This is a genomic window from Pseudomonas baetica (assembly GCF_019733355.1).
In the GTDB taxonomy this organism is placed as follows: domain Bacteria; phylum Pseudomonadota; class Gammaproteobacteria; order Pseudomonadales; family Pseudomonadaceae; genus Aquipseudomonas; species Aquipseudomonas baetica_A.
In genome coordinates this window covers 57,672-109,875 of sequence record NZ_JAIHLQ010000024.1, presented here as the reverse complement: position 1 = coordinate 109,875, position 52,204 = coordinate 57,672, and the positions used below count along the sequence as shown (strand labels likewise).

Annotated in this window: 62 protein-coding genes (1 of these 62 running past the window's edge); 12 read left to right on the top strand and 50 right to left on the bottom strand. The window is 59.0% G+C overall.

Features of this window, described 5'->3' with window-relative positions; all coding sequences use genetic code 11:
* Nucleotides 1–632 precede the first annotated feature (632 nt).
* Nucleotides 633–959, top strand: coding sequence for a DUF3077 domain-containing protein (locus tag K5E40_RS21665; protein ID WP_221732518.1), 327 nt, complete (start codon nt 633–635; stop codon nt 957–959).
* Nucleotides 960–1,027: 68 nt separating this feature from the next.
* Here the strand turns inward: K5E40_RS21665 and K5E40_RS21660 are convergent, their stop codons facing one another.
* Entirely contained in the window at nt 1,028–2,929 is a 1,902-nt protein-coding gene (locus K5E40_RS21660; protein WP_221732517.1) for a potassium transporter Kup, read from the bottom strand.
* Nucleotides 2,930–3,218: 289 nt separating this feature from the next.
* On the opposite strand from K5E40_RS21660, the gene rimO reads away from it, so the two are divergent.
* The 6 genes from rimO to tsaA all read left to right on the top strand — a co-directional run bounded on the left by rimO (nt 3,219) and on the right by tsaA (nt 8,389).
* Nucleotides 3,219–4,556 (top strand): 30S ribosomal protein S12 methylthiotransferase RimO, encoded by a 1,338-nt coding sequence (gene rimO / locus K5E40_RS21655; protein ID WP_221732516.1) that lies wholly within the window; start codon nt 3,219–3,221, stop codon nt 4,554–4,556.
* Between the two features lie 158 nt (nt 4,557–4,714).
* Complete coding sequence (locus K5E40_RS21650) at nt 4,715–5,188, top strand: GNAT family N-acetyltransferase (RefSeq protein WP_221732515.1); 474 nt, start codon at nt 4,715–4,717, stop codon at nt 5,186–5,188.
* A gap of 191 nt (nt 5,189–5,379) precedes the next feature.
* The gene (locus K5E40_RS21645) at nt 5,380–6,090 is read left to right on the top strand and encodes an rRNA pseudouridine synthase (protein ID WP_221732514.1); all 711 of its coding nucleotides are present in this window, start codon (nt 5,380–5,382) and stop codon (nt 6,088–6,090) included.
* A gap of 72 nt (nt 6,091–6,162) precedes the next feature.
* Entirely contained in the window at nt 6,163–6,630 is a 468-nt protein-coding gene (locus tag K5E40_RS21640; RefSeq protein WP_221732513.1) for a DUF1456 family protein, read from the top strand.
* A gap of 130 nt (nt 6,631–6,760) precedes the next feature.
* The gene (locus tag K5E40_RS21635; RefSeq protein WP_221732512.1) at nt 6,761–7,531 is read left to right on the top strand and encodes an SDR family oxidoreductase; all 771 of its coding nucleotides are present in this window, start codon (nt 6,761–6,763) and stop codon (nt 7,529–7,531) included.
* Between the two features lie 159 nt (nt 7,532–7,690).
* Nucleotides 7,691–8,389, top strand: a complete 699-nt coding sequence (tsaA, locus tag K5E40_RS21630) for a tRNA (N6-threonylcarbamoyladenosine(37)-N6)-methyltransferase TrmO (RefSeq protein WP_221732511.1) — start codon at nt 7,691–7,693, stop codon at nt 8,387–8,389.
* Nucleotides 8,390–8,562: 173 nt separating this feature from the next.
* Here tsaA and fpr read toward each other — a convergent pair whose 3' ends face one another.
* Nucleotides 8,563–9,342, bottom strand: a complete 780-nt coding sequence (gene fpr / locus K5E40_RS21625) for a ferredoxin-NADP reductase (protein ID WP_002554680.1) — start codon at nt 9,340–9,342, stop codon at nt 8,563–8,565.
* 142 nt (nt 9,343–9,484) lie between these two features.
* On the opposite strand from fpr, the gene K5E40_RS21620 reads away from it, so the two are divergent.
* Nucleotides 9,485–10,411, top strand: coding sequence for a LysR family transcriptional regulator (locus K5E40_RS21620; protein ID WP_221732510.1), 927 nt, complete (start codon nt 9,485–9,487; stop codon nt 10,409–10,411).
* Here K5E40_RS21620 and K5E40_RS21615 read toward each other — a convergent pair.
* From K5E40_RS21615 to K5E40_RS21605, 3 genes are all read right to left on the bottom strand, one after another.
* On the bottom strand, nt 10,408–10,770 hold the full coding sequence (locus K5E40_RS21615; RefSeq protein ID WP_221732509.1) for a diacylglycerol kinase: 363 nt from the start codon (nt 10,768–10,770) through the stop codon (nt 10,408–10,410). The genes K5E40_RS21620 and K5E40_RS21615 overlap by 4 nt on opposite strands.
* A gap of 74 nt (nt 10,771–10,844) precedes the next feature.
* Nucleotides 10,845–11,495, bottom strand: a complete 651-nt coding sequence (gene erdR / locus K5E40_RS21610; RefSeq protein ID WP_221732508.1) for a response regulator transcription factor ErdR — start codon at nt 11,493–11,495, stop codon at nt 10,845–10,847.
* A 223-nt stretch (nt 11,496–11,718) separates the two neighbouring features.
* A complete protein-coding gene (locus K5E40_RS21605) occupies nt 11,719–12,465 on the bottom strand; it encodes a tRNA-uridine aminocarboxypropyltransferase (RefSeq protein WP_221732507.1) in 747 nt (248 codons plus the stop codon).
* A 189-nt stretch (nt 12,466–12,654) separates the two neighbouring features.
* Here K5E40_RS21605 and K5E40_RS21600 point away from each other — a divergent pair, with 189 nt between their 5' ends.
* Nucleotides 12,655–13,080: a PA3611 family quorum-sensing-regulated virulence factor gene (locus K5E40_RS21600; protein WP_221732506.1), complete on the top strand. Its 426-nt coding sequence runs from the start codon at nt 12,655–12,657 to the stop codon at nt 13,078–13,080.
* On the opposite strand, the gene K5E40_RS21595 is transcribed toward K5E40_RS21600, so the two are convergent.
* Nucleotides 13,081–13,275 carry a hypothetical protein gene (locus tag K5E40_RS21595; protein WP_221732505.1) on the bottom strand — a complete coding sequence of 65 codons (195 nt, stop codon included), beginning with the start codon at nt 13,273–13,275 and terminating at the stop codon, nt 13,081–13,083.
* Between the two features lie 349 nt (nt 13,276–13,624).
* On the opposite strand from K5E40_RS21595, the gene K5E40_RS21590 reads away from it, so the two are divergent.
* Nucleotides 13,625–14,743, top strand: coding sequence for a TIGR00730 family Rossman fold protein (locus tag K5E40_RS21590; RefSeq protein ID WP_221732504.1), 1,119 nt, complete (start codon nt 13,625–13,627; stop codon nt 14,741–14,743).
* Between the two features lie 55 nt (nt 14,744–14,798).
* On the opposite strand, the gene recX is transcribed toward K5E40_RS21590, so the two are convergent.
* From recX to K5E40_RS21375, 43 genes are all read right to left on the bottom strand, one after another.
* Nucleotides 14,799–15,266, bottom strand: coding sequence for a recombination regulator RecX (recX, locus tag K5E40_RS21585; RefSeq protein WP_221732503.1), 468 nt, complete (start codon nt 15,264–15,266; stop codon nt 14,799–14,801).
* Between the two features lie 9 nt (nt 15,267–15,275).
* Complete coding sequence (gene recA, locus K5E40_RS21580) at nt 15,276–16,328, bottom strand: recombinase RecA (RefSeq protein ID WP_221732502.1); 1,053 nt, start codon at nt 16,326–16,328, stop codon at nt 15,276–15,278.
* An 83-nt stretch (nt 16,329–16,411) separates the two neighbouring features.
* The gene (locus K5E40_RS21575) at nt 16,412–16,912 is read right to left on the bottom strand and encodes a CinA family protein (RefSeq protein ID WP_221732501.1); all 501 of its coding nucleotides are present in this window, start codon (nt 16,910–16,912) and stop codon (nt 16,412–16,414) included.
* Between the two features lie 68 nt (nt 16,913–16,980).
* A complete protein-coding gene (locus K5E40_RS21570) occupies nt 16,981–17,499 on the bottom strand; it encodes a lysis system i-spanin subunit Rz (RefSeq protein ID WP_221732500.1) in 519 nt (172 codons plus the stop codon).
* Nucleotides 17,478–18,044, bottom strand: a complete 567-nt coding sequence (locus tag K5E40_RS21565; RefSeq protein ID WP_221732499.1) for a glycoside hydrolase family 19 protein — start codon at nt 18,042–18,044, stop codon at nt 17,478–17,480. The genes K5E40_RS21570 and K5E40_RS21565 overlap by 22 nt, the downstream gene beginning before the upstream one ends.
* A gap of 113 nt (nt 18,045–18,157) precedes the next feature.
* Nucleotides 18,158–18,604, bottom strand: coding sequence for a phage tail assembly chaperone (locus K5E40_RS21560; protein ID WP_221732498.1), 447 nt, complete (start codon nt 18,602–18,604; stop codon nt 18,158–18,160).
* Entirely contained in the window at nt 18,605–19,501 is an 897-nt protein-coding gene (locus K5E40_RS21555) for a gp53-like domain-containing protein (RefSeq protein WP_221732497.1), read from the bottom strand. It abuts the gene before it with no gap.
* Between the two features lie 54 nt (nt 19,502–19,555).
* On the bottom strand, nt 19,556–20,008 hold the full coding sequence (locus K5E40_RS21550; protein ID WP_221732496.1) for a phage tail assembly chaperone: 453 nt from the start codon (nt 20,006–20,008) through the stop codon (nt 19,556–19,558).
* On the bottom strand, nt 20,008–20,934 hold the full coding sequence (locus tag K5E40_RS21545; protein WP_221732495.1) for a hypothetical protein: 927 nt from the start codon (nt 20,932–20,934) through the stop codon (nt 20,008–20,010). Before K5E40_RS21545 ends, K5E40_RS21550 begins: the two co-directional genes overlap by 1 nt.
* A gap of 76 nt (nt 20,935–21,010) precedes the next feature.
* Nucleotides 21,011–21,592 carry a tail fiber assembly protein gene (locus K5E40_RS21540; protein ID WP_221732494.1) on the bottom strand — a complete coding sequence of 194 codons (582 nt, stop codon included), beginning with the start codon at nt 21,590–21,592 and terminating at the stop codon, nt 21,011–21,013.
* A 7-nt stretch (nt 21,593–21,599) separates the two neighbouring features.
* The gene (locus K5E40_RS21535) at nt 21,600–22,640 is read right to left on the bottom strand and encodes a phage tail protein (protein ID WP_221732524.1); all 1,041 of its coding nucleotides are present in this window, start codon (nt 22,638–22,640) and stop codon (nt 21,600–21,602) included.
* Nucleotides 22,641–22,697: 57 nt separating this feature from the next.
* On the bottom strand, nt 22,698–23,123 hold the full coding sequence (locus tag K5E40_RS21530) for a phage tail assembly chaperone (protein ID WP_221732493.1): 426 nt from the start codon (nt 23,121–23,123) through the stop codon (nt 22,698–22,700).
* A gap of 1 nt (nt 23,124) precedes the next feature.
* Entirely contained in the window at nt 23,125–23,856 is a 732-nt protein-coding gene (locus K5E40_RS21525; RefSeq protein WP_221732492.1) for a hypothetical protein, read from the bottom strand.
* A 14-nt stretch (nt 23,857–23,870) separates the two neighbouring features.
* Nucleotides 23,871–24,470, bottom strand: coding sequence for a YmfQ family protein (locus tag K5E40_RS21520; protein WP_221732491.1), 600 nt, complete (start codon nt 24,468–24,470; stop codon nt 23,871–23,873).
* Entirely contained in the window at nt 24,458–25,504 is a 1,047-nt protein-coding gene (locus K5E40_RS21515) for a baseplate J/gp47 family protein (protein ID WP_221732490.1), read from the bottom strand. Before K5E40_RS21515 ends, K5E40_RS21520 begins: the two co-directional genes overlap by 13 nt.
* A complete protein-coding gene (locus K5E40_RS21510) occupies nt 25,494–25,892 on the bottom strand; it encodes a phage GP46 family protein (protein ID WP_221732523.1) in 399 nt (132 codons plus the stop codon). The genes K5E40_RS21515 and K5E40_RS21510 overlap by 11 nt, the downstream gene beginning before the upstream one ends.
* Nucleotides 25,892–26,401, bottom strand: coding sequence for a phage baseplate assembly protein V (locus K5E40_RS21505; RefSeq protein WP_221732489.1), 510 nt, complete (start codon nt 26,399–26,401; stop codon nt 25,892–25,894). Before K5E40_RS21505 ends, K5E40_RS21510 begins: the two co-directional genes overlap by 1 nt.
* Nucleotides 26,402–26,457: 56 nt before the next feature.
* Nucleotides 26,458–27,501 (bottom strand): phage baseplate assembly protein, encoded by a 1,044-nt coding sequence (locus tag K5E40_RS21500; protein ID WP_221732488.1) that lies wholly within the window; start codon nt 27,499–27,501, stop codon nt 26,458–26,460.
* 3 nt (nt 27,502–27,504) lie between these two features.
* Nucleotides 27,505–28,740, bottom strand: coding sequence for a DNA circularization protein (locus tag K5E40_RS21495; RefSeq protein ID WP_221732487.1), 1,236 nt, complete (start codon nt 28,738–28,740; stop codon nt 27,505–27,507).
* A complete protein-coding gene (locus K5E40_RS21490) occupies nt 28,727–30,502 on the bottom strand; it encodes a phage tail protein (RefSeq protein ID WP_221732486.1) in 1,776 nt (591 codons plus the stop codon). The genes K5E40_RS21495 and K5E40_RS21490 overlap by 14 nt, the downstream gene beginning before the upstream one ends.
* Nucleotides 30,503–30,632: 130 nt before the next feature.
* The gene (locus K5E40_RS21485) at nt 30,633–30,929 is read right to left on the bottom strand and encodes a phage tail assembly protein (RefSeq protein ID WP_007908778.1); all 297 of its coding nucleotides are present in this window, start codon (nt 30,927–30,929) and stop codon (nt 30,633–30,635) included.
* The gene (locus K5E40_RS21480; protein ID WP_007908779.1) at nt 30,926–31,273 is read right to left on the bottom strand and encodes a phage tail tube protein; all 348 of its coding nucleotides are present in this window, start codon (nt 31,271–31,273) and stop codon (nt 30,926–30,928) included. The genes K5E40_RS21485 and K5E40_RS21480 overlap by 4 nt, the downstream gene beginning before the upstream one ends.
* Nucleotides 31,274–31,340: 67 nt before the next feature.
* A complete protein-coding gene (locus K5E40_RS21475) occupies nt 31,341–32,837 on the bottom strand; it encodes a phage tail sheath subtilisin-like domain-containing protein (protein ID WP_221732485.1) in 1,497 nt (498 codons plus the stop codon).
* Nucleotides 32,837–33,019 carry a DUF2635 domain-containing protein gene (locus K5E40_RS21470; protein WP_221732484.1) on the bottom strand — a complete coding sequence of 61 codons (183 nt, stop codon included), beginning with the start codon at nt 33,017–33,019 and terminating at the stop codon, nt 32,837–32,839. Before K5E40_RS21470 ends, K5E40_RS21475 begins: the two co-directional genes overlap by 1 nt.
* On the bottom strand, nt 33,016–33,600 hold the full coding sequence (locus K5E40_RS21465) for a hypothetical protein (RefSeq protein ID WP_221732483.1): 585 nt from the start codon (nt 33,598–33,600) through the stop codon (nt 33,016–33,018). The genes K5E40_RS21470 and K5E40_RS21465 overlap by 4 nt, the downstream gene beginning before the upstream one ends.
* 147 nt (nt 33,601–33,747) lie before the next feature.
* The gene (locus K5E40_RS21460) at nt 33,748–34,764 is read right to left on the bottom strand and encodes a phage late control D family protein (RefSeq protein ID WP_221732482.1); all 1,017 of its coding nucleotides are present in this window, start codon (nt 34,762–34,764) and stop codon (nt 33,748–33,750) included.
* 9 nt (nt 34,765–34,773) lie between these two features.
* A complete protein-coding gene (locus K5E40_RS21455) occupies nt 34,774–34,986 on the bottom strand; it encodes a tail protein X (protein WP_221732481.1) in 213 nt (70 codons plus the stop codon).
* Nucleotides 34,979–35,362, bottom strand: coding sequence for a phage tail protein (locus K5E40_RS21450; protein WP_221732480.1), 384 nt, complete (start codon nt 35,360–35,362; stop codon nt 34,979–34,981). The genes K5E40_RS21455 and K5E40_RS21450 overlap by 8 nt, the downstream gene beginning before the upstream one ends.
* Nucleotides 35,359–37,833 (bottom strand): phage tail tape measure protein, encoded by a 2,475-nt coding sequence (locus tag K5E40_RS21445; RefSeq protein WP_221732479.1) that lies wholly within the window; start codon nt 37,831–37,833, stop codon nt 35,359–35,361. Before K5E40_RS21445 ends, K5E40_RS21450 begins: the two co-directional genes overlap by 4 nt.
* A gap of 128 nt (nt 37,834–37,961) precedes the next feature.
* On the bottom strand, nt 37,962–38,543 hold the full coding sequence (locus tag K5E40_RS21440; RefSeq protein WP_221732478.1) for a phage tail assembly protein: 582 nt from the start codon (nt 38,541–38,543) through the stop codon (nt 37,962–37,964).
* 182 nt (nt 38,544–38,725) lie between these two features.
* Nucleotides 38,726–39,232: a phage major tail tube protein gene (locus K5E40_RS21435; protein ID WP_008077119.1), complete on the bottom strand. Its 507-nt coding sequence runs from the start codon at nt 39,230–39,232 to the stop codon at nt 38,726–38,728.
* The gene (locus tag K5E40_RS21430; protein WP_221732477.1) at nt 39,232–40,398 is read right to left on the bottom strand and encodes a phage tail protein; all 1,167 of its coding nucleotides are present in this window, start codon (nt 40,396–40,398) and stop codon (nt 39,232–39,234) included. The genes K5E40_RS21435 and K5E40_RS21430 overlap by 1 nt, the downstream gene beginning before the upstream one ends.
* A gap of 2 nt (nt 40,399–40,400) precedes the next feature.
* A complete protein-coding gene (locus K5E40_RS21425) occupies nt 40,401–40,586 on the bottom strand; it encodes a hypothetical protein (protein WP_047291936.1) in 186 nt (61 codons plus the stop codon).
* Between the two features lie 101 nt (nt 40,587–40,687).
* Complete coding sequence (locus K5E40_RS21420) at nt 40,688–41,092, bottom strand: hypothetical protein (RefSeq protein WP_221732476.1); 405 nt, start codon at nt 41,090–41,092, stop codon at nt 40,688–40,690.
* A 10-nt stretch (nt 41,093–41,102) separates the two neighbouring features.
* Nucleotides 41,103–43,529, bottom strand: coding sequence for a phage tail protein (locus K5E40_RS21415; RefSeq protein ID WP_221732475.1), 2,427 nt, complete (start codon nt 43,527–43,529; stop codon nt 41,103–41,105).
* Complete coding sequence (locus K5E40_RS21410; RefSeq protein WP_221732474.1) at nt 43,530–44,165, bottom strand: phage tail protein I; 636 nt, start codon at nt 44,163–44,165, stop codon at nt 43,530–43,532.
* A complete protein-coding gene (locus K5E40_RS21405; RefSeq protein WP_221732473.1) occupies nt 44,162–45,157 on the bottom strand; it encodes a baseplate J/gp47 family protein in 996 nt (331 codons plus the stop codon). The genes K5E40_RS21410 and K5E40_RS21405 overlap by 4 nt, the downstream gene beginning before the upstream one ends.
* Nucleotides 45,154–45,486, bottom strand: a complete 333-nt coding sequence (locus tag K5E40_RS21400) for a phage baseplate protein (RefSeq protein ID WP_095188860.1) — start codon at nt 45,484–45,486, stop codon at nt 45,154–45,156. Before K5E40_RS21400 ends, K5E40_RS21405 begins: the two co-directional genes overlap by 4 nt.
* Nucleotides 45,487–45,500: 14 nt before the next feature.
* A complete protein-coding gene (locus tag K5E40_RS21395) occupies nt 45,501–46,109 on the bottom strand; it encodes a phage baseplate assembly protein V (RefSeq protein WP_221732472.1) in 609 nt (202 codons plus the stop codon).
* A gap of 3 nt (nt 46,110–46,112) precedes the next feature.
* Nucleotides 46,113–46,634, bottom strand: a complete 522-nt coding sequence (locus K5E40_RS21390; protein WP_221732471.1) for a hypothetical protein — start codon at nt 46,632–46,634, stop codon at nt 46,113–46,115.
* A gap of 70 nt (nt 46,635–46,704) precedes the next feature.
* The gene (locus K5E40_RS21385) at nt 46,705–47,043 is read right to left on the bottom strand and encodes a phage holin family protein (protein ID WP_038357950.1); all 339 of its coding nucleotides are present in this window, start codon (nt 47,041–47,043) and stop codon (nt 46,705–46,707) included.
* A 158-nt stretch (nt 47,044–47,201) separates the two neighbouring features.
* Nucleotides 47,202–47,648 carry a tail fiber assembly protein gene (locus K5E40_RS21380; protein WP_311775965.1) on the bottom strand — a complete coding sequence of 149 codons (447 nt, stop codon included), beginning with the start codon at nt 47,646–47,648 and terminating at the stop codon, nt 47,202–47,204.
* Between the two features lie 152 nt (nt 47,649–47,800).
* Entirely contained in the window at nt 47,801–48,226 is a 426-nt protein-coding gene (locus K5E40_RS21375; protein WP_260455896.1) for a tail fiber assembly protein, read from the bottom strand.
* Between the two features lie 716 nt (nt 48,227–48,942).
* On the opposite strand from K5E40_RS21375, the gene K5E40_RS21370 reads away from it, so the two are divergent.
* Complete coding sequence (locus K5E40_RS21370) at nt 48,943–50,040, top strand: acyltransferase (RefSeq protein ID WP_221732470.1); 1,098 nt, start codon at nt 48,943–48,945, stop codon at nt 50,038–50,040.
* 302 nt (nt 50,041–50,342) lie between these two features.
* On the opposite strand, the gene K5E40_RS21365 is transcribed toward K5E40_RS21370, so the two are convergent.
* Nucleotides 50,343–51,086, bottom strand: coding sequence for an XRE family transcriptional regulator (locus K5E40_RS21365; protein WP_221732469.1), 744 nt, complete (start codon nt 51,084–51,086; stop codon nt 50,343–50,345).
* 199 nt (nt 51,087–51,285) lie between these two features.
* On the opposite strand from K5E40_RS21365, the gene mutS reads away from it, so the two are divergent.
* Nucleotides 51,286–52,204, top strand: partial view of a DNA mismatch repair protein MutS gene (mutS, locus tag K5E40_RS21360; RefSeq protein WP_221732468.1) — the start only. It continues 1,664 nt past the right edge of the window; the window shows 919 of its 2,583 coding nt (coding positions 1–919); its start codon is at nt 51,286–51,288; its stop codon lies off the right edge, out of view.

Genomic DNA, 52,204 nt, shown 5'->3' with positions numbered 1-52,204 from the left:
CCTTGCCTCTGGCTAACACTTCCCCTTGCCGGGTGTGTAGAGGACTTTCACCTCCAAGTCGTTCGGCTCACCACCACAGTGAGCTGAACAGCGCCAGTCACGGCGCTACGCGCCATGCCTGGCGCACCACAAAAAGCCCCCGCCGCCTTACGGTTGCGGGGGCTTCTTACATTTCAGCAAACACCAAAAATCCAATGTGGGTGCGGGCTTGCTCGCGAATACGGTGGATCAGCCAGCAGATTCGTAAACTGACAGACTGCTTTCGCGAGCAAGCCCGCGCCCACCGGGAATGATGTCTGACGTTTAGTTTCGTTTACGTCTGGTCTCGCAATATCGGATGACGCCGACAGACCTTGTAGGCAAACTCCGAATCGCGTGTTGCGGCGCCATGCCGCCCTGTCGTGCTGTTTTTTGACGGGATACTCTCCGGACGTCGCTGACCTATTCAGCGATCGGGTGTGGTAACCCGGCGAAACCAGCGCAACAGCGCGTCCATCACGTTATGGCAGCTGTGCGTGGGACGCCTGCGGGCGTACCGGTTTCCTTGGTTCCCGGTTTACCACCCTGCGTACAGCTGCCTCCCTTTCGCGTGGTAACGAAAGTCGTGGCACTTCGAACCAAGGAGCAACACGATGAGCGAAACTGACCCGAACGGACCAGCACACGTTAAAACCATCGGCTTCACCCCCTTCCTCTACAAATCGGATCAAGCGTTTTTCAACGTTCGCTCCGGCATCCCGATCATCGATGCCTTGTCCCAATCCTCCGACCTGCTGTACCTCGCCAAATCCTTCGCAAAAGACGCTGCCTGCACCAAAGACACCGACCGCCACGCCTGGGCCGCGCATTACCTGACGATGATGGGCAAGGCTCTGATTGACGACGTGATACAAGCGCTGATCCCACGACCTACGCGGACAAAGAGCGAGTCTGAAGAAGATTTACCTGAAAGCCTGTAAAGGCAAACCGAGACCAAAAAGCCCCCGCCAGCCTTGAAGCTGACGAGGGCTTTTTCGATGACGCGACGTTACATCTCCACCTGCGTCCCCAACTCAATCACCCGGTTCAGCGGCAAATTGAAGAACCTCAAGTTCCCGTTGGCGTTCTTCAACATGAACGCGAACAGCCCTTCGCGCCAACGCGCCATTCCTTCGAGTTTCGAAGCGATGACCGTTTCACGGCTGAGGAAGTAAGTGGTGCGCATCGGGCTGAAATCCAGCTCGTCCAGATGACACAACTTCAGCGCTTGCGGCACGTCCGGCTCGTCGGTGAAGCCGAAGTGCAGGATCACCCGGAAGAAGCCTTCTCCGTAGGCATCCACTTCGAAACGCCGTTGCGGCGGCACCCGCGGGATGTCTTCATAGACCACGGTCAACAACACCACTTGCTCGTGCAGCACCTGGTTGTGCAGCAGGTTGTGTAACAGCGCGTGAGGCACGGCGTCGGGGCGCGCGGTGAGGAACACGGCGGTGCCCTGGACTCGATGCGGCGGTTGCACGCGAATGCTGCTGATGAAGATGGGCAGGGGCAAGGCGCCTTCGTCGAGACGCTCGACCAGCAATTGCTTACCGCGCTTCCAGGTGGTCATCAGCACGAACAGCGCAATACCGGCAATCACCGGGAACGCACCGCCCTGGATGATCTTCGGCACGTTAGCGGCGAAATACAGACCGTCCACCAGCAAGAAGCCAATCAGTACCGGCACCGCGAGGATCGGTGGCCATTTCCACAGCAGCAGCATGACGGCCGACACCAGAATCGTGGTCATCAGCATGGTGCCTGTCACCGCCACGCCGTAAGCCGAGGCCAATGCGCCGGAGGATTCAAAGCCCAGCACCAGCAAGACCACGCCAACCATCAGCGACCAGTTCACGGCACCGATGTAAATTTGGCCCTGCTCGTCGCTGGAGGTGTGCTGGATGTACATGCGCGGGATGTAACCGAGCTGGATCGCCTGACGGGTCAGGGAGAACGCACCGGAAATCACCGCTTGCGAGGCGATCACAGTCGCCAAAGTCGACAGGCCGACCAACGGGATCAGCGCCCAGCTTGGTGCCAGCAGATAGAACGGGTTACGTGCCGCTTCCGGGTTTTCAAGCAGCAAGGCGCCCTGGCCAAAGTAATTGAGCACCAGCGCCGGTAGCACCAGCAGGAACCAGGCGCGGGCAATCGGCTTGCGGCCGAAGTGGCCCATGTCGGCATACAGCGCTTCAGCACCGGTCAGTGCCAGCACCACAGCGCCGAGAATCGCCACGCCCATACCGGCATGCACCATGAAGAAACGCACGGCCCAGGCCGGGTTCAGCGCATGCAGCACCTCCGGCGTGTGGCTGATGCCGTAGACGCCAAGGGCGCCGAGCACCAGGAACCAGGTGACCATGATCGGCCCGAACAGAATGCCGATCCGCGCCGTGCCGTGACGCTGGATCAGGAACAACCCGACCAGCACCACCAGCGACAGCGGCACCACCCAATGGTCGATGCCTTCAAACGCCAGACCGACGCCTTCAATGGCCGACAGCACGGAAATCGCCGGCGTGATCATGCTGTCGCCGTAAAACAACGCCGCACCGATCAGCCCGCAAACCACCAGCAATGAACGCAACTTCTTGCGCTCACCCGCCGCACGCCGTGCCAGTGCGGTGAGCGCCATGATCCCGCCCTCCCCCTGGTTGTCGGCGCGCAGGACGAACATCATGTATTTGATCGACACGACCCAGATCAGTGACCAGAAGATCAACGACAGAATGCCCAGCACCCCGTCGTGGTTGACAGGCACACCGTAACCGCCGGAAAACACTTCTTTGAGGGTGTACAACGGGCTCGTGCCGATGTCGCCGTAAACCACCCCGACCGCCGCGACCAGCATGCCGATCGGCTTTGCCGTCGAATGCTCGGCGCCCGCCGCCTGACTACTTGCCTGCCCCATCCAACACTCCTGATTCCCAGACCGGCTTCTTCGAATGAAGCACTATGCTTTGTCGTGCAGCATGCGCTGTTTTACTTGCTGTTACAGACGATTTGTTGACTGTAAAAATTTGGCAAGGCCCAACGGCGCGAAGCATAGCGCAGCACTCGTCGTATTTCCCGGCATAAAGCTGGTCAAGTGCGTTGCACGCCGCTAGAATTGCGCACTTTTTGATCAGAGGCGCCATTCAAGCGCCCGTCTCTCGATTCCTGCGTCAGGCAATCGATGTCACAAAATACCGAGGTTAGACATGTCCACCACTCCTGCGCCGGCCAATCCAAAGGTTGGCTTTGTATCTCTGGGTTGCCCGAAAGCACTGGTCGACTCCGAGCGCATCCTGACCCAGCTGCGCATGGAAGGCTATGACGTGGTGTCCACCTATCAGGACGCCGACGTCGTGGTCGTCAACACCTGCGGTTTCATCGATTCGGCCAAGGCTGAATCTTTGGAAGTGATCGGCGAAGCGATCAAGGAAAACGGCAAGGTCATCGTCACCGGCTGCATGGGCGTGGAGGAAGGCAACATCCGCGACGTACACCCGAGCGTGCTGGCCGTGACCGGCCCGCAGCAGTACGAGCAAGTGGTCAACGCGGTGCACGAAGTCGTGCCGCCGCGTAAGGATCACAACCCGCTGATCGATCTGGTGCCGCCGCAAGGCATCAAACTGACGCCGCGTCACTACGCCTATCTGAAGATTTCCGAAGGCTGCAACCACAGCTGCAGCTTCTGCATCATCCCCTCGATGCGCGGCAAACTGGTCAGTCGTCCGGTCGGTGATGTGCTGGACGAAGCCCAGCGCCTGGTCAAATCCGGCGTCAAAGAGCTGCTGGTGATCTCGCAAGACACCAGCGCCTACGGCGTCGACGTGAAATACCGCACCGGGTTCTGGAACGGCGCGCCGGTAAAAACCCGCATGACCGAACTCTGCGAAGCCCTAAGCACACTCGGCGTCTGGGTCCGTCTGCACTACGTCTACCCGTACCCGCACGTTGACGAGCTGATCCCGTTGATGGCCGCTGGCAAGATCCTGCCGTACCTGGACATCCCGTTCCAGCACGCCAGCCCGAAAGTGCTGAAGTCGATGAAACGCCCGGCGTTCGAAGACAAGACCCTGGCACGCATCAAGAACTGGCGCGAAATCTGCCCGGACTTGATCATCCGTTCGACCTTCATCGTCGGCTTCCCGGGCGAAACCGAAGAAGACTTCCAGTACCTGCTGAACTGGCTGACCGAAGCCCAGCTCGACCGCGTCGGCTGCTTCCAGTACTCGCCGGTTGACGGCGCTCCGGCCAATGATCTGGATCTGGACGTGGTGCCTGACGACGTCAAACAAGACCGTTGGGAGCGCTTCATGGCGCATCAGCAAGCGATCAGCTCGGCGCGCCTGCAAATGCGCATCGGCCGTGAAATCGAAGTGCTGGTGGACGAAGTCGACGAACAAGGCGCCGTCGGCCGCTGCTTCTTTGACGCCCCGGAAATCGACGGCAACGTATTCATCGACAACGGCAGTAACCTCAAGCCGGGCGACAAGGTCTGGTGCAAAGTGACTGACGCTGACGAATACGATCTGTGGGCTGAACAGATCTAAACACCACGCAGTGCAAGTGGGAACGAGCCTGCTCGCTCCCACAAAGGCAATAGTGTTGTATTGAAAAGCCCCGCTCTTTTTACGAGATGCGGGGCTTTTTTAGGTCTATCGTTTGTGGGGGAAGGACTCCCATCACACCTGACAAGAGGCTACCGGGCATGCGTCACCATTCGGTCATCCACACGCCGAAACTCAGCGACTATCAGGAACTGACCCGGGTCTGGGAGGCCTCGGTTCGCGCGACCCATGATTTTCTGCCGGACAGCTATATCGAACGGCTGCGCAATCTGGTGCTGACCCGCTACCTCGACGCGGTGATGCTGATCTGCACCAAGGATCGCGAGCAACGCATCACCGGTTTCGCCGGCGTGGCGGCGGGCAAGATCGAAATGCTGTTCATTGATCCCGACCATCGCGGCCAGGGTCTGGGCAAAAAACTGCTGAATTACGCCATGCAGCATTTGAACGCCGATGAACTCGACGTTAACGAACAGAACCCACAGGCGCTGGGGTTTTACTTCAAGCAAGGTTTTGAAGTCATCGGCCGCTCGGAAGTCGATGGCATGGGCCAGCCGTATCCTTTGCTGCATATGCGCTTGCGGCAGAACCCGCAGCGCTCGCAACACGGCTGATGCAACACAGAACAACCTGTGGGAACGGGCTTGCTCGCCAAAGCGGTGGATCAGCAGCCTTGGCGTGAACTGATACTGCGCACTCGTGAGCAAGCCCGCTCCCACCCTGAATTAACCGCCTGCAAATGGAACCGGGCTTAACCGGCGCCACACAGGTACAATGCCCACCCCTTTTTTGTTACGGCCCTGTCATGACTGACCCGATTCGCCTCTCCAAACGCCTCATCGAACTGGTGGGTTGCTCCCGCCGCGAGGCCGAGCTGTTCATTGAGGGCGGCTGGGTCACCGTGGACGGCGAAGTGATCGACGAGCCGCAATTCAAGGTCGGCGACCAGAAGGTCGAACTCGACAAGGACGCCAAGGCCACCGCGCCGGAGCCGGTGACCATCCTGCTCAACGTGCCGGCGGGCATGGATGCGGACAGCGCGATGCAGACACTGAGTGCTGAAACCCTCAGCGAAGAGCACCGCTTCAGCAAACGCCCGTTGCGTGGCCATTTCCTGCGTCTGACCGCCAGCACCGACCTGCAAGCCAAGGCCAGCGGCCTGCTGGTGTTCACCCAGGACTGGAAGATTCTGCGCAAGCTCACTGCCGACTCGGCCAAGATCGAGCAGGAATACATCGTTGAAGTCGAAGGTGACATGGTCGCTCACGGCCTTAACCGCTTGCAGCACGGCCTCACCCACAAGGGCAAGGAACTGCCGCCGGTCAAGGCCAGTTGGCAGAACGAAAACCGCCTGCGCTTCGCCATGAAAAACCCGCAGCCGGGGATCATCGCCCAGTTCTGCGAAGCGGTTGGCCTCAAGGTTGTCGGCATCCGTCGCATCCGCATCGGCGGCGTCTCGATTGGCAAGGTTCCGGTCGGTCAATGGCGCTACTTGTCCGGCAAAGAGAAGTTCTAAAGCTTCGATTGCCGCCACACATTCCGGCATTGCGCCCGCGCGATGCCCACAACGCTTATCAGGATTACCCACATGATTCATAACGACGTTTTGCGCAGCGTGCGCTACATGCTCGACATCAGCGACAAAAAAGTCGTCGAAATCATCAAACTCGGCGGCATGGACGTGGACCTCGCTGACGTAATCACCTGGCTCGACAAGAAAGAAGAAGACGAAGAAGGTTTCGTGCGCTGCCCGGACGAAGTCATCGCGCACTTCCTCGCCGGTCTGGTGATCTTCAAGCGTGGCAAGGACGAAAGCCGTCCGCCGCAGCCGATCGAAGTGCCGGTGACCAACAACATCATCCTGAAAAAGCTGCGCGTGGCCTTCGAACTGAAAGAAGACGACATGCATGCCATCCTCAAGGCTGCCGAGTTCCCGGTGTCCAAGCCCGAGCTGAGCGCGCTGTTCCGCAAGGTCGGCCACACCAACTACCGCCCGTGCGGCGACCAGTTGCTGCGCAACTTCCTCAAGGGCCTGACCCTGCGCGTTCGCGCCTGATCGCTCTTCAGCGGCGGCGATATCCAATCGCCGCCGCTGCGCATGACCGTTCATTCCTTGCAAAAATAGTGGCTCCGCTTTTCGCGGTTGACGACTAGGGTGTACTCATCCCTAGCCCTCAGGACTTGCCATGCACACGTACTTTTCCCTGAAAGGCCGCACCGCTCTGGTGACCGGCGGCACCCGTGGTATCGGCAAAATGATCGCCAAGGCGTTTGTCGAGGCCGGCGCCCATGTGTACGTCTGCTCCCGGGATGCAGAAGCCTGTCATCAAACCGCCGAAGAACTCAGCGCCCTGGGCATCTGCCATGGCGTGGAGGCGAATCTGGCGATTGAACAAGGCGTCCAAGAACTGGCCGCGCGACTGGGCGAGCAGATCACCCATCTGGATATTCTGGTGAACAATGCCGGCACGACCTGGGGCGCCCCGCTGGAGAGTTACCCGGTCAAGGGCTGGGAGAAAGTCATGCAGCTCAACGTGACGTCGGTGTTCACCTGTATCCAGCAGTTTCTGCCACTGCTGCGCAAAGCGGGGTCGGCGGCCAATCCGGCGCGGATCATCAATATCGGCTCGGTGGCCGGAATTTCTTCTTTTGGTGAGCAGGCGTATGCCTATGGGCCGAGTAAAGCGGCTTTGCATCAACTGTCGCGGATTCTAGCGCGCGAACTGGTGAGCCAGCACATCAACGTCAACGTGATTGCACCAGGTCGGTTTCCGAGCAAGATGACCCAGCATATTGGCAATGATCAGCAGGCGTTGGCCGAGGATACGGCGCTGATTCCGATGAAGCGCTGGGGGCGTGAGGAAGAGATGGCGGCCTTGGCTATCAGTCTGGCGAGCACGGCTGGGGCTTATATGACGGGGAATATCATTCCGCTGGATGGAGGGTTCAGCCTCTGATATCGGCGGCGCGGCCTTCGCGAGCAAGCTCGCGCCCTCATTTGCAATGCGTTCTCTGTGGGAGCGAGCTTGCTCGCGAAGAGGTCAGCCCTGCCAGCACCCGTCTTGAGGACTGCCGGGGTATCATGCCCGCCCTGATCCCGCTTCTGACTTTAAACCATGACTTACAGCGTCTCCCCCATCGGCTTCGTGCGCTCCTGTTTCAAGGAGAAGTTCGCCATCCCTCGTCAGCCACAACTGGCCCCCGCCGCCCGTGGTGTGCTGGAACTGGTGGCGCCGTTCGATCAGGGTGATGCGGTGCAGGGCCTGGAGCAGGTCAGCCACGTCTGGTTACTGTTCCTCTTCCATCAAGCGCTGGAAGAAAAACCGCGCCTGAAGGTCCGCCCGCCTCGCCTGGGCGGCAACAAGTCGATGGGCGTGTTCGCCACACGCGCCACCCATCGCCCGAATGGTATCGGCCAATCCGTGGTGAAACTGGACAAGGTTGAAGCTCATCGCCTGTTCATCTCCGGCATCGATTTGCTCGATGGCACACCGATCCTCGACATCAAGCCCTACGTGCCTTACGCCGACATCATCGACAGCGCCTCCAACAGCATCGCCAGCGCCGCGCCGCAACTGATCGACGTGCAGTGGACGGACAGCGCTCTGCAACAGGCGCATGCCCACGCGCAACGCCTTGCCGAGCCACTGGTCGAGTTGATCGAGCAATGTCTGGCTCAGGACCCACGCCCGGCTTATCAAACCCCGGCGCCGGAACGCGAATACGGCGCGCAATTCTGGGATCTGGATGTGCGCTGGCATTACCCGACACCTGCGCAGATTCGCGTCCTCGAGGTCATCCCCGCCGAAGCATAAACCCCGAAAACGAAAAAACCCGCGTGACCTTCTCAGGCAACGCGGGTTTTTTACTGTCACACCACAAACCCAATGTGGGAACGGGCTTGCTCGCGAAGGTGGCGTGTCAGTCAACACAACGGCTGAATGTTCCGCCCTCTTCAGGAGCTCGCTCCCACGGGTTTTGACGGTGCTTACTTCTCGACGAACGCACGCTCGATCAGGTAGTCGCCCGGCTCGCGCATACGCGGCGACACGGTCAGGCCGAAGCTGTTGAGCACTTCGCTGGTCTCGTCGAGCATGCTTGGGCTGCCGCACAACATGGCGCGGTCGTCCTGCGGGTTGATCGGCGGCAGGCCGATGTCGCTGAACAGTTTGCCGCTGCGCATCAGGTCGGTCAGACGACCTTCGTTCTCGAACGGCTCGCGAGTGACGGTCGGGTAGTAAATCAGCTTGTCACGCAGCGCTTCACCGAAGAACTCGTTCTGCGGCAGATGCTCGGTGATGAATTCGCGGTAAGCGACTTCGTTCACGTAGCGCACGCCGTGGCACAGGATGACTTTTTCGAAGCGCTCGTAGGTTTCCGGATCCTGGATCACGCTCATGAACGGCGCCAGACCGGTACCGGTGCTGAGCAGGTAAAGGTGTTTGCCAGGCTTCAAATCGTCCAGCACCAGCGTGCCCGTAGGCTTTTTGCTGATGATGATCTCGTCGCCTTCCTTCAGATGCTGCAACTGAGAGGTCAGCGGGCCATCAGGCACCTTGATGCTGAAGAATTCCAGATGCTCTTCCCAGTTCGGGCTGGCGATCGAGTAAGCGCGCATAAGCGGGCGGCCATTGGGCTGTTGCAGGCCGATCATCACGAACTGACCGTTCTCGAAGCGCAGGCCCGGATCACGGGTGCACTTGAAGCTGAACAGGGTATCGTTCCAGTGATGAACACTGAGGACACGCTCGTGGTTCATGTTGCTCATGTACGTTTGACTCCTGGATATTGGGTCTGCGCTTGCTCTGGGCTTGATAAATGCCGATGGTGCGCAATTGCATCGCATTCTAATAGCGCCGACAATATCTGTTAACTGGATTATTAAGATAAGGGTTATCGGTTATATCGATATGCGATTTACTCTCCGTCAACTTCAAGTCTTCGTCGCCGTCGCCCAGCAGGAAAGCGTGTCCCGTGCTGCGGGTCTGCTCAACCTCTCGCAATCGGCCGCCAGCACCTCCATCACCGAACTGGAGCGCCAATCCAGCTGCCAACTGTTTGACCGCGCCGGTAAACGGCTGAGCCTTAACGCTCTGGGCAAACAGTTGCTGCCGCAAGCGGTGGCGTTGCTTGATCAGGCCAAGGAAATCGAAGACCTGCTCAACGGCAAATCCGGTTTCGGCTCGCTTTCTGTAGGCGCGACGCTGACCATCGGCAATTACCTGGCGACCCTGCTGATCGGCGGCTTCATGCAGCGCCATCCGGAAAGCCAGGTAAAGCTGCACGTACAGAACACGGCCAATATCGTGCACCAAGTGGCCCACTATGAAATTGATCTGGGTCTAATCGAAGGTGATTGCAACCATCCGGACATCGAAGTGCAGAGCTGGGTCGAGGATGAACTGGTGGTGTTCTGCGCCCCGCAGCATCCGCTGGCCAAACGCGGCAGCGCGACCATGGAAGAGTTGACCCATGAAGCATGGATTCTGCGTGAACAAGGCTCCGGCACGCGACTGACCTTCGATCAGGCCATGCGTCACCATCGCAGTGCGTTGAACATCCGGCTAGAGCTGGAGCACACCGAAGCGATCAAACGCGCAGTGGAATCAGGATTGGGGATTGGCTGCATCTCGCGGCTGGCGCTGCGCGATGCCTTCCGCCGCGGCAGTCTGGTGGCGGTGGAAACGCCAGATCTGGATCTGGCGCGGCAGTTCTACTTTATCTGGCATAAACAGAAATACCAGACTTCGGCCATGCGCGAGTTTCTCGAACTGTGCCGCGCTTTCACCGCCGGGGTGCAGCGCAGCGACGAGATCGTCTTGCCAACCATCGCTTAAAGCAGAATCACGGCCCACACCAGGGCGATCATGCTCAGCGCGACGAATTGCGCCGCGCTGCCCATGTCCTTGGCGTTTTTGGACAGTGGGTGCAATTCCAGCGAGATGCGGTCAATGGCCGCTTCCACCGCCGAGTTCAGCAACTCGACGATCAGCGCCAACAGGCACACGGCGATCAATAGCGCCCGCTCAACCCGGCTGACATTGAGGAAGAACGCCAACGGAATCAGCACCACATTGAGCAGCACCAATTGACGGAACGCCGCTTCGCCCGTGAAGGCCGCGCGCAGGCCATCGAGCGAGTAACCGGAAGCGTTGAGGATGCGTTTCAGGCCAGTCTGGCCCTTGAAAGGTGACATAAAGTAGAAACCAACCAAAAAGGAGTGAGAAAGCTAGATCAACAACAGTCAAAAAAGCGTGAAGACGCCAGCCATTATTGGCTCGCAATTGACTCAAGTTGTTGCAGAAGCAAAGCAGCCTGCGTGCGAGTGCGCACATTCAACTTGCGAAAGATCGCCGTGACATGGGCCTTGATGGTCGCTTCCGACACGCTCAACTCGTAGGCAATCTGCTTGTTCAGCAACCCTTCGCAGACCATCGTCAATACGCGAAATTGCTGCGGCGTCAGGCTGGCAAGGCCATCGCTGGCAGCCTTGGCCTCAGCCGAAACGCTGACCGCCTCGAACGCTTGCGGTGGCCAGAACACGTCGCCATCAAGCACTTTGCGCACGGCCTCCTGAATCACGCTCAGGCCACTGGACTTGGGAATAAAGCCACTGGCGCCAAACTCGCGGGACTTAACCATCACAGAAGCTTCTTCCTGCGCCGAAACCATCACCACCGGAATCTGCGGGTATTGGCCGCGCAACATCACCAACCCGGAAAATCCGAAAGCGCCGGGCATGTTCAGGTCCAGCAGGACCAGATCCCAGTCAGACTTTTCAGTCAGACGCGTTTCCAGTTCGGCGATGCTCGCCACTTCCACCAGGCGCACATCCGGGCCAAGGCCCAGCGTAACCGCTTGATGCAGTGCGCTACGAAAGAGGGGGTGATCATCGGCAATCAGGATGTCGTATGTGGCCATTTTTCAAATGATCCTGTTTTTGATGGCCGGCCCGGTGCATTCGGGTCTGGCCAAAGCAACTCGAGATGCCGCTTTGTAGCGGTATCCACAGGGGCACGTTCAACGCCAATCACTTGCAAACACGGCGTTTCAAACCTTGGCCGCACCCTAATCGGCGCCAAGCATGCCCAGCGAAGACAGGGCGGTCAAGCAGCACGGCCAGCGCGCTGTACAGTATGGGCCACTATTGGGCCAACGCTGCTTGCGGCTTTCGTATAAAGGGTTGCAACTCGGCGTGGGCCGGGGTCGATTCGTTCATGTCCAATTGCTGTTTGGCACCGAGGTAATGCTGGCTGAACACGTCGAAATAGGCGTCCAGCGCCGAGGCGGCGTCCGTATCGCCCGCCAGCTCAAGGCACAACGCTGCCACTTCGGCGGTGCACAGGTGCTCGCTTCGGGTTGAACGGCGCAAGCGGTAGCGCGACAGTTTGTCGGGCAGCAGACTGAGAATCGGCAGGCGATCGAAGTACGGACTCTTGCGGAAGATTTTCCGCGCCTCGGTCCAGGTCGCGTCTAGCAGAATGAACAACGGCCGCTTGCTGCCATCAACCGCGACGGTATTGGTCACTCGCGACGGCTCGACGTATTCGCCGGGAAACACCAGATACGGCTGCCATTGCGGATCGTTGAGCAGCGCCAACATCTGCGGGTCCGGCTCGGTGCGCGACCAGATGAACGCATGGTTATCGCTGACCACATCGGCAATCAGCCAACCGGTGTTGCTCGGTTTGAACACTTCCTTGCCGGTCATGATCAGACACACGCCGGAACGGGTTTCGACGCTTGGCCGCCAAGCGCACAGGCAATGACTGATGATCACCCGGCAGTCACGGCACCGCTCGGAGCGAAAACCTCTCGCCTGAATCGGCTTGATGCCCGCATCCTCGCGCTCATCGCGCAGGCGGGCTACAGCGTTGGGGGCATGATTCATCGCGGGCACGACCGGCAGACAGGAAAACTCGACACGAACAACACTCGGCAGGGCAATAAAGGCCGGCAGTTTACCAGAGCGGCGGGCACAAGCCTGTACCGTCCAGACCGGCTCCCCTATAATTCGCCGCCACTGAACGCACAGCCCCGTGGCTGGTCGAACCACCAGCCACCGAATCAGGAGAGTTTCATGCTGCGCCTTATCGTTCCCACCGCTGCCATTGTGCTGGCGTCGTCCTTCACCGCTCAGGCTGCGTCCTTGAGTGAGCAGAATCTGAACAGAGAGCTGCGCAACGTCGCCGCCCAAAGCAGCGTCGGCACGCCACGGGCCATCAATGAAGACATTCTTGATCAGGGCTACACCGTTGAAGGCACGCAGTTGATCAATCACCTGAGCGTGCAAAAGAGCCACGCCGAGAAAATGCGCGCTGATCCCAAAGCCGTATATTTCCAGCTGGGCGCCTCGGTTTGCAACAACCCGTCGTACCGCAAGCTGATGGCCAAGGGCGCGATCATGCGTTACGACTTCACCGAAGTGAAAACCAACAAAGCGATCGGCTCCGCCAGCTACCAGGAATCGGATTGCCCGAAAGCCGCACCGGCGAAGAAGAAGTAATCATCGCGAATTGGCGCGCCGCTGTTCATCCTCGGCGCGCAGTTCGGCCAGCAAGGCCTGTAAATAGTGTGAGCGGCGCTCTCCTCCCGCCAACCGCCGGCAACATTCATCTTCGAGACTGACTTGATGGGTCTCGGCCGATGCTTTCAACATCCGATACAGCTGCGTATCGATTTCCAGAACCACTCTGGGCATATGTCCCGCCTCCTTGCCAACCGCAAATCCTTCAATAGCGTGCACCTTGCGTACTGTCGTTGACGCAACGTTGTCGTACGGTGCCTGTAAATCAGTTAATCAGAGGGTTTGCCGCTCGGCGCACGTTCGGACGAGCGGTGCTGTCATCGCGTAAAAATCAATAAGCGATTGCCAGTCTGGACGTGCGGCGCAATGATCGAGTCGGCGCAATCGCGCACAAGGGTCTAGATTCAGAGTATTCCCGATCACTTGTTAACGGCAGAAAATGAACTGCCGACTGTGTGTTTTTGCAGCGCGGCACTGACGCCGCTCGTCAGGGCCACAAGCTCTGTGCAGCAGGAGACGTTGAATGCCTTACCAACCGAATGACCTCTTAAGCCGTCATTTTCAGGAAAGCGGCCCCGACCTCATCATCAAGGTCGAAGAACAACTCAACCGCGTTTCACCCAATAGCCCCAATATCCCTATCTATCGCGACATGATCCTGACCGTGCTGCGTATGGCTCAGGAAGATCACAATCGATGGAATGCCAAGATCACCCTGCAAGCCCTGCGCGAGTTGGAGGAGGCGTTTCGGGTGCTGGAGCAATTCAAGGGCCGACGCAAAGTCACCGTCTTCGGCTCGGCGCGCACGCCGGTCGAACATCCGCTGTACGCCATGGCCCGGGAACTCGGTGCAGCGCTGGTGCGCTCGGAAATGATGGTCATCACCGGGGCAGGTGGCGGCATCATGGCCGCCGCGCATGAGGGGGCAGGTCGCGATCACAGCCTGGGCTTCAACATCAACCTGCCCTTCGAGCAGCATGCCAATCCCACCGTGGGCGGCACCGGCAATCTGTTGCCCTTCCACTTCTTTTTCACCCGAAAGCTGTTCTTCGTCAAGGAAGCCGATGCACTGGTGCTGTGCCCTGGCGGCTTCGGCACACTGGATGAAGCACTGGAAGTGCTGACGCTGATACAGACAGGCAAAAGCCCACTGGTGCCGGTGGTCTTGCTGGATACACCGGGTGGCACCTTCTGGCAGGGTGCGATTGATTTCATCCACCAGCAACTGGCAGACAACCACTACATCCTGTCGACAGACATGAAGCTGATGCGGCTCGTCTACTCCGTCGAGGAGGCAGTAGAAGAGATCAACCAGTTCTACAGTAACTTCCACTCCAGCCGCTGGCTCAAACGTCAATTTGTGATCCGCATGAACCACAAGCTCAGCGACCAGGCGCTGGCGCATCTGCAGGAAGCCTTTGCCGATTTGTGTTTGAGCGACCAGTTCCATCAACACACTTACAATGGTGAGGAACACGACGAGGCACAGTTCAGCCACCTGACGCGATTGGCCTTCGCCTTCAATGCCCGCAATCACGGACGCTTAAGGGAGCTGGTGGACTACATCAACTTGCCGGAAAACTGGGCCCATTCCAAACCGCAAACCGCGCAACGCAACCGAGAGCCTTCGAAGGTAATTTGAAGGCAAAAAAAAACGGCCCGCTATTTTCATAGCGGGCCGTTTTTGTTTAACCGTTTTAATCGTCCATCCCTCTGCCGCTGAACAAGCGGTTGATCATCTCCATCGAGAAGCCCCGATACGCCAGGAACCGACCTTGTTTGGCCCGCTCTTTGGCATCAATCGGCAGATGCCCGGAGAACTTTCGCTGCCACGTTTCCTGAAGTTGCTCCTGCCACCTGATACCACTTTCGCGTAAGGCGAGTTCGATATCGGCACGTTGCAAACCGCGCTGGCTCAACTCCTCACGGATTCGCAGAGGGCCATAACCGGAACGGGCGCGGTAGGAAACAAAGCTTTCAAGGTAACGAGACTCCGAAAGCAGCCCTTCTTCCGTCAAGCGGTCCAGGGCTGTTTCGATCATCTCCGCCGGAGCGCCGCGCTGTCGCAGTTTACGCGTCAACTCGACTCGACCGTGCTCACGACGTGCGAGCAGGTCCATGGCGGTTCGCCGCACCGCGACGAGGGTATCGAGTACAAGTGTCATTCAACGACTTCAAACGTCGACATCGGCCATATCGTCAACTTTATCCTTGGCCAGCGAAGCCTTGACGTCTGCTGCGGGAGCCAGCAGCTTGTCACGCAGTTGTTTCTCGAGCTTGGTGGCGATTTCAGGATTGTCCGCGAGGAACTTGGCCGAGTTGGCCTTGCCCTGACCGATCTTGGTGCCTTCATAGGCATACCAGGCGCCGGACTTCTCGACGAAACCGTGCAGCACACCCAGGTCGATCATCTCGCCATTGAGGTAGATGCCCTTGCCGTAAAGAATCTGGAACTCGGCCTGACGGAACGGCGAAGCCACCTTGTTCTTCACAACCTTGACGCGGGTTTCACTACCCACCACTTCGTCGCCTTCTTTCACTGCACCAGTACGGCGGATGTCGAGACGAACCGATGCGTAGAACTTCAACGCATTACCACCGGTGGTGGTTTCCGGGCTACCAAACATCACGCCGATCTTCATACGGATCTGGTTGATGAAGATGACCAGGCAGTTGGCGTTCTTGATGTTACCGGTGATTTTACGCAGCGCCTGTGACATCAAACGGGCTTGCAGGCCGACGTGCATGTCGCCCATTTCGCCTTCGATTTCAGCCTTAGGCACCAATGCCGCCACGGAGTCGACGATGATCACGTCAACAGCGTTGGAGCGCACCAGCATGTCGGTGATTTCCAGGGCCTGTTCGCCGGTGTCCGGCTGGGAAACCAGCAGGTCGTCGACGTTTACACCCAGTTTGCCGGCATACTCAGGATCGAGGGCGTGTTCGGCGTCGACGAATGCGCAGGTCGCGCCGGCTTTTTGAGCCTGGGCGATCACGGACAGCGTCAGTGTGGTTTTACCGGAAGATTCAGGACCGTAGATTTCAACGATACGGCCTTTTGGCAGGCCGCCAATGCCGAGTGCAATGTCCAGACCCAGAGAGCCAGTGGAGATGGATGGGATCGCCTGACGGTCCTGATCGCCCATACGCATTACGGCACCCTTGCCGAATTGACGTTCGATCTGACCCAGGGCCGCAGCCAAGGCTTTCTTCTTGTTGTCGTCCATTAAAGTCCTCACGTAATCAATAAGGCCTGACGGCCAACACCTGTATAAGTAGACAGTATTATTCCACAGCGTTCGTGGATCGCCTACCCCTGATTTTCGATTTCTCTTGCCGCTAGTCGCAGGAGCCCCTCTAGCGCGGCCTTCACCGTTTGTCGGCGGACTTCATCGCGGTTACCGGCAAAGTGCTGAACCTCGCTGCAAACCGCGTCGCCGACGCCCCACGCCAGCCACACCGTGCCCACAGGCTTGTTCGGTGTACCGCCGTCGGGGCCGGCCACGCCGCTGACGGCCACGGCGAACCGCGCCAGGCTTTTGTCCTGGGCGCCGCACACCATGGCCTCAACCACTTCACGACTAACCGCACCCACCGTTTCGAACAACTCGGCCGGCACATTCAGTTGCTGGGTTTTCTGGCGGTTGGAGTAGGTCACATAGCCGGCCTCGAACCACGCCGAGCTGCCCGGTATCCGTGTGATGGCTTCGGCAATGCCGCCGCCGGTGCAGGATTCGGCCGTGGTGACGTGGGCATTGAGCACTTGCAGACGTCGGCCCAGCTCGGCGGCCAATTGAGTGATCTCTTTCAAGGTGCTCTCCGGATCGTGTGGAATGCGTACCACCGTACACGAGCCGGATGCGCTTTCAATACACAGACTCATTCAAAATGTTCAGGCGCCAATGCTCTGACATAGGCCTGACAGGCCTGCAAGGCAATCAGTCCGCGATCGCCGGTGTCGGTGATGGCGACAATTCGTTGAGCATGCGCCGGGTCAAGTCGGGCGCGTACGGTTGCATGATCCACGCCGCCGGTACCGGCGGTGGCTGGCACCCGGCAGCCTTGGGCAACGTCGCCGGTGTCGAGAAGGACTGACAGGCGCACATCAGCAGTGGCAAGACGATCGCGCAGGCGATCCTGATCACGTTGGGCATCGCTCATCGCTCGATAGTGGGTTTGTTCACTGGCCGCAAGGCGTTGCTCCAGCGCCAGACGTTTATCCTGTTCGGCCTGTTGTGCGGTGGCGGCGGCCGTGGTCTGTTGATTGAGCGTTTCGGCGTTTAACCGAGCCTGCTCGGCCAACTGCCGACCGTAACGCCAGTCCTGAAACTGCCAGGCCAGCGCCGCCGCCCCCAAGGCCAGCAGCAAGACGCCAATCACTCGCCAGGGGATTGGCATAGCACTGCCCTCGCCCGCGCCCAAATGTCCAAGCGGTCCTGCAAACCGTTCAACCCGCCGTTGATGCGGCGGGTGATGGTGTTGAACTGTTCGCGGTCGGCCAGTTCGTTCAAGCCGTTCTTTTCCCAAAACCATGCCGCAGACTCGGCCGCCCATTGCGGTTTTTCCAGCAGCTCAGGCAAGGACAACAGGCGTTCATCACCGAACAGGCCAAGGCTGCACTGACGATAGTTGGCGCGCCCGGTGATCTGGATCAGCCCACGGCCACGGTATTTTTGCCCATCGCCGTCAGCCTCTGGCGTGTTGCCTAAACGTAACGCCAGGGTCCCGGTGTCGTATTTGCTCAGGTACTGGTTGTTGCCCAATTCGCGCACGAACTGCAACTGCCCCGACTCGTGGCCGATCTGCGCGAGGAATGCAGCGATACGCTTGGGCGTGTCGATGCGATGCCTGGCCATGGCGTTATTGAGCGCAGAAACAAAAACGCCCGCTTGGGAGCGGGCGTTGGGCATGATGTTGATAAGGTTGTTTTCAGTTATTTGCATAATGCGTAATCCTCCCTGGATGCTCCGATTGAATCATGGTTGGGGGTTAATGCCTGCCAGCCATTGTTTGCCGGAGTTTTCGGGAACCGGTATTGACCTTGATGCCTGCAGATTTAAAGCGCTCCTTCCAACCAGCGCGGCGCTGCCGGACGATGCTCGCTGAACGGGAAGAAGGAACCCTGAGGCCAGTCGCGTAATTCACGGCGATAGGTTTGCAATTCGGCGTATTGCTCGGTGGTCAGTGTGGTACCGCCACCGTCTTCCAATTCATCGCGGTCACGCGCCACTAAGCCGTCGGTGGCGGCTAATTGCGCAGTACGCCAGCGGCGCTCAATGTCGGTTGCTTCTTCTGCCGACGGAGGCGGTGGATCGACAAGAATGGGGTAGCCGTTATCCGCGCGCACTCCAATCACTTTTGCAGTGACGGCCAGTTGTTGCAGCAGCGAAATCCAATAAGTCTGAGGAATCTCGATGACATCAGCGGGAATGTCTGTGGAGTTGATACCCGGTACATAAACGCCCCGGGTGCTGGCGCTGAACAAAACGTTATGCAAATTCATTCAATAGCCCTTCGCGAAATAATTGATTCCCCAGCCCGCTGCAAGGTTACCGCCGAAATCACGAACCTTGAGCTTGCAGCCTTGTTGCTTTCCTGAGCCCGCGAGCAGGATGACCATTGCCCCGTCGCCGCCCGCATGGGTGGCCACTAGTGAAGAAAACGAAGTAGGGAAGGAAATTGGAAATGTGATGTCGACTTCGCCCTTGGCATCCGTTGTGCCGACGCCCCATTGGTCTATGTTGCCGCTGGCAAACCGTTGATAGCCGACGTTGCCGTTAATGCCGGAATGGGCGGTGGCGAACCGATCGCTGACCGACCCTCCGTACAGCCGCCATTGGTTGGCAAGTTTGATCAGACACGCGGAATCACCGAGACCGAGCTTCAACGAACCGATCGTACCGTTACAGGTTTCAATTTGTTCGTTAGCGGCGGGATTGATGGTCAGCACACCGTTGCCCGCATTAATTACGTGAAGTGTGCTGGCATGGGTGATGCCATTAATGGAGGGCAGCGTTGCCGTGATCGGCGTTGCACTGGAAAAACTCGCCACGCCCCCAACGTTGGCCATGGTCAGGGCAGTGCTCGTCGCGTATGAAATGAATCCGGAAAACTGCAATCCCGCGCGGACCACGAACTCGGTAGTAGCGACCGTTCTCCCTTTATCAAACTGCGGGGCAGTCACGAAGAGGTTGTTACTGCGCAGCGCACTGAGTAGTTGATTATTGGAGGCCTCCGTCGGGGTCAGGCCCGCGCCTTGGATGACCGTCAACAATTCCTGCGTAACACCATTGCCCCAACTGGCCGGAATCAATGATCCCGGTTTGCCCGTCAACAAATCCTCATCTACGAACTTGCCATCCACCAACCCGGCGCTGGGAACACTCTTGGGATAATCCATGACTCATCTCCTGATCTAAAAATACATTCGCGCGGGGCTTTATCCCGCATCGGCCTACAACCATTGCGGCACTCTCGGTCGAGACACCGCTGCCGGGAAGGCGCCGGATTCGGGCCAGTCACGCAACGCTTGCCGGTACTCAAGCAGCTCCAGATATTGCTGGGCCTTGAGCGTCGTGCCCCGGCCGAGTTCCTGTTCATCGCGATGGCGAGTCACCCACCATTCGGTGGAGGAAAGACTGGACTGACGCCAAGTGCGCGCCGCTGTCAAGGGCTCTTGTTCTTCGACTGCGGCCTTCGGGATAACCACAGGATTTTCTGTTACGAGCGACGGCTCATTGCCAGGAAGAAGTTCGCCGACCGGCGCACCGATTTCGACCTTCATGCCTTCCGGAACCGGCACCATCGACTCGACGAAGGCTGGAGCGAACAGTTGGGTGATCAGGTAGTCACCGGTATCGATCAGTTCGACCGCAACACCGTTTTCCACTCGTGCATAACGGGCCATTATTCGTACTCCCAGATTTCACAAAAGGCGTTGCCGCCAGCGCCGCTGAGCACTGACGCGGAAGCATTGGTCGAGCAAGAACCGCTACCACCCGAGCCACGACCGCCAGAACCACCTGCTCCATTTACGCCCACGCGGGTGGCACCACCATCAAACGGGCTGGCGCCCCCCGCCCCGGCAAGCACTCCCCAATTGGCGTTGTACATCCCGTAATCACCGCCAATGCCTCGAGCATTGGAAAGACTGCCACCGGTCACGGCCTGCCCTCCAGCGCCACCCCGAACAAAACCGACGGCCGTTGCCGTTACAGCACAGGTAAGAATTTGCCCACCTGCTCCACCCGCCGCGCTCATGTAAGTACCAAAGGATGCGCCTCCACCCGTCTGCCCCATCGCGTTACGCGCTGCGCCACCTGCACCCAGCGAAACTGGCACACCGGCCAACATTTCCGGGGTCACGTCATACAGGCTTTCCGCATAGGCTCCCGAACCACCGCCGCCGCCGATACTTTGATAATTCGCAGCGACAGGTGCACAACCGCCGCCGGATCCACCCGCCCCCACCAAGCGAACGCGAATGCGTTTGGCTTTGGGATTGGGCTTGTAAACCGTAATCCCGACCGTCTCGAATTGCCTGACCGCCAGTAGCCGCCCCACCGCGTCGGTGATGCCGTAGCCACTCAAGCTCGTCGGGGTGTTTTTCAGTTTGGTGAAATCGACCAGGGCCCCGATCGCCGTCGCCAATTGATCGGTTTTGGCTTCATCCGGCGTCAGTCCGGCCGCTTTGATCGCATTGAGAATTTCCTGTGTCACGCTGTTGCCCCAGGCAGCTGGGATCAACGAGCCCGGAGTTCCGGCCACGGGGTTTTCATCAACGAAACCGCCGTTGACCAGGCCCACACCGGGGATGGTTTTTGGATAGTCCACGTACGAACCTTCTAAGTTTTACAGGCAGCCGAATGCCGGCGACTCAAGCGCGCCGGCATAATTTTTATAGGGTGAATCAGACGGTAGGCGAAGCAACCAAAGGGGCTGGCGCCGTCGGCCAATCGATAAGCGAAGGATAATTTGGCTGCTGCTCAATCCGAGCCAATGCCAGCGCGTAGCGTTTCCACGCTTGCAGTGTCGTCAACTGATCACTGCTCGCCTCCCCCAACTCATAGGCGTATTGCAGAGAGGCAATTCGAATGACCACTTCACGCAATCGGTTGTCACGATCGATCTCTGCCTTCGCGACAAGCCCTGTACGCTCGGCTTCGGCATCCAGTGCCCAACCATCATTTTTCCAGAAGTGGTAGGCATCAGGACGGGCCTTGGCCGTCAGTTCGTCGGACAGTGAGCCCAACTGTGTCCAGTACTGAGAGTTGCCATTGTCTTTGCGATAAACCGTGCGGTTACGCAAATCGACCAATTGCAAAGCTTGCCCATCGCGCCATGCCCAGACATAACCGGGCTTGGCGATGGACAGTACTTCCGGCAGCTCGATGGCATTGCCCGGTACGACTTTCCCCATGCCTGGATAAACCGGCAGTTCGACAGGTCCGGTCAGTTCCTGGGTAAATTCGTTAACGTAGTAATAAGCCATAAAGACCTCAAATCAGTTTAAGGCGACCTGGATAGGCGATGTTGCGGGGTCGAGCCATTCCCCAATACGGTTGGGTAAAGTTCTCAATGCCCGTAGCGCCAACGTAGTAAGTAAGGCCGGTGAATGCGGTCGGATCCGCTCCGATCGTTGCCAGGTTGCCAATTCCGTGAACCGCCGGGGCGAACCCGTTATCACCGGCGATGTTGGTGCCCGTCTGCCAGGAGCCGGCCACTCGACCCGCATCGATATTGCGTTGCTCATCCAGCATCCGCAGGAACTCGCCGCGAACCTCCGGCCCGCGAAAGGTCTTGATACCGTCACCGCTGCTCCAGCCACCCGCGCGGTCAGCTTCCGCGCGCAACATCCCCGATTGAACAGCGTGATCCCAGAGCCACGGCCATTCGGCACGCAGAAACTCACGACCGTTGAGTGCGCCATATCCACCTGGGCTTAGCGCGGTCGAAGTCTCAACAACAATCCGTCCCAGAGCGCTGTTATCAAAACGCCCGACCGGCCACCAGCTACCAGAACCGTCGCTGCGCAGGTGCCACCAGTCGCCCGCCCCCATCAACACCAGAAAGGGATAACCGTTTGGCGACAGATGAGTATGAAATCTGATTCGATCATTACCGGCGGCTTGCACGACCAGTCGGTTGGCGCTGTTATCAGAACGACGAACGACGACATCTCGCACACCTGAAAGCGAACTCACCGACGGTAACGTGATCGTTGCGTCAGCCGAACTGGCACTGATCAGGACAAGTCCCAGCTCATCGGCGATCAATGTCTTCGATCCAGAAACCTCCAGCACCTGCGATGCCATGGGGCTGGCAAGGCTGAGAAGTTTCTTCAATGCTGCTAACAGTTGGTTGGTAGCGCCTTCAGCTGGCTCGATCCCGGCCGCTTTGATAACCGTCAACAATTCTTCGGTGACGTTGTTGCCCCACACCGCGGGAATCAATGAGCCCGGCGTGCCCGCCACCGGGTTTTCATCGACAAAGCGGCCATCGACCAAGCCGACGCTGGGGACGCTTTTTGGATAATCCATATTTAACTTTCCTTTTCCTGGGACATTGATGGGCGATGCCGACAACGCGGCATCCGTTCACTCGGCAGTCATCCAGGCAGGCTTTTTCGGTCGAGAGCGCTTGGAGGGAAACTTTTTAGCTTGAGGCCATTTGCGCAACGCCTGCAGATAGGTCAGCAGCGTCTGGTATTCAGCGTCGGACAGAGTGGTGGTTTTCATCAGTTCAACTTCATCCCGATGGCGATCACGCAACCAGACAAAGCGATCAAATTCCTTGTCGCGCCACGCCTTGGCTTCGGTCGAGGTTTGCTCATCTGACAGGGGGGGCCGCTCGACCAATACCGGCAGACCTTGATCATCATGGGACCGCTCAGTGCCAGCGGCGGGATTGGCAATCACCGACTCATAGCGCTCGTCGTCAATCTCAACGGCATCTACTGGAAGGTTCGTGTGATAACCCGACAAGTAAGTATTGCCAGTGGTACGGCTATAGAAACGTTTCATGTCAGTTCCCCACACTAAGGACACTGACAAAACCTGATCCTCCGGAGTTGCTCAATACTTGAACTTGGCCAGGATCAAAATACGACACCAAAGGGGGAGTGACGATATCGAAAAATGGTGCGTTCCCACTATGGGAATAGCTCGCCCATGCGCCGCGACACTGGTTTCGAAAAGCCATCGGCCATGGTTTTGATACATAAGTTTTGTCTGTAGCAATCGTGATCAGAACCCACTGGATCATGAAGCCCCCCAGCCAATTCGGAAACGCGATGTACCCGTTCTCCCCAAAGCTGTAGGAGACGCCTAATCCGAGTTTCTTCGGTGTGACAATCGAAGTGTCATCCGCCGCTGCATTGACCTGTGCTTGAGTCGCAACTCGCGCCCAACCAAAGACGGTTTCAGTCGCCTGGATTACTTTCTTTTCGATGGCCTGAAACACCCGCAACGGGGTCATCAGTCGGCTGTTGCTGGTGCCCGACTCGGCCTCCTCCTTACTGGCGAAAGAATCGCTTTTATTCTTTTCGACAATGGCCGAAATGGCCGCTTTGAGCTGAGTACTGTTGTTCTCATCCGGCACCAGACCGGCGGCAGTAATTACGTTGAGGATTTCATCCGTGACGTTGTTACCCCACCGCGCCGGAATCAACGACCCGGGCGTCCCCATCAACGGGTTCTCATCAACAAACTTCCCATTCACCAAACCGGCGCTGGGCACACTCTTCGGATAATCCATCCCGTCATTCCTTCCTAGTCATAGTTGATGTGCACTTTGGTATGCGCCGGTGCGCTGCGGTGGATCAGGCATTCCAATGCCGAGCCTGGGTTCACGCCGAAGCGCTCGCCCCAGTAACTCGCGCCGAATCGCCGGCCGAGCAGCAGGCGGCCGCCGGTATTGAGCGTCCACATGAACTGCGCTTCCCACGTGCCCCAATGCGCGGCACCGAAGCGCGCGCGGCCCATGCGTGGGGCTTCGTGTTCGGTGATGGTGGCGTTGGGGTAGCCTTGGCTTTTGGCGATTTCGAGGTAGTAGCCGACGGCCTGGCTGCCGACCGCGAGCAAGCGGCGGCGTACGGCGAGGCGGCGGTCGTCGAACAATGGCGTGGCGCCCAGACATGGGTCGGGCAGGTCCATCACCCGCTCCCAGTCCGGCACCAACTCGCTGACGCCGGCCGGGTCCATTTCGTTGAGCAGGTCGGCGGCGCGGGCGTCGAGGCGGGCCAGTTCGACGGCGACGCCTTGCAGCACTTCTTCGAGTTCCGGCACATGCTCCGGGTCCCATGCCGGGCCGCTCGGCAGCAGGGCGCGCAGTTGCGCCTGATATTGCGCGGCGGTTCTTATGCCCCCCATACGCAACCTCCAAAGGTCAGCAATTCGCTTTGACCGGCCGGTACATCAGCGGCCGGTGCGGTCAACGTGTGATCGTATTCACCGCCGGCACTGCTGATGGCTTCGCGGATATGGCTGATCAGCAGCGGCACGCCCAAGTCGGCTTCACGGTTGTGCAGGTCGCGCAGTTGCGCTTCGACGGCGGCGCGCACAGCGGTGGTGTCCGGGTTGACGCTTTTGAAGCGATAGACCACCGGCACCTGGATCGGTCGCTGCACATGGACCTCGGCGGTCACCGGGCGCAGCGGTTCGATGTAGTCCTGAACCTCGGCCAGTTGCTCGTCGTTGGGCACCGGTTGCGGATCTTCATCACGCATGATGAACACCGTTACCGTGCCCGGCCCGAGCAAACCACCCCGGCACCATGCGCGCGTCACGCCCGGCACTTCCAGCGCCCAGGTCTCGTAGTCGCTGGCCGAGCCGCCATGCGGGATAACGCGATAGGAACGGATCACCCGCGAGCGCAGCGATTCCAGGCTTTCCCGCGCCACCCCACCGCTGAGACCCGGCGCCAGCACCAAGAAACTGTTGCCGACGACACCGGCAATCGGTTGCACCGGCGTCAGTGCCAGACCCGCATCAGCATTGCCCAGGCTGCCGGCGTCGAGTGCGGCGATGGTGGTGCTGTTGCTGCCATTCACCGTGGTGCGCGAAGCGGTGACTTTGTAGGTGCGACCATCGCTTGATTGCAGCAGTGTGTCGGCGTCCAGAACAGCGCCGGCCGTCGCGGTAAAACTGACGCTGCCGGTGGCCACTTGCGCGGGTTTGCGCGGCTGATTCAGGCGCAATGCGGCGATGCGTTCCAGGGTCGATTCATCGGCTTTGTCCGGCAAAATCTGCTCGGCAATCCAGTCGAGGTAACCGTACAGACCATAAGCGGCGCCGCCGAGGGCACGGGCCAGCACTTGCGCATCGGACTGGCGCAGCGAATCGCCGGCCAGGTCGCTTTGGGTGCGCTTGATCAGCACCGGCAGCGAAGGGGTTTCAAACGGCATAGATCACCTGCCAACTGTTATCGGGGTTGATGTCCAGACGTTCGCCGTCGGCCAGGGTCAGGACCGTGCGCAGGTTCAGACGCTGGGCGTCGAGGCGTTCGCTGATGATGTCGATGGCGCTGCAATGGCCGTCGTCAATCAGCCATTGCAGGGCTTCGCGGGCATAGAATTCGGCGTCCATCTGGGTCTGGCGGGTCAGCTTGACCCGGCGCAACAGCCACAATCGCGAACCGATGCGGTCGTCGGCGACGGTGGGAAATGTGTCGCCCCACCAGCCGTAGCGTTCGTCGTCGTCGAGGGCGTCGTCATCGGCGGCACGGCGCCAGGTGAACAGGCTGATAAGCACGGCGCGGGTCAGCGCAGCGTGGAGGTTCTGGCTGATCAACATCATTGGCCTCCTGCCGGTGCACCGGTCTGGCCGTTGCCGGCCTGTACACCGACGTGCACATGTTTGATCTGGCTGATGCCGCCAGCCAGTTGGTCGCCGCTGGAAACGATCTTGCCGGTCTGGTTGATCACCGGCGTATCGAAATTCACAGCGGTCGTGGCGCGGATGTTCAGGGTGGCGGTTTCGATATCGATGATCCGGCCACGCTTGAAGTGAATCTTGTCGCCTTCGTCGGTGTAGATCGCCACTTCACCGGAGGCCAGCGATTGCAGGCGATAACGGCGGTCGGCGATCACCAGGGCGATGGCGTGTGAACGGTCACCGCCGATAAACGTGACAACACCTTCAGCGCCGGCCAGTGGGTTACTGGTAAAGCCGTAAGGTTCGAAGTGCTCCATGTCATCGTTCACTTCGCCAGCGGTGAGGCGCATTTGCAGCGATTGCAGCTTGGATGCCGAATGGGCGAGCACGACAGTGCCGCGCGCCAGCAGGCGTGTCAGTAGGCTCATGAATTGTCCTCAAAGAGCAGCCCCGACACGAAAAAACGTGGGGGCGGGTGTCAGGCTCAGGTTTTTTTCGGGGGGATTGGATCGGGATCGAAGGTATGCGGCGGAGCCACTTGCAGGGTCGTCACCGAGCCCTGCGCCGACAGCGAATACGTCACTTTGGAGATCAGCATGTCGCCATCGAAATCGAGCACCGGATCCTTGACCTTCACCAGCGTGTTATGACGCCACAGATCACCGTTGGACTGGCGCCATCCCTGCACTTGATAAGTGGTGGACTGCGCCCGGCCCATGCGGGTGGCGCTCTCCCATTGGGCCCGTTGCTGGGCCAGCTCGAAAGTCAGCGCCGTGCCCTCGTTAATAATCGTGGTACGCCGCCGCTTGAAGGTCAGGTCGGCCGCCGTGGATTCAACTTCGCTGACCGCCGCCCCGCTCTTCTTGTCCGAGCCTTTCTGCTGGCCGATCACTCGGTATTCGGAGAACACCTGGCTTTGATCCATCGCTGCATTGGCCGACAAAATATTCTTGCCCAACTCCAGCGCATCGCTAGCGCGCCCGCCACTGCCAGGCTTGGCCAACACCAACCGGCCCTGCTCGTCATCGGTGGAAAACACCCGCAACAGCGAGAGCAAACGGTCGATCGACTGAAAGACTGTTTCTCCCGGCACGATCGTGTGTTTGGTCAACCGTGCGGTCTCGGGGATTTCGTTGACGACCATCAGCGAATACTCCATCGCCAGTGCCTGCACGATGCTCAGTAGCGGTTGCTCCTGCCATTGATTGGGTCGGTTGGTGGCGGCGCAATCGACCAGGTCCTGAGTCTTGGAGCTGCCCTCGATACTCAGGCTGATCTGCCGGCCGTCATAACGAATCGGCGCCTTGAACACGTAACCGGTGAGCACCAGATCCTGGCCGATTCTCACTTCGCACGGGTCGCCCGGTTTGATCCGCTGATCCACCGTCTGCCCTGGCCATTGCCAGGTGATGTCGAGTTTGAAAGTACGGAACTGGCGCTCCAGATCAGCGCTGATTTCCACGCTTTTCCAGCCGCCGTATTCCATGTTATTGACCGTCAGCGTGACGCGGTTATCCATCTCGCTCATGGCTTACTCCCTGGACACGTTCACGTCGTTAGGTGAAAAGCCCGGATGGTTCATCGCATTGCTCTGAGTCACTTGAGTCACCCGTGTAGCATCGGCAAATTGCTTGTAGGCCACGACCAGCGCCGGCAGGCTTTCCTGGAACGATTTACTGATCTGTCGCACACCGGATGACGCCACAGCCTTGAGATGCGCGATCAGCGCTTCCTTTACATCATTGATTGCCTGGTGATGCTTGGGATCGGCCTTGTCCAGCATCGGATCAATGGCCGCCCCGATAGCCTTCTGCAGAGCTTTCATCTCATCGGTCACCGGTACTTCCTGACGGGTCACCGGTTGATCCGCCTGCTGAGCCACCGACGGTGTCGATGACAATTTCACCGCAGGGGTCGCTATCGGCATCGACGCCACCCATTGCGCCACTTTCACCAGCAGCGTGTCCTGCACCAGATCGGCCATGGCTTGCGCCGCCGCGTTGGTGTCCTTACCGGTGGTGATCTTCGGCGCATCAGCCTTGCGGATGGCTTCGAGTTGTTGGGACACGTCGGCAATCACGCCACGGTAGCCTTCCTTCGCGAATTCCTTGAGTTCTTTGATATCACCAAGCAAGCCCTTGAACTCGGCCGCCACTTCCTTGGGCAATTCCTTGACCGCTTTGACCAGTTCGGTGATTTGCCTGTACTGCTCGATCAGCGGTTTGAGCTGTTCCTTGATCACCTCGTACACCCCGGTAAGGCTGTTGCGCAGATTGGCAATGCCGATTCGCGCAGCCTTGATCAGAGTCATCGCCTGTTCGAAACGCGCCACTGCCGAACCCAACAGTGTGTCGGCTTTGGCCAGCAGCACTTTCTGGGTGCTGACGGTGGCGGTCGGAAAAGGCAGCGGTTTATCGGGGTAAAACTTCAACGCAAAAGTCACCAACCCGCCGTCCTGGCGGGTGTGGGTCATGTCGCATTCGCCGACCTTGACTTGCAGGCGGCCGAGCCATGGGTGCACCAGCTCACCGCTGCCCGCCTCCAGTGCCTTGAGCAGCTTGTCGCGCTGCTCCAGACAGTCGGCACCGATGATGAACGCCGTCAGATCATGGGTCTTGGCCTGCTGGCCAAGGTCCTCGAAAAACGGCAGATCGCGTTGCGGATACTCATGCAACTGACCTTTGCGACCGACCGGGGTTTTCGCCTGATCGATCCAGAACCCGACACCGCGAAACGATGCCGGCAACAAACGGTCACGCCAGTTCATTGGAACCTCCTGCCGACAGCGAGCGATAGCCAATGCGCGAAGACAGCGCCAGGCCCGGTTGATTGGTTTGCGGTTGATCGGTGCGCAGCCCCGCCGGCGCATTTTCGAAGCGCACGGTCAGGCCGCCTTCGAGTTGCGTACGGTTGTTGGCGGCGCTTTGCTGGATCAGGGCGCTGGAGGTTTGTGGCAGCGAACCGCCCTGCAACACACCGTTGGACGATGTTTGAGGGCTTGCGCCAAAGAACGCCGGCGCCAGTTCCCCCTTGCCTTCTGCATTGGTCTGCTGTTGCGCCTGAGTCAAGGTTTCGACCTTGCCGGTGACCTTGGCGATCAACCCGGCGAAACCACAGTCGAACAACTCCTTGATCGGCGCAATGACGGTTTGCAGCTTTTGCCACAACTCGCCGAACCACTCGGTGATCGGCCCCCAGTTCTTGATGATCTGCCCCAACGGCGTCCATTCGAACATGTTGTGCAGAAACTCCAGTACCGGCGCAGCCAGCGCCTGCACCACACCCCACAGCGCCGAAAATACTTCGCTGATCGGCTGCCAGTACGTCGCAATCTGTTCCAGCGGCGACCACTCGAACAGGCTCTGGAAGAAGCTTTTGATTTGCTGAGCCGAAGTTTGCAATGCGGCCCAGACCGGTTCGAAGAAGGCCACGATACTGCCCCAGTTGTTGACGATCATCCCCAGAGGGGAATAGTCGAACAACGTGCCGAAGAAGTCCTTGATGGCTTGTGCCGCCGGTTGCAGCGCCGTCCAGATCGAGGCAAAGAACCCGGTGATCGCCCCCCAGTTGTTGATGATCATCCCCAACGGTGTCCAGTCGAACAGCCCCTTGAGGAACGACATCACCGGCACACTCAAGGCCTTGAGCAATTCCCAGATCGCCGAAAACAGACCGGTCAGCGGCGCCCAGTTTTCCAGGATCATGCCGGCGGGCGACCACGAGAAAACACTTTTGAAGAAGTCAAAGACCGGTGCGGTAACCGCTTTGACCTTGTCCCAAATGCCCGAGAAAAATCCCGTGACCGGGCCCCACAGCGCCGCCAGTGCGTCCAGTGGTCGCCAGTCGAGCACAGAGCGCAACGTCGCCATCGCACTTGCGCCGGCGTTTTTCACGCCCTCCCACATGCCCTTGAAAAAAGCGCTGATCGGCGTCCAGTTGGCATAAATCAAACCGGCCGCCAACGCGATGCCCATCGCGATCAACATGATCGGATTGGTCTTGAGCACCATGCTCATGACGTCCATGACCTGGGTCATACCGGTGACGGCGGTTTGCATGGCAGAGAAGGCAATCGCCCCCGCCGCCAGGCCTTCGACCAGTTTCGGGTTGTCGGCGAGCAGGCTGCTGACCTGGTTCAGCATCGGTTCCAGCCCGACCACCAACGCGCCGACTGCCGGCACCAACGCCGCATCCACGGCAGCCGAGACCTTCTCCATCGCCGCACTGAACACGTTCATGTTCTGCGCAGCCACTTTCGGTGCGGCAGGCAGGTCGACGGTTTTCGCCGCCTCGCTGACTTCGGTCAATTTGCCCTGAAATGCCGCCGCCGACTTGATGCCGTCCACGAACGGCGTGATCACGCTGCCGCCCTTGAACAGCCCGCTGATATCCAGTTTGCCGAGGCCGGTCTGTTCGAGGTTTTTCTTGAAGCTATCGACTTTCACTCGCAGGGCGCCGAGTTTGGGCGACAACTCATCGATGCCGGTAATCAGCACCGATGTTTTGGGGTTGCTATCTGTGTCTGCCATCACTGCACCTGCTGCATCGCGTTGATCCGTTGCGCGTGCTCCAGCGATTCGCGGAGCACATCCAGTGGCCTGGCCATCATCTGTTCGGGGTCAACCTTCCAGAACCAGGCCAGGTCATAGGCGACGGCGATCAGGTCGGTGATGGCGCCGACGCCGCACTCATGAAAAAACTCGCAACGGCCCAGCTCAGCGCGTTGAGGTCAGCCAGATCCAACTGGTTGACCGACGACGGCGGAATGCCGGCGCACACCGCGATGTATTTGGCCGCGACGTCCATGTCGAGGCTGACCTCTTCGCTCTTGTCGATCTTGTACGGCAGCGCCTTGATCGCTCGCACTTCCTGCACCGTCGGACGGCGCAGGACGAGTTCGGTCAGGGGCTCGCCGTGAGCTTCGATCGCAACTTGAAGCTTCACGGCGCCGCTCATTGCCAGGTCCCCTTGATGCCTTCGAATTTCAGTTCGATGGTGGCGTCATCGCCTTTGGAAACGGGTTCTTCGACCAGGTACGCACCGGCCAGCACGTAGACTTTGCCGTTGCTGAATTCGCAGGTGACGGTGATGTCCGTGCCTTCGATCAGCTTCTTCAGCGGGAAGTCGGCGGTGTGCAGCGCGGTCACTTTGAACGACGGCGCGATATCGGTTTCCTTGTAGAAGCCGGGTACGACGGTTTCGCGTTTGACCGCCATCAGCGGGGCTTCGCAGCCGCCATTGATAGTCAGTTGCGCGCCGTCGACTTTGACGTAGCAGGTGCCTGCAATCAGTTGACCCATGGTGTTACTCCCTTCAATAAAAAAGCCCACGCGAGGTGGGCTGAATGCTTGACGCTAAACGCGGTTATCAAGCCGCGTCGTCGTACTGCAGACGGAATTGGTTGAGCAGTGCGAACACGCGCAGACCGTTGATGTAATCCGGCGGGAACAGCACGTTCACGCGGCTCGGGTCCTGCACATCGCGCTCGACGATCAGGTGCTCGGCGAACAGTTCGGCGTTCTCGACGTGGCCTTCCAGTTCGAGCTTGGCGTACTGGGCAATCAGCTCACCGCGAATGGTGCTCGGGGTAACGATTGGCTGGCCGGCGCCGAAGCGGGTGCCGTCGGAGGCCAGTTTGTGGCGACCGTATTTGCTGGTGATCACGCTTTGCAGACGACGCACGATGAACGCCGACTGGTGCATGGTTTCGCTGTCCAGGTAGGAGTTGTCGGCCTGGCCGTAAGCGTTCTTCTGGTAAGTGGTGATCGAACGCTGGATGCGCACGTAACCGCCTTCGTAGTAAGCCGTGGCGATGCCGTAGTTGAGCAGCGACTGACGCTCGGTCAGGGTGAAACGCTCGCTCGCCGGCGCCGGGTCGACACCCGGCAGGCTGCCGCTCTGGGTCGGACGGCTGGCGTCGGCGGAGATGAACACCGACGTGCGTGCGGCCAGTGCAGCGGCTTGAACCCAAACCGGTTGCGGTACGCCCGGCTCCAGCGCCTGAATGGTCATGTGCTGGTCGTTGCGGGCCTGGCCAGCGGCGACCAGAGTGCCGACAGTGCCGCGCTTGGCGCTGTAGACGTGACCGAACAGTTGCTTGGCCCAAGACCAGCGACCGGTGCTGTCATCCATGACCGCTTGCCAGGTGTTGAGGGTCGACAGATCCGACCATGGCAGCGCGATGAATTCGAACGGCTCATCGCCCAGCGCCGCGACCGCAGCGACCTGATCCGGTACACCGACGCCGCCGGTCATGGCGGTAATCGCGGTGGTCAGGCCAGCCGGGGTTTCTTCGCCGTTGCTCTTGCCCAGGCGATTGAATTGCAGGCTGATGTCGTTGCCGCTGTCGCCAGTCCATTTCGCGGACAGGGTCACTACACCTTCAGCAGCCGCAGCGCTGACCGGCAGATCGGCGGTGGCGTTGATTTTCTGCGCCAGCGCAGTGGCCGCTTGTGCCGCCGTGGCACCGTTGACCACGGTGGCTTGCACACGCACACCACCAACATACAGGTTGAGCACGCCAGCCTGAGTCGCGGTGCCGGTCAGGGTCAACACGCCTTTGGCGATAGCGCCTTCAACGTTGTGCAGCGGCAGGCACCAGATCTCGCCGATCGGGTCAGCCTTGCGGAAGGTCTCGTACATCGAGGCGAGCATCGAACCTTGGCCGCCGATGCTTTTCGCCAGCGCGACGCTGGAGACCAAAACCAGTTTGCCTACTTCGGTCGGCGCGATGTTGTCGTTGACCTGGGCCACGATCAAACGGCGCATGGCCGAGGTCGCGCTATTGGCGGCCGAGTTGTCCATTTCGGCATAGAACAGCGGTACACGAATGTCCGCGGGGATGTTGCTGAATCCGATCGCCATTATTTGGCTCCCTGTGGTTTAGCCGCTTTTGCGGTTTTGAGTGTGATATCGCCGTCGGTCAGACGTCGGCGCCACCAGGCGCTGTCCAGCACTTCACGGCCTTCAAGAGGCAGCAGATCGCCCGCCTCCGGGTCTGGCACGGCACGACCAGCGGCCGGCACTACGGTGATGCGATTGCTCATGGGGTTACGTCTCCAGAGAAAGTCAGTTCCACGCGCCCATCGGGGCCCGGGCGTTTCAGGTTGGGGTCAGCGGGGTCGATCGCATCGACCCGCACGGTGGCCCCGGTAAAGGACGACAAACCGTCCAGTTCACGTTCGTGCCAACTTTCCGCAGGCTGACTCGGCAGATTGCGGCCAAGCTGGAACTCGGCAAAAAAGCGCAGCCGGTAAAAGACGCGGCTGCTGTTGATCGACACCATCTCGCCGCCGTCATAAACGATGGCGCTGTAGTCGGCATCGGCTTTGAAACCCACCAGCGCACGCCACAGTTCGGCGCGCAGGTCGTGCAACAAATCCAGCGCTTTTGTAGCGTCGCTGGCGTCAAGCACCAGAACGATGTCGAAGCGGTCGCGGATCGGTTGGGTGGTGAGGTTTTGGGCGGTGCTGTTACTGGCGAGATCGGCCAGCGGTGTGACGTGGGCCGAAGGTGTCGGCAGATCGGCGTTGCCTTGCAGCAACGCCAGATCGACACCGACGGCAATGTGATTGGCAAGGCCAGGGCATTGCGCACGCAACTGCGTGAGGATCGGGGTGATCTTCATGGTGGTGTTCCAGAATGATGGGAATTACCGCAGGCCCCCATGTGGGAGCGGGCTTGCTCGCGAAGGGGACGGCGCATTCAACATCGATGGCGACTGACACAACGCTTTCGCGAGCAAGCCCGCTCCCACATTGAGTTTGTGCAGGGGTCAGGTCTTGGAGTCGAGGCCGGTTGCCTCGATCAAGCAGCGATAGCTTTCCTCGCGCTTGCCGCTGGCGGTGACCTTTTTGATCGACCAGCGACCGCGCATGAAGTCCGGCCAGGTGTCATCGAGCACCAACAGGCCTTCGGCGGCCAGCAGCGGATCGCCTGGGCAGGTGACCTTCAGCTTGTATTTCTCGCGCAGCATCTTGCGCACTTCGGCTTCGCCGATGGCTTTGGCTTCTTCTTCACTGGCCTGTTTCTGGCGAATGACCTTGTAGGGCTCGGAACCGGTTATCACCTCGCGCAGTTTGCCGGCGGCGATGTCCCAGAAGCAGGTCTTGCATCCCTGGTTCTGGGTACGAGCCGTCTCTTCCAGTGTGGCGCTGATGAAGGCGTGATCACCCGGGCGATTGTTGCTGGTCACCGACAGCCTGACGTTCGGTATCACCTGGCCCGAAAGGTTTTTGAGCTGCGCAGGTTTCGCCAATACGTAGAGGTCGTTGAACGGTTTGGCCACCGCGTCGTACTTGAGCGCCAGCCGCGTGATGAAGCTCATGTCGGTTTCGTTCGACTGATCAACATGAGCAATCCGGATCAGCGCCAGCTCGGGATCGACGCGCGGCGAAAAACCGTGCGGCGAGACCAGTTCGCGAAACAGTGCGCCAAGGGTGGTGGGGCCATGACTGGCCGTGCGCCGTTCCTTGAATCGGGTCTCATCCTTGCCGCTGAAAGGCGCTGCAGTAGCGACCAGCGTCAGGCGCAACGGGAACAGCGTCGGGGTCAGTCGAGTCACCTTGAACTGGCCCTTTTCGACCAGCCCGGACTCCAGATAGCCAACCCGCAGGCCGATTTTTCCGCCCAGGGTCGGCAAGCCTTCAAGGCCTTCCAGGTCGATCACCAGTGTCAGCTGATCGGACTCCATCCCGGCGGCATCAATGTGTTCCCAACTGATCAGGCGCTGGTTCAGCAGGGCATGGTTGGCCCCGTAGATTTCGATCGCCGGTGTAAATCCCTGTGCCATGCAACCTCCTTAATCCCACGCCAAAACCGGCTTGATCGCGGCGGGTCTGCTGTCGAGTTCCGGCAATGTCACCCAGATGCCCGCAGGCAGGATCGGGCCGTGCTCGGCCAGGGTTGAATTGAGTTTCCACAACGCTTCTTCGGCCTGATCGTCTGACCGGCCCGACTCGCGGTACAGCAGTAGATTGACCGAATCGCCGGCCATGCTTCGGACCTTACGCATTGTTGAACTCCGCCAGTTCAAGGGTCCAGTCGACCACCATCGCCGTACCATCATCGATGATGCAGGTCTGGGTTTCCTGAACCATGGTGATTCGCCACAGGCCCCAATTACGGCCGATGCCATCAATCAGCGGTAGCGGCACACGAAGGGCTTGCAGCGCCCGCAGCTCATCCAGCCGATCCATGGCCACGTCGTACATTGATTTACCGGTGATGGTCAGGGTTTCGGGTTTCTGGCCAATTTGATGGGACTTGGGTTTGCTGGTGAGAATCTGCAGTTCCGTCCAGCCGCCGTCGGACTTGCGCAGAAAACTGCTGTAGGCAAAGCCGCGTGACAGGCCAAAGATGAAACTGCCCAGGGCCATTTGTTGTTTCATGTGGCGACTCCATCGGTCAGGGCTGCGTCACGACGTGTGGCGAGGGGATTGGTCGGCATGATCTGGCCCAACTGCCCCATGGTTGTTTGCACCACCAGATTGGCCAGTGCCTGGGCGCTGGTCTGGTCCTGACCATTGATGTTAATGGTTGAGTTGAACGTGACCGGCTGGCTGGCGGCTGTGGTGGCAGGTGCCCCGGGGATCGTGGAGGTCGCCGAGGTCGCGATGAGGTCTTTACTGACCTGTGCAGGTGAGCCGAGACGATCGACTTGTGTCCCTAGCTTGTCGCCCAGGGAATCACCGATCGCGCCCCCTGCCATGCTTCCGAGCCACCCGCCAATTGCCGTGCCCACACCGGGCAAAATCAACGTGCCAAGTGCTGCACCGACGGCGGCCCCAGCAGAAGACCCGGCCAACGAGGCCCCGGACGACACGACGGCACGCTTATCGCCCTTCATGACGCCGGTGACCATTTCATATCCGGCACTGAGCAACCGCAGCGGCGGTGCCCGTTTGGCAAGCAGTCTGCCTGCCCTGGCGTAAGAACCGGACAGTGAAGCGGCCGGTGCAGGACTGACGGCTGATGACCCAGCAAATGCCGTCATGCTTGCCGGCCAGGACGTGCCGGACATGCGGGGCAGAACGGGTCGTGCGGGCGACGCCGGCGGTGCACTGATCCGTGGTGGCCGAGGGGTCACCGTGCGGGGGCTTTTCCCGCCTCGACCGGTTTGTTCACGTCTGACTCGAGGCTTGATGCTTGACCGGCGAGGCTTGAGTTTGTCGCCCGTCCCACCACCCAGCGGTTTACAGCAGCAGTCATGGCCCGCGCCATTTCCGGCAGACGTTTTCTTGGCTTTCGGGTCTTCAATATCGGCAATCAAACCGCCAAGACCGAGCGGCAATTTTGAAGCGACGCCCTTGAGCAGTTTGTCGGTGAAATTGCCGAATGCCTTGGCCATCACCGCCACCACGATGGCCGACAGTCCAACGCCCGCAAGGGCCAACGCCGTCGAGGTCTTGGGATGGGCTTCAGCCATATCGGCCACGCCATTAGTCATATTCGTCAGCGAGTCCAGCGTGCCGGTCGCATCCGGCGCCAACGCCGTGATCAGACGATTGAGACTGGCATCGAACGCGTTCCAGCTTCGCTGAGGGTCTTTGCCCGCAGGCTCGGCACTGCGTTCAATCGCGCCGCTGTAAGCCGGTGTCAGTGGATCATTAGGCTCGAGCAATGAAAGCGGCGCCTTTGCCTCCCCGGGCTTGCCCATCCACTGGCGCACGCCCCCCTCACCCTTGAATGGCGATGCGAGGCTGCTCTGGGTCGCTTGCGAGGGCACAAGCGTCGACGTTCCTTCCAGTTTGGCCGGAGCGACCAGCGAAAACGCTTTTTGCAGGTCTTCGGGTTTCGCCAGCAGTTTGCGTACACCGTCGTCGCCACTGAAAAGTGTCTTGATCAGCTCCGTTTGCTGCTCTGCCGGTTGTTGCTTCAATGCCGCCAACGCTTTGACAAGGTTGTCCGGTACGTTTTCGGTCAACTTGCCAGGATCAAGGCCCAACGCCTTCCACGCCGACTGCTCGGCCGCCGAGCCTTGGATGCCTTTGCCCAGGGCTGCGCTGATACTTTTCACCGCCGCGCCGGCATCGGCTTTGTCGACATCAGCGTTGAGCAACGCGGCTGACAGCGCCGCCAACTGCTCGGGCAGGATCGCCACTGCAACGGCCGACTCGCCGGATTGCTGCACGACCGAGCCGATGTCGGCAGCCGTCGCATTCAGTCCGCTGTTGCCCAGATGCTGAGTCGCATCGGCCAGCAGCTGACCTTGAGTGCGATCCAGTTTCATCGACACTTGCCAGGCCGACAGCATTTCACCGGCCGACTTCAGGCTGATGCCGAACGCCGACGCATTGACCGCTGCATCCTGGGCAAAGTCCAGCAGCACCTGTTCCTTGTCGGCGCCCTTGAGACCCGCGCCAATCCCGGATCGGCCAGCCGCGACTTCGACCTGCACCAGATCCACGACCGTCGCCCCACTGCCGGCAACTCGTTTGTCGGTGGCCAGTTTAAGGTTGGCTTTCGACAGCGTGTCGAGGTCGCCACTCAGGCCTTGAACCTGCTTGATCTGGGCCATGGCGGCTTCCAGGGCCATGTCCGATTGCAGGTAGGCCGGAGGCGAGCGTTGTTCAATCTCAGCCTTGAGCTTTGACTTGCTCTCACCGCCAGCCGCCGGCGCGGCAGTTACCATTGGCACCTTGAACGATGCCAAGGCTGTGTTCAGCCCCAGGACAACGGCGCCGAGTTTGATCTGTTCACGCACCAGACTGCGGATGTCCAGGCTGGCCGTGATCAGCGCCTCTTTCAGTTCGGACAGTGGTTTGATCAGGCTGTCTGTGGCCGATCCCCCTGCCGACAAACCGGAACCCGCGCCGCCGGTTTGCGCGGCGTACATCAGCGAAAACGATGTGTCTGCCATGCCGCTCTACTCCTGTTTCACGCCAAGGCGAGTGATCGCTATGTCGTAGCGGCGCAACGCCTTTTCGGCGTCCCATTCCAGAATCTCCGCCTCACTTACCGAGTAAATGAGCGGGACGATATCGAGGATTACTTCGATGTCGCGTTCCGAAAGTAGGCCGCCGGCTGGTTTAAAAAATCGTCTATGCGCACCTGCAACTGGGTCCAGTCCGGGACGGTCAAGTGAGCCAGATCGGGGATCATCAGGCCGGCGCAGTGGGCGGTGATGAACTCGGCGCGTTCCTTGGCCGTTTTCAGTTTCTTCATCACTTTGGTGGCGCGCAGTGCGGGCATTTCCAGGCTCAGCGAGGTCACGGTGCGGCCGGTCACAGCGAGCGGTTGCAGCAGTGGCACCTGATCGGGGTCGTCGGACTTTTGCGCGTCTTCGACTTGTTCCAGAAAGTAAGACGCCGGACGGGTCGACATCTCGTGCACGTATTGGGCAATGCTCACATAGTCCGGGCGTTTGAGCTGATCGAGCTCCTTGACCGACAGGCCAGTGGCGAGCAGCGCCAGTTCGAAGAACTGATCGTCTTCGTCATCGCCGGCGCGTTCCAATGCTTCTTTTTGCGCGGCGTAAAACAGTGGCTTGAGCTGGACCGTTTCGATCTGCGCACCGTCGTCACCGGTGATCGGCGACAACAGGTCATGCTGGGGTGGCATCCACGACATGAATGAATTCCTTGGTGATTCTTGAGGAGGGTGTTGCTAAACATCGGCCAGTCACACTGGCCCAATGTGGGAGCGGGCTTGCTCGCGAAGGCGGCCTGTCAGATGAATGAGTGTCGACTGTCACACCGCATTCGCGAGCAAGCCCGCTCCCACAGGGTCAGGTGCCGGGCTGGCTTACAGCGTTACGGCATCAGCACAGCACGACGTGCATCACCGAGGATGTCGACGCCGTTGAGTACGAACTTCTGGGTGCGTACGTCGATGTCGATCACCGGAATGCCGTTTTCCAGGCGGTTGTAGGTACGGCAGGAGAAGTCCAGCGTCGTCAGGGCTTTGCCACCCATTTTGATGGCGTCCTCACCCATGGTTTTGAGCTTGCCGCCGATGGTGTGGTAGGTGAACCAGGTATTGCCGTCCTGATCCTGACCGGCTTCACGCACGTTCAGCAGGATGTCGTCACCCAGTTTCACGCCCATGGCGAGCAACACTTCTGCGCCCGTGCCTTGCAGCTTGATCTGAGCATTGAGCGCCTTGGCACTCTTGGCCATTTCCTCAATGATGAAACGGCCACCGGTCATGTTCTCCATCTCGAAATCAATCTTCGGCGGAGTAAATTCTTCTACGGTCGCCGACAGCGGCAGGCCTTGCAGGGTGGCCGCGATGGCCTGTCTTACGCGGTTGGTAAACATTAGAGAACGTCCTCCAGGAACTGCTCGATGATTTCATCGCGGGCGTTGAGTTGATAAACCATGTGTTCGTTCGGCGCGTAACGGCCGTAGTCGATGACCACGTACCAAGTGCCGTTCTTGTACTTCTCGACGCTGTTGAGTTCCGGGTGCAGATACACGCTGCCGCCCGGAATGGTTTCGTCGGCGACCAGGGTTTGCAGCCAGTCGTTGATGCGCTTGACCTCTTGATCCATGAACGACTTGGTGAGGTTCTTGGCCATGGCTTTCTGGCCGGCCTTGACCAGCTTGCGGCTGATCGCATCTTCGAGGCCGACGTAGCTGATAAACTTGCCGGTGATCGAGCGGTTACCCAGCAGCGAGAAGCCGCCGAGCACGGTGCGGGCGTAGTAGCTCACGCCGTAACGGTTGAGCAGATCGCCTTCGGTGGAGGTGTCGAGGATGTTGTATTCCACAACGCGGGACACGTCTTCGGCGTAGGTCACCTGGTTGCCCGGGCTCTCCCACTGCTTGACCTTGGCCAGCGCGGCAATCGCCAGGCTGGACGGCGCGAGGAAGACGTTTTTCTTCGCCGCTTTCGAGTACACGGCCGGCATGTTGTGCACCACCAGGCAACGGTCGAAACCGAGATCGGCGCCGCCCAGTTCCTGGCTGTACAGCACTTGATCAGCAACCGAGGCGTCCTTGCCGTCCAGCACCACACGGGCCTTGATGCGCTTGCCGAACGAGGCGAACTCGCTGGCCACCGCTTTAGTGCCGGTGAAGCCCGGCGCGCCGATGATGGTCAGGTCTTCCGGGACGCTGCCCAGTGCGGCCAGACCGAGCTTGCGGCCAGTCGCCGGCTCAACGCCGCCGATCACTGCGTTGACGGTGTCGGCCGGGGTCGCGCCCGCCTCGACGATCACCACGTACACCGGCACCTTGACCACTTTGAGGATCTGGTAAACCGCGTGGTACAGCGTGCCCTCTTCCGAACCGGTCGGATCGAGCAGTGCATGGGTGGTAAAGCTATTGATGCGGAACGGGGCGTTACGCGGAATCAGCGGATCGGCCTTCGGCGCGGTGCCGACCAGACCGATGACGTTGTCACCCAGGCCACCCATGGCCTCGGGGGATTCGGTGGCATTGACGGTAATGCCGTTGTGCTCGAAGTTCAAAACCTCAGCCATGTTCAGTCAGCCTTCTTGGCAGCGGCCTTTTTGGCCTGGGTGGTAGGTGTTTTCAGTTCCAGTCGACCGGCGCTGTGCAGCGCACTGGCCTCGACGTCGAGCAGATCAAGGTCTTGACCGACGCTCGACCAGTGCCCACCGCCGGTGGGGAATGGGACGAGCACGGTGTAGGTTTGGCGGGTTGCCATTTTTCGTTTCTCCATAAACGGGAAAGCCCCTCGTGGGGAGGGGCTTGGCGGGTGTTGAGTGTTTTTGGGCGGATAAGAAAACGCCCCGGGGTTCGGGGCGTTCAATCCATGAGTTGTGCTTTGGAAGTCACCCACGGGAACTCTTGCTGGATTTCATTGAATCTTTGGATGCCCGCAGTACGAACGCTCTCCCAACCGGTTTCGCCCATAACCTCCATGCGCTGGGCCTCAGCGAATAGTCGGTCCGATCCGGTAATGGGGTCGGCGTACGCACGACGCCTCAAAGCTTCAATTTCCTCAGGGGAATATTCGACAGGGTGCAATTCGGGGAGCGCATGCTTGAAAATGGACCCGTCATCAGTCAGTTTCCATACGCCATCAAGTTCCTGAGTTATGCGCATCCATAGGCCCTCATCAACCTCGACAGCACCTTTTGGAATATCGCTTACACCGCGAATAAGGCGGGACTCAAGAATGCCTTGAGAATCAAAAGTTACGTATTTCATATGTCCACCATCAATGACCAATCGAGAGCCAATAAAAATTGGTCGCTGTTTGCACAGGAGCCCCTGAAGTCCCCGAACTTACCCCGACAGCCGTAAATCCGTTTTTGCCAGGTACCGAAGTCAACTCAGCAACATCAGCTGCACCCGAGACGTTAAACGGTGAGGTTTGAACGCAGAAACACGCATTTGGGTAACTCAAGGAAAATGGAACCGTCGTCGACACTGCCGGAATCGACGAGTAGCCCCATTGGATAATGAGGCCTCCCAGCCACGATGGAAAAACCACATAGCCGTTCGCAGCTTTGAGAATCTGAAATCCTAAACGCAATTTTTTCGGCGTGACGATAGTAGCGTCATCTGTGCCTGACTCAGTGAGTGCCTGCGTGGCAACTTTTGCCGTACCTTGATTCATCTCAGTGGCTTGCTGTGCCAGAACAGACACGGCCGCAATATCGATGCTTCCCTGGTTGACCGGGGCGTTCCAGGCTTTGATGCACCACATGACGGCGAGGTTGCGCGGGCGGGTTTCGGCGCCCACGTTTCCCGTTATTGGGACATCCGAGTTGGCGCCAGTTCCAGCACCGCTGATTACAACGGCCAGGCCGGAACCGGATCCTGTTGCAGTAGTGACTGTATGACGGAGAGCATGCAAGTGAGACTGGAGCTGGTGGTTCTGCCAACTGCCAACGGTTCGATCAGCATCCACGCCGCGCCCATGATCCCAGCCACGCAGAAATTCACCACGCGCGTCCGGCAAACGGAAATTACCCGCCCCTTCATCGCCTTTGTTGTAGGTGGTGCCGAGATAAGCCGCCAGATCCGGATAAGTCGCAATGCTCTGCACACTGCCATCCAGCTCCAGATAACCGGGTGCAACGATCCCTGTCGGGAATGCCAGAACAGCGCCCACCGGAACAGCAGACTTGAGGCGTTCGACTTCCTTGGCCAGTGCGGCTACATCGATGGTTCCCTGATTGACCGGGGCGTTCCAGGCTTTGATGCACCACATGACGGCGATGTTGCGGGGGCGGGTTTCAGTAGCCGCACCAAAGTTGTAGGTCCTGACGCGACCAATAGTCAGCTCGGCGTTGTCACCTTCCGTACGTAGAATCCAGTCCGCGGCCGTATCCTTCAACACTACAGTTGGTGTCTCCCCATTTGGATCAACAGCCTGCCCACCTCCCGACCCGGTCGGAATGGAATGGTAGTGCGCCTTTAGACTGTCAGATTGAAAGCTACCGGCAGCACGCCCGGCATCCACACCACGCCCATGATCCCAGCCGCGCAAAAACTCCCCACGCGCCTCAGGCAGCCGGAAATTCCCGACGCCCTCATCACCCTTGTTGAACTTGCCGCCCAAATAGGCGCTCAAGTCCGGGTAAGTCGCACTGCTCCTTACGCTGTTATCCAGTTCCAGAAAACCCGGCGGCGGTGCATCAACAGGGAACGCGACAATCGAGCCCACTGGCAGCGCCGACGCCTTGGCAATCAACGCTTCAACTTCAGCCTTGGTGTACGAATCCTTGATGCCAAACCCGGCCAGCGTCTCAGGGTTCGCACCCGCCGTCGCCCGGCCATATTCATCAACGGTCAGACTCTTGTAAGTCCCGGCAGCAATCCCTGTGCGCCCCGCCAACATCTTGAACGTCAGTGCAGTAGCACCGAGGGTGATCGGCGCATTGGTGGTCAGGTGCCACAGCGAATCGCCGTTCGCCGTGCCCTCCTCGACCATCACCGTCAGCCCCGGAGTGACCTTGGCGCTGCTGTTGGCATCGCTCGCCCGGACCCAGTCACCGTTGGCGACAATCCACAGGCCGTTATCCTTGGCCAGGGTTTGATTGGCCAGCAAAACACGGTCGCCGGCAATCACGGCCACACCATCAATCTGCTGCGCACCGTTCAACACGACATTGCCGGTTGCCGCAACGCGCACCGACTGTTTGCCATCCAATTTGCCAAGTTCTTCGGCGAGGTAACTCATGACCCATGCACGGGTCGCCTTGACCACCGTGTCATCAATCAACAACGTCACCAGCGATGCATTGCTGGTCTCGAATATCGAGCGAATGTAGAACTCTTTACCCGAACCCGACGTCGCCAGAACCGGTTTGAACGACTCTGGATATTTGACGATGGCGTAGAGAATTCCGGTATCAGTCCACAGCCCCGCCTCTCGCACATACCAACCGCCAACATCCGGCGGAATGGTCACTTCAGCAAGCAGCCAGCTCGGATTCTTCTCGTCCTGGAACAGCGCGTTGAGCGGCCCGCGCCAGACTTCGCGTTTCAGCGCCGTGGCCGTCGCGGCCGGGTTGTAGACCGCGCCGCCGCCGTCGCCGACGGAAATCTGCGTCAACTTGATCGGCACGCCCGCGGCTTTGCATGCCGTTTCGTAGGCAATCCCTGCGTTGGTGAGCAGGGTGTAATAGTCAGCCATTCAGGCCCCCTGAGGATAAATTGTGGATGTTTCGACGGTGTACATACCAGCGGCCATGAACGCCTCTCCCGAGGTTTCGAGCCCTTCGATGAACACCGGATAAACCGTGGTCAGCTCGCCGCAAAAGGTCGCGGCGCCGATGTAATGGCTGCCGAATGCGCTCAACCCGACCGAGACCGACAGCACATCCCGTTCACTTTTGGCATCGGCCAGGCGTCGGTCGAGACGGGCGTCGATTTCTTCGCTGTAGGGTTGTTCGCTGAAGGCGCGTACGGAGAAGCTGTAAGGCGCGCCGGGCGGCGTCTGTTCGTACCAGGCGCGGATTTCCGGACGCAGTTGCAAACCCTTGGCGGCGTTTTCCAGTGCCTTGCGAGTGCCGGCCTGGCGCGCGGTGGGCCAGGCGAGTTCGACGGTCAGGCGTTTTTCCGTTTCAGGCGCGGCGGTGCTCCATTCGGCGACGCCGCGATCCGCTGCGAGATACGGCAGAAATGCGACCGGCGTTTCGCTCGGATTCATCAGTTCGGGAAACGGCGGCGCGATGCGATCAAGCAATGCGCCGAAGCCCAAATCCAATCCTCGCTCCAGCGCCGAACTGTTGGCCGGCAGCAGCGTCGGGCGTTGCGTTGGCTCACTCATAGCGTCAGCACCTCGACCTCGACTGCCGTGCAGTACGGCGCCTGAAACGCAGTCGTCACGATCGGCGCCAGCGGCTCCAGAATCTGCAATTGCACGGCACCGGCGCTGTGCAGCGTGTAGTCGATCCAGCTCGGATCGACCCGTCCTTCGAGGCGATGACAACTGTCGGCGTAAGCCTGCAATTGTTGCTGCGCAGCGACTTGGGTCAGGCCCGAATCGGGACCGGAATTGATCTTGGCGACGACGCGTATTTTGTAGTGCTGGATCTCGGCAGCCTTGACGGTAACCAGATCGGTTTCAGGTCGCACATCGGGACGGGCGAAATGTTGGCGGACGCCTTCAAGCAATGCCTCGGATGGCGTGCCGTCACCGTCCCGCGCAAGCACGGTGACCTGTACTTCGCCCGGCGCGGTGCGGCGTCCATTGCCGTCCTTGACCTGCGCGGCGAGGCCATCCGGGTTGAAGGTGTAAGTGACATTCACCACACCGGCATCGGTGGATTCGACTTTCACCGTCGGCCGTTCGCCCAGGGTGAACACCTCGCGACGATACTGCATCCGCGAACCCGCCGCCGGTGCGTGCGGCGCCAGGTAATAACGCAACCGGGCGTCGTCGTCGCTTTCGTAAATCGCCGGCACTGGCGGGAATGCGGCCGGATCACCCGGATCGAGCAACTGCCGCTCCAGGCCCATGTCCGCCAGCCGTGCGTCGAGGTTGCTGCCGGTCGCCCACCACGCCAGCATCTGCTTGATGCGGGCGTTGTATTTACGCTCGTGGGTTTGCAGCCGAACGCAGAAGGCTTCCAGCGCCAGGGTCAGCAGTTCGCTTTCGTTTTCCAGGCTGGTCTTGAGTTTCGCTGCGCTGTCCGGCGAGCGGGCGCCGACGTATTCGATGACGAAGCTTTTGAACTCGGCGAGCAGGTCTTCGAAGGCGTCGACGGCGATCAGCGCGGGTTCGGCCAATTGGTTCTGGCCGGGGATCAACATGCTCATGTCACGACCTCGAAGGTTTGTTGACGGTTTTTCCAGGTGCCGGCGAAACGCAGCAGCAGACCGGCGCCCTGACGGCTGGCGACAATCACTTGCGGCTGAAAATCATCGATGCCGTTTTGCTTGTTGTAGAACGCTTGCGCTGCGTGGCTCTGAGCCAGAAGCAAAACGTCGTCGCCGAGGTTCTGCCCGAGCAGCGAGGGGATCAGCGAGCCATACAGGGGCCGTTTTTGCCGGGTGCCCAGCGGCGTGGTCAGAGCCCGGGTCGCGCGCTGCACAAACTGCAGCCAATCGTCGACCGTGGCCCCGCTGTCTCTATCGATTCCGATCATGGGAAGCTCTTGAATCAGGGGCTGATGACGCGGCCCTGGTGATCGACCAGCGGGCCGCTGAAGTGAACGCCCGAAGCGTCGATGGTCAGGCCGACGGCGCCCACTTGCAGGTTGATGGCCTGCGGGGTCAGCACCAGTCGCGCCGGGCCGATGCTCAGCTCAAGCGATTCGCGAGAACCGCTGAACGCTGCCGGACCGTTCTGCCAGTGAAGGGTGTGCGAGGCGTCGTCGTAACCGCTTTCACTGCCGTCCTGATGCACGCGGCGCGTCAGCGTCGGTACGGTCGAAGTCGGCGGAAAGCGATCACTGTTCAAACCGAACAACGCCACCGATTGCGCACCGCTTTCACCGCTGCCGTAGTTGAACAGCAGACACTGCTCACCCACGGTCGGGATCCGCGATTCGCTCTGCGCTCCGGCGCTCGGATTGAAGAACTTGATGGCCGGCGTGAGCAGGCCACCGTGGCTGACCGTGCAGGTGTTGCTCGCCGCGTCGACTGTCTGGCAGACGCCGATGCGGCAGTAGCTCTCGGCACGCCGATGCAGGTCTTCGATTTCCGCTTCCATCTCGGCCAGGCGCTCGATGATCGGGCCCAGTTGCATACGCAGTAATGCGTCGAACATCGGTCAGGCCTCCAGCGCGGTGTATTGGTCGGGGTCGTCGATATTGCTGACTTCCCAGGTACGGGCGAATTTCGGCGTGCCGAGTGGATCGTCGAGCAGCGTCGGGCCAAGGTAGAGGGTCTGGTTGAACGTCAATGTCCAGGCCTTGTATTGCTGATCGGCGCGGATGAGTAGTGATGGCAAGCCATCAATATTCATCGGCAAATCGCATTGATCGCCAGGCAGATTCCAGCGGTTGTCGGTGATCAGGTTTTTCAGCACGGCGATCAGATCGCAGGCGACAAATGCCGTGGCGGAAAGCGCCGGGATGACTTGCAGCGACAACGTCATGACATGAGCAATTCGCCCATCGGCGGAGCGAACTCCCGACGAATTTCGGTCGAAGTCGATCAGCACCCAGGCCTGATCGCCGGGAGCATTGAAATCATCTTGATTGCCGACACTGAGGGTGAGTCCTGCGGTGTTGCGCAACGTCGTCGCAATGGCTGTGAACAGTTGCGACGGCTGCTGGATCGGTGTGGGCATACATGACCTCCTTTTCAATCGTCCACGCGAAGCCCTGCCGCCAAAATGGCGGCACGGAAAACAGTCAGGGTTAAGGCTGGTCGCGCGGCGGGACTTCGCAGACGCCAATGCGCTTGGCGGCCCAGCGCTCGTAAAGACCGATAGCGACGTCGGCGCCAGCCATTGCGGTCAGGCAACCAAAGGCGCCGGCGGCCCAGATCGACAATCCTGCGGCATACAGCAGCATGATTGCCGAGACGCCGCAGATCATGCAGGCGCCGGAGCGTAGGGCCAGGCGCCGCAGCAATGACCAGCCGCGGGCGCCTTCCTTGTCGGCGCGCCACATTTCGCCGGACACCCCGCCCACTACGGCGAGTAGGATGACCAGCCAGATCGGCATGTCCGCCAACGCTTGTTGCTCGCTTGTCATGTCACGCCTCCTGGGGGTGATTGATGAATGGTGTGTGTTGGGTTCAATCGTTTTCTCTTGAGGTAGGCATTCCAAAAAGCCCGGCATTGGGGCCGGGCTTTTCAGTAATGCGCTCTCGCTTTTGCACTGCAGTTTTTGCACTGCCGCTCATGACGAAATCAGAAGGGGATCACTGGCCAGTTGATCGAGGCAGGGTAGCCGGGTTGATTGTTCACTTCGCCAAGAGCCACGAAGTACTGCTTGTAAGCGAGCAACTTTGCCTCTTCTTCAGACGTAGCAATACCCAGATCGTGCTTGTAATGCAGAGGGTGGAAATTCAGCCATTCGACGGCGTCATCCAGCTCCTTGCGAAGGCGGGCACGTGCGATCACGAGGTGGTCTTCCTCGGTCAGCTCAACAAAAACAAATACGCTGGTGCCATTCGGTTGCCAGGACTGAAAAGCCTTCCAGCCGACTTGAACTGCTGTATTGCTAGTTGCATCAACCCATATGCCCGATACTCCCTCGATCGGCGCAGTCGGCATGCCCTCCTCCGTATCCAGAATCTGGATAACCAGCGCAAAGTTGGTGGCGTAGGCACTGCCAATGTAGACATAACGATTCACTTTCAACTCCTTATAAAGTTCAGGCACTGCATTGTTTTGTGCAAACCTGTCGTTCAGCTCAAGGATCCACGGCGCGATGAGAGCTCCAAGCAGGCATTCCAAAAAGCCCGGCAATTGACCGGGCTTTTCAATAATTAATTAACTCTCGCGACTTACGGCAACTCTGGCCAAACGATGGTCACCGGAAAATCAGGCTGTTTATTGACCTGAGTGAAAGCCACGCAGTACTCCTTGAACGCGCTCAGATACAGCTGCTCCGCAGTAGTGGCAATGCCCAGATCAACTTTGTATTGCAGCCCGGCAGACACGACACGGGTGATTAAATTGTCGAACCGACGCGTTTTTTCATTGCGCAGTTGTTCACCCAACACAGATTGGCCCCAAGGGAACTCGGGGGCGAAAGACCAGACGCCGTCGGTGTTGACCGCGTTGTGGCCGTAGTCAACCTGGCCAGCGGCGGTAGCGGTAACGTCGACCCACACTTGGTCGCTGGGAAACTCTTCGGTGATCAGATTGACCGTTTCGAAGATGTTGTCGACTTTGCCATTCACTACGCGTGCATATTTTTTCAAACTCATTGCTAACATCCTTATTTGATCGCCGGTTTCGCGGCATAGATTTATCTGTCTGCATCGGGGCAGGCATTCCAAAAAGCCCGGCAGTCCGCCGGGCTTTTCAGTAATGCGCTCCTTCGCCTTCCTTCAAATCCTATGCCCATGAAGGAAGCTGACTTTTCGGCGCTACTGGCGCGGTACGAGTCCGTTCAAATTGTTTTTCCGACCGCGGTCCCTGCCCGCCGGATAACTGCTTCTGGTGCTTTACGCTGCACACCCGGGTCAGTTGCCAACCCTCTGAACCGTTGAGGCCGGTTCATCGCTGCCTGTTCTTGTGGAACTAAAGAGCTTTCGTTTCCAGCCGCTTTGTCGAGCGGCTTGGTGGCAATAATATGCACGAACGCATACCCAGTCAATGCGTAAATGCATTTATTTATGCGCTAGAAATGCGTTGATGCATGAGCGGCCCGTCTGCAAAGGCTTTGGGGGAGTTCTGCAGGCGAAAAAAAACCGCCGAGGAGGCGGGCTTCATGTGAAGGCGATCAGATCAACGGGCGTATCGAGCATGAGGTTTTCCCTTTGGCAGATACGATGCCACGCTCAGGTCTAACGTCCTCCAGACATATACGGTCTGAGACCCATATCGATAAATGAACCGCATCCCTGTATGATCGCGCATCCCTGCGCGTCGCACGATTGAAAGCGCTCCGTAAACTACAAAATTAAACAAGGATGCAACCATGTCCGATTCAACCAAAGGTCGAATCGTTTTTCTCGATTACATGCGCGTATTTGCTTTCATAAGTGTGCTTGTAGGTCATAAGCTTTTTGGCATCCTTGTAGATACGGCCAATGACGGAACCCTGCATTTAACTATACGAGTCATTGCAGAAGCTCTTATGCCTCTCTGCCTGGGTGGGGCTGCAGGGGTCGTCGTTTTCTTTTTGACCTCCGGGTATATCATCACCCACGTACTGCAAAAAGAAGTTGCGACTGAATTTCTAATAAAACGCATATTTAGAATATATCCACTGTATGTGACTGCGATTCTCCTAGAGGTAGTACTACGGCATTACGTCCACGGCGGAGACATACCAGCCATCAGTCTTCTGATCAAGCGTGCACTTCTTATTGGCGATTTCTATAATATGGACCCAGCGCTGGCCGGCGTAGAATGGACCTTGCGCATTGAAATCATGTTCTATCTTTTCATGTACGTGATGAAGGCAACCAGGATTTTAAGCATTCCAAAGCTGCTCCCGCCCATTTTTGTTTTGGCGGTATACGCACTTTACAAATCTCCGGCTTTCCCAAGCTGGGGAGTGTTTTCATTTGGCTATGTAAATGCTTATGCTCCATTTTTGTTCATCGGCTCGCTTCTTTATCTAGCAGAGCGGCGATTAGCTTCCAGAGCAATATGTACACTGGCAAGCGGGGCGATGTTCTATATGTCCATGAGTTCGATAGCTTCTAGCCACCCATATTGGGGAGCTAGCCATTATGCAACGTACGCACTGCTGATTTTCTTGAGCGCCTTGCTCTTCCGCGCACACTTGCAGGATAGCAAAGTACTTCGATTAATGTCTGATCTAACGTATTCGGTTTATCTGTTCCACAATTGGATCTGGGATTACTTCGCGATGATGTTAAAGGCTATCGGACTTCCAGAGACATGGGAGAAATTTGCAATTACAGTTATGCTGTTCTTGTCCTGTTACGTCATGCACAAAACTATCGAAATATGGGGAATCAAGTTGGCACGCCCCGTTATAAATCAGGTTCGACGCGTCGATCTATCTAACCTGACTCGCCAACGCCGTACACCAGCGTCACATTAATAACGTTGTAATTGGTTGCCGTAGATCTTCAAGATTCTACGGCGACTCTTGTTGAATTTGGCTTTTTTAGCAGACGATAGCTGAAGAGGACGGGGCTGATTTCCGACCGCAGATCACTTCATAAAAAACGCTCTTCCCATCAGCCGCTTTTGCAAGCAGCAGATTGTCTGAGGCTGGATTTACCCGGGAGAAAGCCAGCCACTAAGGCTCAGCTGAGTTGATGCACCTGTCATAAATAAGGTCGAGGATTTCTAAACATAAAAAACCGCCAAAAGGGCGGTTTTTTTATTTCATTGGTCTGCTTAGCGGGCGTACATGCCCCACCAGAAGACGTGACCGAGGATGACGATCTGCTCTTCCTGGATTTCCTGGAAGGTGTAGTCCTCGTCCGGATGTTCGTCGCGATTGAAGCTGCGCAGGCGGATACCGGTAGGCAGCCGATAGAGTTGCTTCACCCGCAACTGGCCGTTGTGGTTGATTGCATAGAGATCGCCATCGATGATGTCGCCAATACCGCACTTGCCCGCGTTCACGCCGACCGTGGCGCCGTCACGCAGCACCGGTAACATGCTGTTGCCACGCACCGTCACGCACTTGGCCTGATCGAATTGCACGCCGTTATGGCGCAGGCTGCGCTTGCCGAAGCGCAGGCTAGAGCGCTCGCTCTCTTCGATGACGAATCTTCCTGATCCTGCTGCCAATTCAACCTCACGAAGGAAGGGCACCGACACCTCGTCATCATCGACAGGGGTGTCGTCGTCCCACAGCATTATGTCCTTGAGTTCCGCATGCACGTCACCACGCGCGACACCGGCCGACGGCGCAACATCCGCGCGCCCGCGCAACTGATCGGTGCTTACATTGAAGTACTCGGCGATCTTCGAGATGTGTTTATCCGAAGGATCGACGATCTTCCCGCTGAGAATCCGCGAGAGAGTGGATTGAGGCACGCCGGTGCGACGGTGGAGCTCCGTAGGGGAGATCCCGTGCTGGTCGAGCAGTGCTCTTAAGACGGAGGATACGTTGCGTTTTTGCATAACGCGCATAGTGCTTGAAGTTTTTCGTGAAGACAAATGCTGTTTTGCATAATTCATGCATAAACCACGCATGGATTAGAAAAGTGCCAGCGAGCCGTCATGCCTGCGTCGGGCAGACTGCCCATGGTAACCTTGCGCCCATCGCGCAAAAGCCCGGCGGATGCCTCGCTTTTGCCCTACACCTTTGAACGAGTTGCCTGACAATCCGATGAATAAAGCCGTCTCCGACCTGTCCTCCCACACCCCGATGATGCAGCAATACTGGCGCCTGAAGAACCAGCACCCGGATCAGTTGATGTTCTATCGCATGGGCGACTTCTACGAGATCTTCTACGAAGACGCGAAGAAGGCCGCCAAGTTGCTGGACATCACCCTGACCGCGCGCGGGCAGTCGGCCGGACAGGCTATTCCGATGTGCGGGATTCCTTATCACGCGGCGGAAGGTTATCTGGCGAAACTGGTCAAGCTCGGCGAGTCAGTGGTGATCTGCGAGCAGGTTGGCGACCCGGCCACCAGTAAAGGCCCGGTAGAACGTCAGGTGGTGCGGATCATCACCCCGGGCACGGTCAGCGACGAGGCGCTGCTCGATGAGCGCCGCGACAACCTGATTGCGGCGGTATTGGGTGACGAGCGTTTGTTCGGCCTGGCCGTGCTGGACATCACCAGTGGCAACTTCACCGTGCTGGAGATCAAAGGCTGGGAGAACCTGCTGGCGGAACTGGAGCGGGTCAACCCGGTTGAGCTGTTGATCCCGGACGATTGGCCGAAAGATCTGCCGGCGGAAAAACGCCGTGGCGTGCGTCGCCGTGCGCCGTGGGATTTCGAGCGAGACTCGGCGCTGAAAAGTCTCTGCCAGCAATTCTCCACCCAGGACCTGAAAGGCTTCGGCTGCGAAAACCTGACCCTGGCCATCGGTGCTGCCGGTTGCCTGCTGGCCTACGCCAAGGAAACCCAACGCACCGCCCTGCCCCACTTGCGCAGCCTGCGCCACGAACGTCTCGACGACACCGTGGTACTGGACGGCGCGAGCCGGCGCAACCTGGAACTCGACACCAACCTGGCCGGTGGACGCGACAACACTCTGCAATCGGTGGTCGATCGCTGCCAGACCGCCATGGGCAGCCGCC

Excerpts from the sequence above, each read along its gene's own strand:
- K5E40_RS21495 (WP_221732487.1), bottom strand. The coding sequence starts at position 28,740 with ATGAACTGGCGTGACCGTTTGTTGCCGGCATCGTTTCGCGGTGTCGGG.
- K5E40_RS21525 (WP_221732492.1), bottom strand. The coding sequence starts at position 23,856 with ATGGATTATCCGAAGAGTGTGCCCAGCGCCGGTTTGGTGAATGGGAAG.
- K5E40_RS21500 (WP_221732488.1), bottom strand. The coding sequence starts at position 27,501 with ATGAGCGAGATGGATAACCGCGTCACGCTGACGGTCAATAACATGGAA.
- K5E40_RS21665 (WP_221732518.1), top strand. The coding sequence starts at position 633 with ATGAGCGAAACTGACCCGAACGGACCAGCACACGTTAAAACCATCGGC.
- K5E40_RS21565 (WP_221732499.1), bottom strand. The coding sequence starts at position 18,044 with ATGCAAATAACTGAAAACAACCTTATCAACATCATGCCCAACGCCCGC.
- K5E40_RS21385 (WP_038357950.1), bottom strand. The coding sequence starts at position 47,043 with ATGACAAGCGAGCAACAAGCGTTGGCGGACATGCCGATCTGGCTGGTC.
- K5E40_RS21400 (WP_095188860.1), bottom strand. The coding sequence starts at position 45,486 with ATGATCGGAATCGATAGAGACAGCGGGGCCACGGTCGACGATTGGCTG.
- K5E40_RS21605 (WP_221732507.1), bottom strand. The coding sequence starts at position 12,465 with ATGAATCATGCCCCCAACGCTGTAGCCCGCCTGCGCGATGAGCGCGAG.
- K5E40_RS21550 (WP_221732496.1), bottom strand. The coding sequence starts at position 20,008 with ATGGCCCGTTATGCACGAGTGGAAAACGGTGTTGCGGTCGAACTGATC.
- K5E40_RS21645 (WP_221732514.1), top strand. The coding sequence starts at position 5,380 with ATGACTGACCCGATTCGCCTCTCCAAACGCCTCATCGAACTGGTGGGT.
- K5E40_RS21470 (WP_221732484.1), bottom strand. The coding sequence starts at position 33,019 with ATGAGCAATCGCATCACCGTAGTGCCGGCCGCTGGTCGTGCCGTGCCA.
- K5E40_RS21520 (WP_221732491.1), bottom strand. The coding sequence starts at position 24,470 with ATGGGGGGCATAAGAACCGCCGCGCAATATCAGGCGCAACTGCGCGCC.
- K5E40_RS21430 (WP_221732477.1), bottom strand. The coding sequence starts at position 40,398 with ATGGCTGAGGTTTTGAACTTCGAGCACAACGGCATTACCGTCAATGCC.
- K5E40_RS21455 (WP_221732481.1), bottom strand. The coding sequence starts at position 34,986 with ATGCGTAAGGTCCGAAGCATGGCCGGCGATTCGGTCAATCTACTGCTG.
- K5E40_RS21420 (WP_221732476.1), bottom strand. The coding sequence starts at position 41,092 with ATGAAATACGTAACTTTTGATTCTCAAGGCATTCTTGAGTCCCGCCTT.
- K5E40_RS21660 (WP_221732517.1), bottom strand. The coding sequence starts at position 2,929 with ATGGGGCAGGCAAGTAGTCAGGCGGCGGGCGCCGAGCATTCGACGGCA.
- K5E40_RS21465 (WP_221732483.1), bottom strand. The coding sequence starts at position 33,600 with ATGAAGATCACCCCGATCCTCACGCAGTTGCGTGCGCAATGCCCTGGC.
- K5E40_RS21435 (WP_008077119.1), bottom strand. The coding sequence starts at position 39,232 with ATGTTTACCAACCGCGTAAGACAGGCCATCGCGGCCACCCTGCAAGGC.
- K5E40_RS21515 (WP_221732490.1), bottom strand. The coding sequence starts at position 25,504 with ATGCCGTTTGAAACCCCTTCGCTGCCGGTGCTGATCAAGCGCACCCAA.
- K5E40_RS21370 (WP_221732470.1), top strand. The coding sequence starts at position 48,943 with ATGTCCGATTCAACCAAAGGTCGAATCGTTTTTCTCGATTACATGCGC.
- K5E40_RS21425 (WP_047291936.1), bottom strand. The coding sequence starts at position 40,586 with ATGGCAACCCGCCAAACCTACACCGTGCTCGTCCCATTCCCCACCGGC.
- K5E40_RS21460 (WP_221732482.1), bottom strand. The coding sequence starts at position 34,764 with ATGGCACAGGGATTTACACCGGCGATCGAAATCTACGGGGCCAACCAT.
- K5E40_RS21390 (WP_221732471.1), bottom strand. The coding sequence starts at position 46,634 with ATGCCCACACCGATCCAGCAGCCGTCGCAACTGTTCACAGCCATTGCG.
- K5E40_RS21650 (WP_221732515.1), top strand. The coding sequence starts at position 4,715 with ATGCGTCACCATTCGGTCATCCACACGCCGAAACTCAGCGACTATCAG.
- K5E40_RS21635 (WP_221732512.1), top strand. The coding sequence starts at position 6,761 with ATGCACACGTACTTTTCCCTGAAAGGCCGCACCGCTCTGGTGACCGGC.
- K5E40_RS21615 (WP_221732509.1), bottom strand. The coding sequence starts at position 10,770 with ATGTCACCTTTCAAGGGCCAGACTGGCCTGAAACGCATCCTCAACGCT.
- K5E40_RS21395 (WP_221732472.1), bottom strand. The coding sequence starts at position 46,109 with ATGTTCGACGCATTACTGCGTATGCAACTGGGCCCGATCATCGAGCGC.
- K5E40_RS21600 (WP_221732506.1), top strand. The coding sequence starts at position 12,655 with ATGCTGCGCCTTATCGTTCCCACCGCTGCCATTGTGCTGGCGTCGTCC.
- K5E40_RS21595 (WP_221732505.1), bottom strand. The coding sequence starts at position 13,275 with ATGCCCAGAGTGGTTCTGGAAATCGATACGCAGCTGTATCGGATGTTG.
- K5E40_RS21480 (WP_007908779.1), bottom strand. The coding sequence starts at position 31,273 with ATGGGTCAACTGATTGCAGGCACCTGCTACGTCAAAGTCGACGGCGCG.
- K5E40_RS21405 (WP_221732473.1), bottom strand. The coding sequence starts at position 45,157 with ATGAGCATGTTGATCCCCGGCCAGAACCAATTGGCCGAACCCGCGCTG.
- K5E40_RS21510 (WP_221732523.1), bottom strand. The coding sequence starts at position 25,892 with ATGTTGATCAGCCAGAACCTCCACGCTGCGCTGACCCGCGCCGTGCTT.
- K5E40_RS21475 (WP_221732485.1), bottom strand. The coding sequence starts at position 32,837 with ATGGCGATCGGATTCAGCAACATCCCCGCGGACATTCGTGTACCGCTG.
- K5E40_RS21620 (WP_221732510.1), top strand. The coding sequence starts at position 9,485 with ATGCGATTTACTCTCCGTCAACTTCAAGTCTTCGTCGCCGTCGCCCAG.
- K5E40_RS21440 (WP_221732478.1), bottom strand. The coding sequence starts at position 38,543 with ATGTCGTGGATGCCACCCCAGCATGACCTGTTGTCGCCGATCACCGGT.
- K5E40_RS21450 (WP_221732480.1), bottom strand. The coding sequence starts at position 35,362 with ATGAAACAACAAATGGCCCTGGGCAGTTTCATCTTTGGCCTGTCACGC.
- K5E40_RS21530 (WP_221732493.1), bottom strand. The coding sequence starts at position 23,123 with ATGAAACGTTTCTATAGCCGTACCACTGGCAATACTTACTTGTCGGGT.
- tsaA (WP_221732511.1), top strand. The coding sequence starts at position 7,691 with ATGACTTACAGCGTCTCCCCCATCGGCTTCGTGCGCTCCTGTTTCAAG.
- K5E40_RS21375 (WP_260455896.1), bottom strand. The coding sequence starts at position 48,226 with ATGAGTTTGAAAAAATATGCACGCGTAGTGAATGGCAAAGTCGACAAC.
- K5E40_RS21560 (WP_221732498.1), bottom strand. The coding sequence starts at position 18,604 with ATGAATTTGCATAACGTTTTGTTCAGCGCCAGCACCCGGGGCGTTTAT.
- fpr (WP_002554680.1), bottom strand. The coding sequence starts at position 9,342 with ATGAGCAACATGAACCACGAGCGTGTCCTCAGTGTTCATCACTGGAAC.
- erdR (WP_221732508.1), bottom strand. The coding sequence starts at position 11,495 with ATGGCCACATACGACATCCTGATTGCCGATGATCACCCCCTCTTTCGT.
- K5E40_RS21490 (WP_221732486.1), bottom strand. The coding sequence starts at position 30,502 with ATGGCAGACACAGATAGCAACCCCAAAACATCGGTGCTGATTACCGGC.
- K5E40_RS21555 (WP_221732497.1), bottom strand. The coding sequence starts at position 19,501 with ATGGATTATCCCAAGAGTGTTCCCAGCGCCGGGTTGGTGGATGGCAAG.
- K5E40_RS21540 (WP_221732494.1), bottom strand. The coding sequence starts at position 21,592 with ATGGCTTATTACTACGTTAACGAATTTACCCAGGAACTGACCGGACCT.
- K5E40_RS21410 (WP_221732474.1), bottom strand. The coding sequence starts at position 44,165 with ATGAGTGAGCCAACGCAACGCCCGACGCTGCTGCCGGCCAACAGTTCG.
- K5E40_RS21570 (WP_221732500.1), bottom strand. The coding sequence starts at position 17,499 with ATGCCAATCCCCTGGCGAGTGATTGGCGTCTTGCTGCTGGCCTTGGGG.
- recX (WP_221732503.1), bottom strand. The coding sequence starts at position 15,266 with ATGACACTTGTACTCGATACCCTCGTCGCGGTGCGGCGAACCGCCATG.
- K5E40_RS21640 (WP_221732513.1), top strand. The coding sequence starts at position 6,163 with ATGATTCATAACGACGTTTTGCGCAGCGTGCGCTACATGCTCGACATC.
- K5E40_RS21445 (WP_221732479.1), bottom strand. The coding sequence starts at position 37,833 with ATGGCAGACACATCGTTTTCGCTGATGTACGCCGCGCAAACCGGCGGC.
- rimO (WP_221732516.1), top strand. The coding sequence starts at position 3,219 with ATGTCCACCACTCCTGCGCCGGCCAATCCAAAGGTTGGCTTTGTATCT.
- recA (WP_221732502.1), bottom strand. The coding sequence starts at position 16,328 with ATGGACGACAACAAGAAGAAAGCCTTGGCTGCGGCCCTGGGTCAGATC.
- K5E40_RS21415 (WP_221732475.1), bottom strand. The coding sequence starts at position 43,529 with ATGGCTGACTATTACACCCTGCTCACCAACGCAGGGATTGCCTACGAA.
- K5E40_RS21485 (WP_007908778.1), bottom strand. The coding sequence starts at position 30,929 with ATGAGCGGCGCCGTGAAGCTTCAAGTTGCGATCGAAGCTCACGGCGAG.
- K5E40_RS21365 (WP_221732469.1), bottom strand. The coding sequence starts at position 51,086 with ATGCGCGTTATGCAAAAACGCAACGTATCCTCCGTCTTAAGAGCACTG.
- K5E40_RS21535 (WP_221732524.1), bottom strand. The coding sequence starts at position 22,640 with ATGGATTATCCAAAAAGCGTCCCCAGCGTCGGCTTGGTCGATGGCCGC.
- K5E40_RS21505 (WP_221732489.1), bottom strand. The coding sequence starts at position 26,401 with ATGAGCCTACTGACACGCCTGCTGGCGCGCGGCACTGTCGTGCTCGCC.
- K5E40_RS21590 (WP_221732504.1), top strand. The coding sequence starts at position 13,625 with ATGCCTTACCAACCGAATGACCTCTTAAGCCGTCATTTTCAGGAAAGC.